This is a genomic window from Mesoflavibacter zeaxanthinifaciens DSM 18436 (assembly GCF_000422365.1).
Lineage (GTDB): Bacteria > Bacteroidota > Bacteroidia > Flavobacteriales > Flavobacteriaceae > Mesoflavibacter > Mesoflavibacter zeaxanthinifaciens.
Genome location: NZ_AULQ01000005.1, coordinates 1 through 57,671, shown reverse-complemented (window position 1 = coordinate 57,671; position 57,671 = coordinate 1). Strand labels below are relative to the sequence as shown.

Annotated in this window: 44 protein-coding genes (1 of these 44 running past the window's edge); 41 read left to right on the top strand and 3 right to left on the bottom strand. The window is 32.7% G+C overall.

Going from position 1 to position 57,671, the window contains the following annotated elements; translation table 11 throughout:
- Positions 1–248, top strand: partial view of a transcription termination factor NusA gene (nusA, locus tag H574_RS0104755; RefSeq protein ID WP_027879464.1) — the final stretch only. Its footprint begins 985 nt before the window's first position; 248 of the gene's 1,233 nt are visible here — the last part of the coding sequence; the start codon falls outside the window, past its left edge; its stop codon occupies positions 246–248.
- A 36-nt stretch (positions 249–284) separates the two neighbouring features.
- On the top strand, positions 285–3,071 hold the full coding sequence (gene infB / locus H574_RS0104750; protein WP_027879463.1) for a translation initiation factor IF-2: 2,787 nt from the start codon (positions 285–287) through the stop codon (positions 3,069–3,071).
- Between the two features lie 75 nt (positions 3,072–3,146).
- On the opposite strand, the gene H574_RS0104745 is transcribed toward infB, so the two are convergent.
- Positions 3,147–3,545, bottom strand: coding sequence for an SPOR domain-containing protein (locus tag H574_RS0104745; protein ID WP_027879462.1), 399 nt, complete (start codon positions 3,543–3,545; stop codon positions 3,147–3,149).
- Between the two features lie 213 nt (positions 3,546–3,758).
- Between H574_RS0104745 and H574_RS0104735 the strand changes: the two genes are divergently transcribed.
- The 11 genes from H574_RS0104735 to queG all read left to right on the top strand — a co-directional run bounded on the left by H574_RS0104735 (position 3,759) and on the right by queG (position 18,804).
- Positions 3,759–5,054: a c-type cytochrome gene (locus H574_RS0104735; protein WP_027879461.1), complete on the top strand. Its 1,296-nt coding sequence runs from the start codon at positions 3,759–3,761 to the stop codon at positions 5,052–5,054.
- Positions 5,055–5,086: 32 nt separating this feature from the next.
- Positions 5,087–8,191 (top strand): TAT-variant-translocated molybdopterin oxidoreductase, encoded by a 3,105-nt coding sequence (locus tag H574_RS0104730; RefSeq protein ID WP_027879460.1) that lies wholly within the window; start codon positions 5,087–5,089, stop codon positions 8,189–8,191.
- Between the two features lie 29 nt (positions 8,192–8,220).
- The gene (gene nrfD / locus H574_RS13960; RefSeq protein ID WP_081653176.1) at positions 8,221–9,972 is read left to right on the top strand and encodes an NrfD/PsrC family molybdoenzyme membrane anchor subunit; all 1,752 of its coding nucleotides are present in this window, start codon (positions 8,221–8,223) and stop codon (positions 9,970–9,972) included.
- A gap of 9 nt (positions 9,973–9,981) precedes the next feature.
- Complete coding sequence (locus H574_RS0104720; RefSeq protein ID WP_027879459.1) at positions 9,982–10,512, top strand: DUF3341 domain-containing protein; 531 nt, start codon at positions 9,982–9,984, stop codon at positions 10,510–10,512.
- A 9-nt stretch (positions 10,513–10,521) separates the two neighbouring features.
- On the top strand, positions 10,522–11,079 hold the full coding sequence (locus H574_RS0104715) for a c-type cytochrome (protein ID WP_027879458.1): 558 nt from the start codon (positions 10,522–10,524) through the stop codon (positions 11,077–11,079).
- 26 nt (positions 11,080–11,105) lie between these two features.
- Positions 11,106–12,506, top strand: coding sequence for a hypothetical protein (locus tag H574_RS0104710; RefSeq protein WP_027879457.1), 1,401 nt, complete (start codon positions 11,106–11,108; stop codon positions 12,504–12,506).
- A gap of 30 nt (positions 12,507–12,536) precedes the next feature.
- On the top strand, positions 12,537–13,610 hold the full coding sequence (locus H574_RS0104705; protein ID WP_027879456.1) for a cytochrome c oxidase subunit II: 1,074 nt from the start codon (positions 12,537–12,539) through the stop codon (positions 13,608–13,610).
- 45 nt (positions 13,611–13,655) lie between these two features.
- The gene (locus tag H574_RS0104700) at positions 13,656–15,446 is read left to right on the top strand and encodes a cytochrome c oxidase subunit I (protein ID WP_027879455.1); all 1,791 of its coding nucleotides are present in this window, start codon (positions 13,656–13,658) and stop codon (positions 15,444–15,446) included.
- A 67-nt stretch (positions 15,447–15,513) separates the two neighbouring features.
- On the top strand, positions 15,514–16,536 hold the full coding sequence (gene ruvB / locus H574_RS0104695; protein WP_027879454.1) for a Holliday junction branch migration DNA helicase RuvB: 1,023 nt from the start codon (positions 15,514–15,516) through the stop codon (positions 16,534–16,536).
- A 16-nt stretch (positions 16,537–16,552) separates the two neighbouring features.
- Positions 16,553–17,881 (top strand): cytochrome P450, encoded by a 1,329-nt coding sequence (locus H574_RS0104690; protein WP_027879453.1) that lies wholly within the window; start codon positions 16,553–16,555, stop codon positions 17,879–17,881.
- Positions 17,882–17,883: 2 nt separating this feature from the next.
- Positions 17,884–18,804, top strand: coding sequence for a tRNA epoxyqueuosine(34) reductase QueG (gene queG / locus H574_RS0104685; protein WP_027879452.1), 921 nt, complete (start codon positions 17,884–17,886; stop codon positions 18,802–18,804).
- Here queG and H574_RS0104680 read toward each other — a convergent pair.
- Positions 18,788–19,819: a LacI family DNA-binding transcriptional regulator gene (locus H574_RS0104680; protein ID WP_027879451.1), complete on the bottom strand. Its 1,032-nt coding sequence runs from the start codon at positions 19,817–19,819 to the stop codon at positions 18,788–18,790. The genes queG and H574_RS0104680 overlap by 17 nt on opposite strands.
- A gap of 155 nt (positions 19,820–19,974) precedes the next feature.
- Between H574_RS0104680 and H574_RS0104675 the strand changes: the two genes are divergently transcribed.
- The 27 genes from H574_RS0104675 (at position 19,975) to tsaB (ending at position 53,411) form a co-directional block, all read left to right on the top strand.
- Positions 19,975–22,590 carry a TonB-dependent receptor gene (locus H574_RS0104675; RefSeq protein WP_051169827.1) on the top strand — a complete coding sequence of 872 codons (2,616 nt, stop codon included), beginning with the start codon at positions 19,975–19,977 and terminating at the stop codon, positions 22,588–22,590.
- Between the two features lie 75 nt (positions 22,591–22,665).
- Positions 22,666–22,920, top strand: coding sequence for a glutaredoxin family protein (locus tag H574_RS13955; protein WP_036227102.1), 255 nt, complete (start codon positions 22,666–22,668; stop codon positions 22,918–22,920).
- A 103-nt stretch (positions 22,921–23,023) separates the two neighbouring features.
- Entirely contained in the window at positions 23,024–24,322 is a 1,299-nt protein-coding gene (locus H574_RS0104665; RefSeq protein ID WP_027879449.1) for an MFS transporter, read from the top strand.
- 3 nt (positions 24,323–24,325) lie between these two features.
- Positions 24,326–25,489: a glycoside hydrolase 100 family protein gene (locus H574_RS0104660; protein WP_027879448.1), complete on the top strand. Its 1,164-nt coding sequence runs from the start codon at positions 24,326–24,328 to the stop codon at positions 25,487–25,489.
- Position 25,490: 1 nt separating this feature from the next.
- Positions 25,491–26,402, top strand: a complete 912-nt coding sequence (locus H574_RS0104655; RefSeq protein WP_027879447.1) for a carbohydrate kinase family protein — start codon at positions 25,491–25,493, stop codon at positions 26,400–26,402.
- Between the two features lie 146 nt (positions 26,403–26,548).
- Positions 26,549–28,846 carry an NADP-dependent malic enzyme gene (locus H574_RS0104650; RefSeq protein ID WP_027879446.1) on the top strand — a complete coding sequence of 766 codons (2,298 nt, stop codon included), beginning with the start codon at positions 26,549–26,551 and terminating at the stop codon, positions 28,844–28,846.
- Positions 28,847–28,897: 51 nt separating this feature from the next.
- Positions 28,898–29,479, top strand: a complete 582-nt coding sequence (gene ruvA / locus H574_RS0104645) for a Holliday junction branch migration protein RuvA (RefSeq protein WP_027879445.1) — start codon at positions 28,898–28,900, stop codon at positions 29,477–29,479.
- A gap of 6 nt (positions 29,480–29,485) precedes the next feature.
- Positions 29,486–36,718: a T9SS outer membrane translocon Sov/SprA gene (gene sov / locus H574_RS0104640; protein WP_027879444.1), complete on the top strand. Its 7,233-nt coding sequence runs from the start codon at positions 29,486–29,488 to the stop codon at positions 36,716–36,718.
- A 62-nt stretch (positions 36,719–36,780) separates the two neighbouring features.
- On the top strand, positions 36,781–37,161 hold the full coding sequence (gene gcvH, locus H574_RS0104635) for a glycine cleavage system protein GcvH (RefSeq protein ID WP_027879443.1): 381 nt from the start codon (positions 36,781–36,783) through the stop codon (positions 37,159–37,161).
- Positions 37,154–37,519: a VanZ family protein gene (locus tag H574_RS0104630; RefSeq protein WP_051169826.1), complete on the top strand. Its 366-nt coding sequence runs from the start codon at positions 37,154–37,156 to the stop codon at positions 37,517–37,519. The genes gcvH and H574_RS0104630 overlap by 8 nt, the downstream gene beginning before the upstream one ends.
- A gap of 57 nt (positions 37,520–37,576) precedes the next feature.
- Entirely contained in the window at positions 37,577–38,299 is a 723-nt protein-coding gene (locus tag H574_RS0104625; protein WP_027879441.1) for an energy transducer TonB, read from the top strand.
- Positions 38,300–38,409: 110 nt separating this feature from the next.
- Positions 38,410–39,222: an energy transducer TonB gene (locus H574_RS0104620; RefSeq protein WP_081653174.1), complete on the top strand. Its 813-nt coding sequence runs from the start codon at positions 38,410–38,412 to the stop codon at positions 39,220–39,222.
- Positions 39,223–39,338: 116 nt separating this feature from the next.
- Complete coding sequence (locus H574_RS0104615; protein WP_027879439.1) at positions 39,339–41,471, top strand: hypothetical protein; 2,133 nt, start codon at positions 39,339–39,341, stop codon at positions 41,469–41,471.
- Between the two features lie 108 nt (positions 41,472–41,579).
- Positions 41,580–42,473 (top strand): heme o synthase, encoded by an 894-nt coding sequence (gene cyoE, locus H574_RS0104610; RefSeq protein ID WP_027879438.1) that lies wholly within the window; start codon positions 41,580–41,582, stop codon positions 42,471–42,473.
- A gap of 3 nt (positions 42,474–42,476) precedes the next feature.
- Positions 42,477–43,061 (top strand): cytochrome c oxidase subunit 3, encoded by a 585-nt coding sequence (locus H574_RS0104605; protein WP_027879437.1) that lies wholly within the window; start codon positions 42,477–42,479, stop codon positions 43,059–43,061.
- A gap of 109 nt (positions 43,062–43,170) precedes the next feature.
- Positions 43,171–44,175: a cytochrome c oxidase subunit 3 gene (locus H574_RS0104600; protein WP_027879436.1), complete on the top strand. Its 1,005-nt coding sequence runs from the start codon at positions 43,171–43,173 to the stop codon at positions 44,173–44,175.
- Between the two features lie 21 nt (positions 44,176–44,196).
- A complete protein-coding gene (locus H574_RS0104595) occupies positions 44,197–44,577 on the top strand; it encodes a cytochrome C oxidase subunit IV family protein (protein WP_027879435.1) in 381 nt (126 codons plus the stop codon).
- Between the two features lie 90 nt (positions 44,578–44,667).
- A complete protein-coding gene (locus H574_RS0104590; protein WP_027879434.1) occupies positions 44,668–45,387 on the top strand; it encodes a hypothetical protein in 720 nt (239 codons plus the stop codon).
- Positions 45,380–46,126, top strand: coding sequence for an SCO family protein (locus tag H574_RS0104585; RefSeq protein ID WP_027879433.1), 747 nt, complete (start codon positions 45,380–45,382; stop codon positions 46,124–46,126). Before H574_RS0104590 ends, H574_RS0104585 begins: the two co-directional genes overlap by 8 nt.
- 49 nt (positions 46,127–46,175) lie before the next feature.
- Complete coding sequence (locus tag H574_RS0104580; protein WP_027879432.1) at positions 46,176–46,721, top strand: DUF420 domain-containing protein; 546 nt, start codon at positions 46,176–46,178, stop codon at positions 46,719–46,721.
- Positions 46,722–46,757: 36 nt separating this feature from the next.
- The gene (locus tag H574_RS0104575) at positions 46,758–46,985 is read left to right on the top strand and encodes a hypothetical protein (RefSeq protein ID WP_027879431.1); all 228 of its coding nucleotides are present in this window, start codon (positions 46,758–46,760) and stop codon (positions 46,983–46,985) included.
- 110 nt (positions 46,986–47,095) lie between these two features.
- Positions 47,096–47,797, top strand: a complete 702-nt coding sequence (locus tag H574_RS0104570; RefSeq protein WP_027879430.1) for an ABC transporter ATP-binding protein — start codon at positions 47,096–47,098, stop codon at positions 47,795–47,797.
- Positions 47,790–49,019: an ABC transporter permease gene (locus H574_RS0104565; RefSeq protein ID WP_027879429.1), complete on the top strand. Its 1,230-nt coding sequence runs from the start codon at positions 47,790–47,792 to the stop codon at positions 49,017–49,019. Before H574_RS0104570 ends, H574_RS0104565 begins: the two co-directional genes overlap by 8 nt.
- A 1-nt stretch (position 49,020) precedes the next feature.
- Positions 49,021–50,262: an ABC transporter permease gene (locus H574_RS0104560; RefSeq protein WP_027879428.1), complete on the top strand. Its 1,242-nt coding sequence runs from the start codon at positions 49,021–49,023 to the stop codon at positions 50,260–50,262.
- 30 nt (positions 50,263–50,292) lie between these two features.
- Positions 50,293–51,414, top strand: a complete 1,122-nt coding sequence (locus H574_RS0104555; protein ID WP_027879427.1) for an efflux RND transporter periplasmic adaptor subunit — start codon at positions 50,293–50,295, stop codon at positions 51,412–51,414.
- A complete protein-coding gene (locus H574_RS0104550) occupies positions 51,398–52,735 on the top strand; it encodes a TolC family protein (protein ID WP_027879426.1) in 1,338 nt (445 codons plus the stop codon). Before H574_RS0104555 ends, H574_RS0104550 begins: the two co-directional genes overlap by 17 nt.
- Positions 52,736–52,739: 4 nt before the next feature.
- Positions 52,740–53,411, top strand: a complete 672-nt coding sequence (gene tsaB, locus H574_RS0104545) for a tRNA (adenosine(37)-N6)-threonylcarbamoyltransferase complex dimerization subunit type 1 TsaB (protein ID WP_027879425.1) — start codon at positions 52,740–52,742, stop codon at positions 53,409–53,411.
- Here tsaB and H574_RS0104540 read toward each other — a convergent pair whose 3' ends face one another.
- Positions 53,412–54,221, bottom strand: a complete 810-nt coding sequence (locus H574_RS0104540; protein ID WP_027879424.1) for a mechanosensitive ion channel family protein — start codon at positions 54,219–54,221, stop codon at positions 53,412–53,414. It abuts the gene before it with no gap.
- A 199-nt stretch (positions 54,222–54,420) separates the two neighbouring features.
- Here H574_RS0104540 and H574_RS14345 point away from each other — a divergent pair.
- A partial coding sequence (locus H574_RS14345) for a choice-of-anchor L domain-containing protein (protein ID WP_162138984.1) occupies positions 54,421–57,671 on the top strand: 3,251 nt, incomplete at its 3' end.

The following is a 57,671-nucleotide window of genomic DNA, read 5'->3' as shown; positions in this document are numbered from 1 at the left end:
GTCTAGCAGGTCAATTAACAGGATATGAAATTGATGTGTTACGTGAAGGTGCAGAAGAAGATGTAGAATTAAGAGAATTCTCGGACGAAATCGAAGAGTGGATCATAGAAGAATTCTCTAAAGTAGGTCTGGATACAGCAAAAAGTGTACTAGAACAAGACGTAGAAGATTTAATAAAAAGAACAGACCTAGAAGAAGAAACAATTTTAGATGTTATCAGAATTCTTAAGGAAGAATTCGAAGATTAACATATATTTGAAAAAAAACAAGGTTAAAGGCAATTTATGGCTGAAACAATTAGATTAAATAAAGTATTACGCGAGCTTAACATCTCTTTAGATCGTGCTGTAGAATTCTTGGATTCTAAAGGTATCGAAATAGAGAAGCGTCCTACTACAAAAATTTCGCAAGACACTTACAATATTCTTTCTGATGAATTTGAGACTGATGCAAATAAAAAAATCAAGTCTCAAAAAGTAAATGAAGAAAAGAATAAAGAAAAAGAAGAACTTAGGCTAAAGCGCGAAAAAGAATTAGAGGCAAAGCAGAAAGCAGAAGAGGCTGAAAAAGCAGCAAAAGCAGCAAAAGAAGAAGCTCTTAAAAAAGAGCAAGAAGTTGTTAAGGCTTCAAAAACACTTTCTGGTCCTAAAACTGTCGGTAAAATCGACTTAGACCAAGGTAAAAAGGCTAAAAAAGAAGAAAAGCCAACCGCAGAAAAAGCTAAAGAAGCGCCTAAGCCAAAAGAAGAAAAAGTCTCAAAAGAAGTTTCTAAAAAGGAAGATGTTGCTGCTCCTAAAATAGAAAAGTCTAAAGTTGAAGCTGAAAATAAACAAGAGCCTAAAAAAGAACAGCCAAAAACTGAAGAGCCAAAAGCTGAAGAAGTAAAATCAGAACCAGCAGAAGAAACCATAAAGACCCAATATAAAAAGCTTTCTGGTCCAAAAATAGCTGGAGATAAAATAGATCTTTCTCAATTTAATAAGCCTAAGAAAAAGAAAGACGATAAAAAATCTAACGATTCTTCAAACAAAAAGAAAAGAAGACGTATTTCTAAACCAGGAGATAACAATAACTCTGGTAATAACAGAAATAATAACAATAATAAAAAAGACAGCAGGTTTAAAGGTAAAAAAGGACGTAAAAGCGCTCCTGTAAAAGAAGAACCAAGCGAAGAAGAAGTACAAAAGCAAATCCGCGAAACCTTAGAAAAACTTCAAGGAAAGTCTAACAAGGGTAAAGGTGCTAAATATAGAAGAGAAAAAAGAGAGCAGCACAGAGAAAAAACCGAAAAAGACTTACAAGCAGAACAAGCAGATAGTAAAATTCTTAAAGTAACAGAGTTTGTTACAGCAAGCGAAGTTGCAACAATGATGGATGTACCTGTAACATCTATTATATCAGCATGTATGTCTCTTGGTATGATGGTAACAATGAATCAGCGTTTAGACGCAGAAACATTAACTATTGTAGCAGAAGAATTTGGTTATGAAGTAGAGTTTGTAACTGCAGATATAGAAGAGTCTATTGAAGAAGTAGAAGATAAACCGGAAGATTTAAAATCTCGTGCACCAATCGTAACTGTTATGGGTCACGTAGATCACGGTAAAACATCTTTATTAGATTATATTCGTAAAGAAAATGTAATAGCAGGAGAATCAGGAGGAATTACTCAGCACATTGGAGCATATAGTGTAGAACTTGAAAACGGACAAAAAATTGCGTTTTTAGATACACCAGGTCACGAAGCCTTTACAGCAATGCGTGCTCGTGGTGCACAAGTTACAGATATTGCAATAATTGTAGCAGCTGCTGATGACGATATTATGCCTCAAACAAAAGAAGCTATTGCTCACGCACAAGCTGCAGGAGTGCCAATTGTTTTCGCAATTAACAAAATAGATAAACCTACAGCTAATCCAGATAAGATTAAAGAAGGTTTAGCAAACATGAACTTACTTGTAGAAGATTGGGGAGGAAAAATTCAGTCTCACGATATCTCTGCAAAAGTAGGAACAGGAGTAAAAGATTTATTAGAAAAAGTATTGCTTGAAGCAGAATTATTAGAGCTTAAAGCAAATCCAAATAAACCTGCAGTTGGTACAATTGTAGAAGCGTTCTTAGATAAAGGACGTGGTTATGTCGCAACCGTTTTAGTACAAGCAGGTACATTAAGAATTGGAGATTACGTATTAGCTGGTAAACATAGTGGTAAGATTAAAGCAATGCATGACGAAAGAGGTCATGATGTAGAAGTTGCTGGGCCATCAACACCAGTATCAATCTTAGGATTAGATGGCGCACCACAAGCAGGTGATAAGTTTAATGTCTTTGAAGACGAACGTGAAGCTAAACAAATTGCAAACAAGCGTATGCAATTACAACGTGAGCAAGATGTAAGAACAACTAAGACATTAACATTAGATGAAATTGGTCGTCGTATTGCCTTAGGAACATTTAAAGAGTTAAATATCATTCTTAAAGGAGATGTGGATGGTTCTGTAGAAGCATTAACAGACTCATTCCAAAAGCTTTCAACTGAAGAAATTCAAGTTAAAATCTTACACAAAGGTGTCGGTGCAATTACAGAAAGTGATGTGTTATTAGCATCAGCTTCAGATGCCATCATTATCGGATTTAATGTTCGTCCAGTTGGTAATGCAAGAACAATTGCAGATCAAGAAGAAGTAGATATCAGAACATACTCTATCATCTATGACGCTATTAACGATCTTAAAGACGCTATGGAAGGTATGTTATCTCCAGAAGTTAAAGAAGAAGTTACAGGTACTGTAGAAATTAGAGAACTGTTTAAAGTGTCTAAAGTTGGTACAATTGCAGGATGTATGGTAACTAATGGTAAAATCTTAAGATCATCTCAGGTTAGAATTATTAGAGATGGAGTTGTGGTTCATACAGGCGAATTAGCTTCTCTAAAACGCTTTAAAGATGATGTTAAAGAAGTGTCTAAAGGATACGATTGTGGACTTCAGATTAAAAACTATAACGACATTCAAATTGGAGATGTTATAGAAGCATTCCATGAAGTAGAAGTAAAAAAGAAGTTAAAGTAATTTTAACTTAAATCATAAAAAAAAGCGATTCTAATATCTTTAGAATCGCTTTTTTATTTTAGATAAAAAACAGCCTTAATCTTTGTCTTTTTTAGGTTTAAAAATGAATGCTGAAGGGAATTTTTTTTGAATCTCAATAAGCGCTCTATCAGCCTCTAATCTGCTTCTAAAACGACCTATCCATACCTTGTAATTTGGCGTTTCATAAACTAACTCACAAGACCATTTTTCATAAGAATTTATGAATTTCGATTTCTCTTTTTCAGCTGCTGCTAATGAGCCTGAGAAAATCTGAATTTTATATTTATTAAAATCTGTATTCTCCTTATTTAGATCTTTTTTAATCTCTATAACTTTAGTCAATTTATCGTCTTCATTAACGGTAATGTTTCCATTTTGAGCAAATATTTCATTACTAAATAGAATAATAGCAGTTGTTAACAATAAGGTTTTTAAGGTATTAATTTTATTCATTTTTATCTTTGTTTAATGCAAATGTAAATTTTATAAACTTATTTATTAGTTAATTTATTATTTAGAATTACTCTAAATTACCAATTAACAGTTCGCTAACATTTCTAAAATCGACTTTAAATATTACTTTTGCATAGCGCATTTTATAACTGTGTTTGTAAAATATAGATGAAAAAATCATACCAAAGTCAAGAAGTAAATTCAATATATAATATGAAACAGGTGATTCACCGTAAGTTAGGCATTAATTCCCTTCGTTTAAGCTTAATTTTTTTACTAACTTTTTCTACCTCGCTTTTCGCTCAAGATGGCGATCCTGTAGCAGGAAAATCATTGTTTAATGCTAATTGTGCGGCTTGTCATAAGCTTGATAAGAAAATGACCGGTCCGGCGCTACGTAATGTAGAGCAGCGTCTTTCTGAAGAAGAAGGCTTAGATAGAGAGTGGTTATACACTTGGATTAAGAATAGTCCATCAATGATTAAGTCTGGAGATGCTTATGCTAATAAAATCTATGAAGAGTATGGTGGTGCAGCAATGACTCCATTTCCTCAATTATCTAATGCAGATATAGATAATATCTTAGCATACACTGCTACAGAAGCAGCTCCGCCACCAGCGCCAACTCCTGGAGCAGAAACAGGAACAGCTCAAGTAGAAGGTGGTATTTCAAACGATATTATTTTAGGTGCTTTAGGTTTGTTGTTTGCTTTATTAGCAATCGCATTATTTTTAGTAAACAAAACATTACGTCGCTTTGCTGAAGCAAAAGGAGTTGAGCTAGAATCTACAAAACGCACACCGATTTGGAAAGCATTTATTCAAAATCAATTTTTAGTATTGGTAAGTGTAATTGTGTTGCTGTTAGCTTCGGCATATTTTGTTTACGGTTACTTTATGCAAGTTGGCGTTAATCAAGGTTACGAGCCAGTACAGCCAATTCACTATTCTCACCGTATTCACGCTGGAGAAAATGGTATAGATTGTAAATATTGTCACTCTTCAGCAAGAGTTAGTAAGCATTCTGGTATTCCTTCGTTAAACGTTTGTATGAATTGTCATAAATCAATATACGAAGTGGCACCAGAGACCCAACAAGAAGGTTTAGCTGAATATGGAGTTGATTACAACGCAGAAATAAAAAAGCTTTATGCTGCTGTGGGTTGGGATGATGCTGAACAAAAATACACTGGCGAAACTTCTCCGGTTAAATGGATAAGAATACACAACTTGCCAGATTTTGCATACTTTAACCACTCGCAACACGTAACTGTTGCAGGTGTAGAGTGTCAAACATGTCATGGTCCTGTTGAAGAAATGGAAATTATGAGTCAGCATGCACCATTAACAATGGGATGGTGTATTAACTGTCATAGAGAGACCAATGTAAAAGTTAAAGACAACGCTTATTACACAAAAATCCACGAGCAATTATCTAAAAAGTATGGTGTAGAAAACCTTACTGCTGCTCAAATGGGTGGATTAGAATGTGGTAAATGTCACTATTAATTATTAATAAGAAATAAATTCAATTATATAATATGTCATCAAACAAGAAATACTGGAAAAGTGTTGAGGAGCTAAATGAGAATAGCTCTATTGTTGAGACGCTAAAACAAAACGAATTTGTTCAAGAAATTCCAACTGACGAGTTTTTAGGAGATAAAGATAAGTTAGAGAGTTCTTCAACAACACGTCGTGATTTCTTAAAGTATGTTGGTTTTAGTACAGCTGCTGCTTCTTTAGCGGCTTGCGAAGGACCAGTTGTAAAATCAATTCCTTACGTAGTTCAGCCAGAAAGAATCGTTCCTGGTGTAGCTAACTATTATGCTACTGTAATTGCAAATGGTTTTGATTATGCTAGTGTTTTAGTAAAAACTCGTGAAGGTCGTCCAATTAAAATTGAAAATAACACTTTAGCACCAACACACGGTAGTGCTAATGCAAGAGTGAATGCTTCAGTTTTAGATTTGTATGATAGCTTAAGACTTCAAGGACCAAAAAAAGGAGGTAATAATATCTCTTGGTCTGATTTTGATGCTGAAACCTCAAAAAAATTAAATGAAATTAAAGCGTCAGGAAAGCAAATTGCTTTGTTGACTCAAACATACTCTAGTCCATCAACCAACAAATTAGTAGCTGAATTTACTGAAGCTTATGGTAATGTAAACCATGTGGTTTATGATGCTGTTTCAGAATCTGCTGCTTTAGATGCTTTCCAAGCTAAATACGGAGAGCGTGGTTTAGCTAATTATGATTTTTCTAAAGCAATGACCATAGTTTCTGTTGGTGCAGATTTCTTAGGAGATTGGCAAGGTGGAGGATTTGATGCAGGTTATGCGCAAGGACGTATACCAAAAGACGGTAAGATGTCTCGTCATATCCAATTTGAATCTAACATGTCTTTGTCTGGTGCAAACGCAGACAAGCGTGTACCTGTTACACCAACTAACCAAAAATTAGTGTTAGCGCAATTACATAGTTTAATTGTAGGTGGATCTGTAAATGCTAATGCACTACCAGCAAATGTAAAAGAAGCTGTTCAAAAAGTAGCTTCAGAATTAAAAAGAGCAGGAAGCAACGGTGTATTAGTTTCAGGTATTCAAGATGTAAACGCTCAAACAGTTGTTTTAGAAATTAACGAAGCTTTAAATAGTAAAGCATTTGATGCTAAAACACCTATAAAAACACGTCAAGGTAATGCAAAAGCTGTTCAAATTTTAATATCAGATATGAAAGCTGGTAAAGTTGGAGCGGTAATTATGAGTGGTGTAAACCCAATGTATACTTTACCTAACGCTAAAGATTTTGCTGAAGCAATTAAGAAAACAGATCTTTCAATTTACTTTACAATGAAAGAAGATGAAACTGCATCTGTTTCAGAATATCTTGCTGCAGCACCACATTACTTAGAATCTTGGGGAGATGTAGAATTTAAAAAAGGACACTATGGTTTAATGCAACCAACAATTCGTCCTTTATTTGATACAAGACAATTTCAAGAAGCATTATTAAAGTGGAACGGTAACGATTCTTCTTTAAATGAATATATCAAAACTACGTGGAATGCAGGTGTACTTAATGGAAGTTCATTCAACAAAGCATTACACGATGGAATATTTGTAGGTTCAATTAACTCAGCTGAAGTTGCAGAAACTGAAGAAGTTGAGCAAGATGAAATACCTGCAAGTAATGCTGCAAGAGCTTTAGCATCTTCAGCTAAATCTAACGGTACTGAATTAGTGCTTTACACTAAAACAGGTATGGGAGATGGACAACAAGCTAATAATCCATGGTTACAAGAGTTTCCAGATCCAATATCTAGAACATCTTGGGATAATTATTTAACAGTATCAAAATCAGATGCTGAAGCTTGGGGATTAGTAAATGAACATGAAGCTACAGGTGCTTTAAATGGTAGTTATGCTACTGTAAAAGCCAATGGTGTAAGTGTTACAGTTCCTGTAATTATTCAACCTGGACAAGCAAAAGGATCTGTTGGTTTATCTTTTGGATACGGTCGTACAGCTGGTTTAAAAGAAGAAATGCAAACAGGTGTAAACGCTTATCCTTTATACAAAGACTTTAACAATGTTCAATCTGTATCAGTAGAAAAAGCTACTGGAATGCATGAGTTTGCTTGCGTACAATTACAAAACACCTTAATGGGTCGTGGTGATATTGTTAGAGAAACAACTTTAGAAATATTTAATACTAAAGATAAACATTATTGGAACCCAATTCCTGAAGTATCATTAAACCATGAAGAAACTCCGGTAACTTCACCAGAAGTAGATTTATGGGATGAATTTGATAGATCAATAGGTCACCACTTTAATTTATCTATAGACTTAAACGCTTGTACAGGATGTGGAGCATGTGTTATTGCATGTCATGCTGAAAACAACGTTCCTGTAGTAGGAAAAGAAGAGATAAGACGTAGTCGTGATATGCATTGGTTACGTATTGATAGATACTATTCTTCTGAAGAAACTTTTGAAGCTGATGATGAAAAGAAAGAAGGTTTCTCTGGACTATTCGGAGATAACGGATCATTAGGTGGGTTTGGAGAATTAGAACATCCAGCGGATAATCCTCAAGTGGCTTTTCAACCAATAATGTGTCAACATTGTAATCATGCACCTTGCGAAACTGTTTGTCCAGTTGCAGCAACAGCTCATGGTAGACAAGGTCAAAACCATATGGCATATAACCGTTGTGTAGGTACAAGATACTGTGCTAACAACTGTCCATATAAAGTACGTCGTTTTAACTGGTTCTTATACAATGGAAACGATGAGTTTGATTATCACATGAATAATGATTTAGGTCGTATGGTTGTTAATCCAGACGTAACAGTACGTTCTCGTGGTGTAATGGAAAAATGTTCTATGTGTATTCAAATGACACAAAAAACCATTCTTGATGCTAAACGTGACGGACGTGAGATTAAAGATGGAGAGTTCCAAACAGCATGTTCTGCAGCTTGTAGTAGTGGAGCAATGATTTTTGGAGATATCAATGATAAAGAAAGTAAAGTTGCAAAACTTACAGAAGATAATAGAATGTATCACTTACTAGAGCATGTAGGTACAAAACCAAATGTGATGTACCATACTAAAGTAAGAAATACTACAGAATCATAAATTAACTAAGAAACACTTATATAAGGATTATGGCGTCTCATTACGAAGCACCTATTAGAAGACCTCTAGTTACCGGCGAGAAATCGTATCACGATGTAACAGTAGATATCGCTGCTCCTGTAGAAGGTAAAGCAAATAAACAATGGTGGATTGTTTTTTCAATTGCTCTTGTTGCTTTTCTTTGGGGAATAGGTTGTATTATTTATACCGTATCAACAGGAATTGGTACTTGGGGATTAAACAGAACAGTAAACTGGGCTTGGGATATTACTAACTTCGTTTGGTGGGTTGGTATTGGTCACGCAGGAACTCTGATTTCAGCAGTACTTTTATTATTCCGTCAAAAATGGAGAATGGCAATTAACCGTTCTGCAGAAGCAATGACAATTTTCTCTGTAGTTCAAGCTGGTTTATTCCCGATTATTCACATGGGTCGTCCATGGTTAGCATATTGGGTATTACCAATTCCAAACCAATTTGGATCGTTATGGGTTAACTTTAACTCGCCATTACTTTGGGATGTATTTGCAATTTCTACGTATTTGTCAGTATCATTAGTATTCTGGTGGACTGGATTACTACCAGACTTTGCAATGTTACGTGATAGAGCAATTAAGCCATTTCAAAAGAAAATATATAGTTTATTAAGTTTTGGTTGGACAGGTCGTGCAAAAGACTGGCAACGTTTTGAAGAAGTATCTTTAGTACTTGCAGGTTTAGCAACACCATTAGTACTTTCGGTACACACAATTGTATCGTTTGACTTTGCAACGTCTGTTATACCAGGATGGCATACAACAATCTTCCCACCATACTTCGTTGCTGGAGCAATTTTTTCTGGTTTCGCAATGGTAAATACACTTCTTATCATTATGAGAAAAGTGTGTAATATGGAAGATTATATTACAGTACAACACATCGAGTTAATGAACATCGTAATCATGATTACTGGTTCTATTGTAGGTGTGGCATATATTACTGAGCTTTTCGTAGCTTGGTACTCTGGAGTAGAATTTGAACAATATGCATTCTTAAACAGGGCAACTGGCCCTTACGCTTGGGCATATTGGATGATGATGTCTTGTAACGTATTCTCTCCACAGTTTATGTGGTTTAAAAAGTTACGTACAAGTATTATGTTCTCATTCTTTATTTCTATTGTTGTAAACATAGGTATGTGGTTTGAGCGTTTTGTAATTATTGTTACATCATTACACCGTGATTACTTACCGTCTTCATGGACAATGTTCTCTCCAACTTTTGTAGATATAGGTATTTTTGTAGGTACAATAGGATTCTTCTTTGTATTATTCTTATTATACTCTCGTACGTTCCCTGTAATAGCACAAGCAGAGGTTAAAACAATCTTGAAATCTTCAGGACAACGCTATAAAAACATAAGAGAAAGAGGTGAGAGTTTAGTAGGAACAGGCGCAGACAAAAGAACTTCTGTTTATAATAAAGTAGAAGCACCTAAAGTAGAGGCAGCTCCAACAACAGAAGCATTACCAAAACCTGAAAACACTGAAAAAGTAAGTAATTTACTTTCAGGAATAGGAACCTTTGACCCAGCAACACAAACTGCTGATGATTTAAAGAAAATCAATGGTATTGGCCCTAAAATGGAAGAAGTACTTAACAGTATAGGTATTTATACTTACCTTCAAGTAAGTAAGATGACAAAGAAAGAATACGACTTGTTAGATGAAATTACAGGTTCTTTCCCAGGAAGAGCAGAACGTGATGATTGGTCAGGACAAGCTAAAAATTTAATAAACTAAAAGTAGCATATGGAAGCTTCAAAAGTAATTCACGCTATTTATAACGACGATGATGTTTTAATGAACGCAGTAAAAAAAGTTAAAGCTGCAAAACATCATATAGAAGAAATTTACACACCTTTTCCAGTACACGGACTAGATAAGGCAATGGGATTAGCACCAACACGTATAGCAATAACAGCTTTTTTATACGGTTGTGTAGGTTTAACAGTTGCAGTTTTAATGATGAATTTTATCATGATTGAAGACTGGCCTCAAGACATTGGAGGTAAGCCAAGTTTTAGCTACTTAGAAAACATGCCAGCATTTGTACCAATTATGTTTGAGCTTACTGTATTTTTTGCAGCTCACTTAATGGTAATTACATTCTATTTAAGAAGTAGAATGTGGCCTTTCAAAAAAGCTGAAAATCCAGATCCTAGAACTACAGATGACCATTTCTTAATGGAAATACCTGTTAGTGGAAACGAAAACGAATTACATAACTTGTTAGTAGAAACTGGTGCAGTAGAAATTAACGTAGTTGATAAAGCTCATTAATTAGATACAATGAAACATTTAATTAAAATAACAATAGTAGCCTTAATTACAGTATCGTTTACGTCTTGTAATAAAAAGACAAGACCTAATTACGAATACATGCCAAACATGTACGAATCTGTTGCTTATGAGGCTTATCAAGAATCTGATGCTTTTGCAAATGGTGTAGAAGCACAATTGCCTGTTGAAGGAACAATCTCAAGAGGATATATGCCTTTTGATTATGCAGGAGACACTGATGGATACAATTTAGCTAAAGCTGAATTAACAAGTCCATTAGATTCTACTCAAGTTGATTTAAATAGAGGTAAAGAACTTTACAATATTTATTGTGGTATTTGTCACGGTAATAAAGGTGCAGGACAAGGACAATTAGTAAAGAGAGAAAAAATACTTGGAGTTCCTAGTTATGCAGATGCAGGTAGAGCGATAAATGAAGGTAGTATTTACCATGTTATCTATTATGGTAAGAATGCAATGGGTAGCTATGCTAATCAACTAAATGAAGAAGAGCGTTGGCAAGTTGTAGCTTATGTATTAAGCTTAAAAGCAAATTTAGAAAAATAAGATTTAGATAAAGTTTATATAAAGATATGTACACGTTTTCAAATAGACTAAAGATTTTTGCTGGTATCTTAATTGTTTTAGGACTTTTAGGGGTAACCTATGGTTTTATGAGTTCTCATAAAACATTAGACCAAGTAAAAGAAATGTTAGCGGCAGAAGCAAGTCATGGAGGTCATGGCGACTCTCATCAAACAGAAGAGCATGTTGTTAAAGGAGGTAATGACCATTCAGACAATGCACATGATACAAACTCGCATGGAGCACTAGAAGATGCTGGACATCACTTAAGTACAGATGCTCATCACGGTGACGAGCATGCAAAACATGTTCAACATCAGATACATAACAGACCATGGTCAGCATTATATGTGGCTGCATTTTTCTTTATGATGATAGCATTAGGTGTATTAGCATTTTATGCAATTCAATTTGCAGCACAAGCAGGTTGGTCTCCTTTATTATTTAGAGTAATGGAAGGTATTACGTATTACCTTTTACCTGGTGCAATAATTGTTCTAGCTATTGCAATGATGGCAGGAGATCATATTTTTGTTTGGATGAATCCAGACATGGTTAATCCAGAAAGCGAACACTTTGACAAATTAGTAGCAGGAAAATCTGGTTGGCTTAATTCTACAGGATTCTTAATTAGAGGTATTATTTTTATAGCAGGTTGGAGTATATACCGATTCTTTGCTCGTAAATTCTCTTTAGCTCAAGATGAAGCAGCAGCTGGAGATAACTCTAATTTCAAAAAATCATTCCGTATTGCAGCTGGATTTTTAGTATTCTTTATTTATACTGAATCTATGATGTCTTGGGACTGGATTATGAGTGTTGATCCTCATTGGTTCTCTACATTATTTGGATGGTATGTATTTGCAAGCATGTTTGTAAGTGGTATTACTGTAATAGCATTAATTACAATTTACTTAAAATCTAAAGGTTTATTACCACAAGTAAATGATAGTCACATTCATGATTTAGCAAAATTCATGTTCGGTATAAGTATTTTCTGGACTTATTTATGGTTCTCTCAATTTATGTTAATCTGGTACTCAAACATTCCAGAAGAGGTAACATACTTTGTAACTAGAATAGAAGATTATAAATTACCATTCTTTGGTATGGTAGCAATGAATTTTATTTTCCCACTATTATTATTAATGAACAGTGATTACAAACGTATTCCTTGGTTTGTAGTAATGGCAGGAGTAGTAATATTAGCAGGTCACTATCTTGATATATTTAATATGATTATGCCTGCAACAGTAGGAGATAGATGGTTTATTGGTGTACCAGAAATAGGTTCAATATTATTATTTGCTGGATTATTCTTATTGTTAGTATTCTATGCAATATCAAAAGCACCTTTAACAGCAAAAGGAAATCCTTTTGTAAAAGAAAGTGAACATTTCCATTATTAATAAAAAAACAAATAAAGAAGAACGACAACAATGACGGCTTTAATATCAATTTTAGTTTTAATATTTATTTTCGTTGCCATTTGGCAAATGGTTAAAATCTTTGATTTGACTCAAACGGGTAAATCTACAGAGAACAACCAAATTGCTAATGATAATGACAACAAAGTAAACGGTTACTTAATGATAGGTTTTTTAATCTTCATTTATGCAATAACTATTGTTTGCATCGCAAAATATGGTGATTTACCGTTACTTTCTAATTCTGCATCAGAGCATGGACCAAGTGTTGATAGATTAATGATAATCTCTTTACTTGTTATCTTCTTTGTTCAAACAGTTACACAATTCTTACTACACTACTTTGCTTTTAAATACAGAGGTCAAAAAGGAAGAAAAGCTTTATTCTTTGCAGATAACAACAAATTAGAAGCTATATGGACAATCATTCCGGTTATAGTTTTAGCAGGTTTAATCATTCAAGGTTTATTTACTTGGACTAGCATCATGAATGTTGATGAAGAAGCAGATCCTATGGTTGTAGAGCTTTATGCACAACAATTTAACTGGAAAGCAAGATATGCTGGAGCAGATAACGCATTAGGTAAAGCTAACGTAAGATTGATTGATTTAGATAAAGCTAATATCTTAGGTGTTGATGAATCTGATCCTAATGCCCAAGATGATGTTATTGTAACAGAATTACACTTACCTGTAGGTAAACCAGTATTATTTAAAATGCGCTCTCAAGACGTACTTCACTCAGCTTATATGCCTCACTTTAGAGCACAAATGAACTGTGTTCCTGGTATGATTACTCAGTTTAGTTTTACTCCAACAAAAACTACTGCTGAAATGAGAGAAGTACCTGAAATTAAAGATAAAGTTGCAAACATTAATAAGATAAGAACTGAAAATAGTAAAGAACTTATTGCTAATGGTGAAGAAGCTTTAGAACCTTACGAGTTTGATTACTTACTTTTATGTAACAAAATTTGTGGTACATCTCACTACAACATGCAAATGAAAATTATTGTAGAAACTCAAGAAGAGTTCGATGCTTGGATGAAAGAACAAAAGCAGTTCAAAAATTCATTAAATTTGTAATTCTAGAAAAAGAAAAATTTTAATTAAAGAAAAGATTATTAGATTATGTCAGCACACGTAGAAGCACATGCACATGACGATCATGGTCATCACCATAAAGAAACATTTATAACTAAATATATATTTAGTCAAGACCATAAAATGATTGCCAAGCAGTATTTAATTACTGGGCTTATAATGGGAATTATTGGAGTTGTAATGTCTTTAATGATGCGTATGCAAATAGCATGGCCTGGAGAACCAAACGCTTTCCTTCAAACCTTTTTAGGTAAATGGGCTCCAGACGGTGTAATGAGCGCAGATATTTACTTAGCTTTAGTAACAATTCATGGTACCATCATGGTATTTTTTGTATTAACTGCAGGTTTAAGTGGTACTTTTAGTAACTTATTAATACCATTACAAATTGGAGCAAGAGATATGGCTTCAGGTTTCTTAAACATGGTATCTTATTGGTTATTCTTTGTGTCTTGTGTAATAATGGTTGCTTCATTTTTTGTTGAAGCTGGACCAGCAGCAGCAGGTTGGACTATTTATCCTCCATTAAGTGCTTTACCTATGGCTCAAGGTGGATCTGGTCTTGGTATGACATTATGGTTAACCTCTATGGCTATTTTTATTGCTTCTTCTGCTTTAGGATCATTAAACTACGTTGTTACAGTATTAAACCTTAGAACAAAAGGTATGTCTATGACTAGATTACCTTTAACAATTTGGACATTCTTCGTAACTGCAATTATTGGTATTGTTTCTTTCCCTGTATTATTATCTGCAGCTTTATTATTAATAATGGATAGAAGTTTTGGAACATCATTCTTCTTATCAGATATATTTATTCAAGGTGAAGTTTTACATTACCAAGGAGGATCTCCTGTATTATTTGAACATTTATTTTGGTTCTTAGGTCACCCAGAAGTTTATATCGTATTATTACCAGCATTAGGTATTACCTCAGAAATTATTGCAACCAACTCACGTAAACCTATATTTGGATATCGTGCTATGATTGCTTCAGTTTTAGCAATTGCATTTTTATCAACAATTGTATGGGGTCACCATATGTTTGTATCAGGTATGAATCCATTCTTAGGTTCAGTATTTACTTTTACAACATTATTAATTGCAATTCCTTCTGCTGTAAAAGCATTTAACTATATTACCACATTGTGGAAAGGTAACTTACAGCTTAATCCAGCAATGTTATTCTCTATAGGTTTAGTTTCTACCTTTATTACAGGTGGTTTAACAGGAATTATTTTAGGAGATAGCGCATTAGATATTAACGTCCACGATACATATTTTGTAGTAGCTCACTTCCACTTAGTAATGGGTATTTCTGCACTTTATGGTTTCTTTGCAGGTGTTTATCACTGGTTCCCTAAAATGTTTGGTAGAATGATGAACAAAAACTTAGGTTACGTTCACTTCTGGATCACTGCAGTTTGTGCTTATGGTGTATTCTTCCCAATGCACTTTATTGGTATGGCAGGATTACCAAGACGTTATTATACAAACAGTGCATTCCCATTATTTGATGATTTATCAAATGTGAACGTTGTTATTACTGTATTTGCTTTAGTAGGTGGAGCTTTCCAAATCGTATTTTTCTATAACTTCTTCTCTAGTATTTTCTACGGAAAGAAAGCAGAACAAAACCCATGGAAGTCTAACACTTTAGAATGGACTACTCCAGTAGAGCATATACACGGTAACTGGCCAGGAGCAATCCCAACTGTACACAGATGGGCTTACGATTATAGTAAACCAGGACATGATGACGACTTTGTTCCTCAAGATGTACCTTTAAAAGAAGGAGAAGAAGAGTTACAACACTAATCATCACTCTAAAATATTTAAAAAGCCTTTCTAAACAGAAAGGCTTTTTCTTTATATTTGCTTTTGTATGAATGAAAACCTAGATCCAACAAACGATAATTTTTCTCCTGAAGAATTTGATATCGAAAAAACTTTAAGACCTCTAAATTTTAGCGATTTTACAGGTCAAGATCAGGTATTAGAAAACCTCCAAATATTTGTACAAGCAGCCAATAAAAGGTCAGAAGCATTAGACCATACGCTTTTTCATGGTCCACCAGGTTTAGGTAAAACGACATTAGCCAATATCTTAGCTAATGAGCTTAATGTTGGTATTAAAGTGACTTCTGGACCAGTTTTAGATAAACCAGGTGATCTTGCAGGACTTCTTACTAACTTAGATGAAAGAGACGTTCTTTTTATAGATGAAATTCATCGTTTAAGTCCAATCGTAGAAGAGTATTTATATTCTGCTATGGAAGACTATAAAATTGATATTATGATTGAGTCTGGACCAAATGCAAGAACCGTTCAAATCAATCTAAATCCGTTTACTTTAGTTGGCGCTACAACGCGTTCAGGATTGCTTACAGCACCTATGCGCGCTCGTTTTGGTATTCAAAGTAGATTACAATATTATAGCACCGAATTATTAACAACAATCATACAACGTAGTGCAGACATTTTAAATGTACCAATTTCTATGGAAGCTGCAATAGAAGTTGCAGGTCGTAGTCGTGGTACACCAAGAATTGCTAATGCATTATTGCGTCGTGTTAGAGACTTTGCTCAAATAAAAGGTAATGGATCTATAGATATCAAAATAGCTAAATATGCTTTAGAAGCACTAAATGTAGATGCTTATGGTTTAGATGAAATGGATAACCGAATCCTTTCTACTATCATCGATAAGTTTAAAGGTGGACCAGTCGGTATAACAACCATTGCTACTGCAGTTAGTGAAAGTTCAGAAACTATTGAAGAAGTTTATGAGCCATTCTTAATTCAGCAAGGTTTTATCATTCGTACGCCACGAGGAAGAGAAGTAACCGAACTAGCCTACAAGCATCTTGGAAAAATAAAAGGACCAACACAAGGTGGTTTGTTTTAAGAAAAGAATAAAATTTATGGAGCAACAAACACATATTCCTGAGGTTTCATTGCTTCAGTTTATAAAACATTCTTTCAAAATTCTTAAAAACCCGTTACCATTTCATCATAGAAATTTTAATAAATATGGTGATGTTTTTAGGCTTAATATTGGCGCAAAAAATCATATTTTCTTTTCCCGTGATGCGCAATTAGCTATTCACGTACTTCAGAAAAATCAAAAAAATTATACAAAGTCAAAAATTCAAACTAAAGATTTAGCAAAATATGTTGGTAAAGGACTATTAACTGCAGAAGGAGATCATTGGAAAACGCAGAGAAAACTTATTCAACCTGCATTTCATAAAAAAAATCTTCAACAGTTATTAGATACGATTCAGTCTGCAATTAATACTGAGTATGATAAAATCGAAACCAACAAACCTATAGATGTCTTTCCTATTTTTAATGATTTAGCGTTTCAAACTGTAGTTAAATCTTTATTTAGTAGTGCCGCAAATGAAGACGAGATAAATAGACTACAACACATTACTGAAGAAGTTCAGAAAATGTTGGTCAAAGAGCTTAGACAACCGTACTTAGGTTGGTGGTTTAAAATAAGTGGTACATTACAAAATCACTTAGATTTAGGGCAAGAGTCTAAAGATATTTTAAAACGAATTGTAAACCAACGCCAACAATCTAATATCAAGTACAACGATTTATTAGATATGTTGTTGTCTGCAAGATACGATGATGGTTCTTCAATGGAAGAGAAGCAGCTGTTAGACGAAATTTTAATACTATTTGTTGCAGGTCATGAAACCACATCAAATGCACTAACATTTACTCTGCAACTATTAGCATTACATCCTGAATGGCAAGACAAGATTTATGTTGAAATAAAAGCGAATGAAGATGAGCAAGACTTGATGAATCTTGTCATGAAATCAAAAATTTGTCAGCAAGTTATAGAAGAATCTATGCGTTTGTATCCGCCAGTTTATTTTATAGATCGCGTAAATATTGAGGATGATAATTTTAAGGATTATCATTTTAAAGCTAATTCAAATTTATTGTTTTCGGTTTTCGAAATTCATCGTCATCCAAAACTTTGGGATCAACCAAATAAGTTTTTACCAGAACGATTTGAAGATGGTGGTAGGCAATTTTCTTCACAATATTTTCCTTTTGGAGCTGGACCAAGAAAATGTATTGGTAATAATTTTGCAATGTTTGAAATGATTATAGCAATAAACGAAATTATAAAACGCTACAAAATCAAACCAGAATTTAAATCTATAGATATTTTGCCTCTTATTACTTTAAAACCAAAAAATGCTATCTTAACATTTGAAGCTAGATAATATTGAATACTAAAACTAAATACACGCAATTAATTAAAACCGAAGCAAAACGTCTCGGTTTTTTGTCGTGCGGAATTAGTAAAGCTCAATTTTTAGATGAAGAAGCGCCACGTTTAGAAAAATGGTTAAATAAGAATATGCATGGTCAAATGTCGTATATGCAAAATCATTTTGATAAGCGTTTAGATCCAACAAAATTAGTAGAAGATTCTAAAAGCGTCATTTCGTTATTACTTAATTATTATCCAGAACAAACGCAAACAGAAGACAGTTATAAACTATCAAAATACGCTTACGGTACAGATTATCATTTTGTAATAAAAGATAAATTAAAGCAACTTCTAGCATTTGTAAATGAAGAAATAGGAGAAGTCTATGGTCGTGCTTTTGTAGATTCTGCACCAGTTTTAGATAAAGCTTGGGCAGCAAAAAGCGGATTAGGTTGGATAGGTAAACATAGTAACCTATTAAGCCAAAAAACGGGCAGCTTTTATTTTATTGCAGAATTAATTATAGATTTAGAGTTAGATTACGATAACCCAACAACTGACCATTGTGGGACATGTACAGCTTGTATAGACGCGTGCCCAACACAAGCAATTGTAGAACCTTATGTGGTAGACGGAAGTAAATGCATTAGCTATTTTACTATCGAGTTAAAAGACGAATTACCGTCTAATATGAAAGACAAATTTGACGATTGGATGTTTGGATGTGATGTGTGTCAAGATGTTTGTCCATGGAATAGGTTTAGTAAACCTCATAATGAACCATTATTTAATCCGCATCCAGAATTGTTATCAATGACTAAAAATGATTGGCAAGATATTACTAAAGATGTCTTTAATAAACTATTTAAAAAATCAGCGGTAAAACGTACAAAATTTTCTGGTTTACAAAGAAATATTAACTTTTTAAAATAGGTTTAGTAGAGTTTCTAACTATTAAATCTGTATCTAGTACAACCTTTTTATATCTAAATTCCTCATTTTTCTTTTTAGCTTTAATTTCTTTATATAAAACTTTAAAAGCTTCTTTGCCCATTTTAAATCCTGGTTGATTTATGGTTGTTAGAGAAGGAGATACAACTGTAGACATAAACCAATTACTAAATCCAACTATAGAAATATCTTCAGGAACTTTTATATTCATTTCATTAAAAGCAGTAATTGCTCCGATAGCAACTAAATCTGTATTTACAAAAATACCATCAACATTTTTATGTTCTTCAACTAATTTTTTTGCATAATATTTCCCTTCTTCAAAACTAACATCATTTAAAACATAAACTAGTTTAGAATCGTAAGGTATGTTAAAATCTTCTAGTGCTTTTTTGTATCCTAAAAATCTATCAATTGAGTTTTGAGGTAGCAATGGACCTCTAAAATGGGCAATTTTTTTACAACCAATTTCAATTAAATACTTTGTAGCTTCATAAGCAGCTTTTCTATCATCAATAATTACCTTCGAGCAGTCAATAATTTTTGCAATTTTATCAAACATAACTAAAGGTGTATCATTATCTATAACCTCTTTAAAATGATCAAATTTAGAAGTGCCATTTGCTATAGAAACTAAAATTCCATCCACTCTTTTGTTTTGTAATAGCTCTAGTTGTTTCTTCTCTAACTCATAAGACTCATTAGACTGTAAGATTATAACTAAATACCCTTTTTTTTCTGCCTGAGCAATAATACCCTTAATAACACTAGAGAAAAAATGATGTACAATTTCAGGAACTATTAACCCAATAGTTTTAGACTCTTTAGTTCTTAAATTTACTGCAAAAGAGTTTGGTTTATAATTCATCTCTTTAGCAGTTTTAAGAATAAGCTTTTTGGTTTCAGGATTTACATCAGCGTAATCTTTTAAAGCTTTAGATACAGTAGATACAGAAACATTAATTTTTTCTGCAATTTCCTTTAAAGTAGTTGGCATTTTATATGTTTTTGTAAAAGTAACTAAAATTTACGAAAACGTTTTTGTTATTTTCGAAAACGTTTTCGTTTAGAAATTTATATTTTTATTAAGATCTAGTTATAAATTTGACAACAAACAACTAATAATTTTGAATATTTAAAACTCATTGCATGATGAACACGATTAAAACAAAATGCTTTTTAGCAGTTTCTTTTTTCTTTTCATTATCGTTTGTATTGGCTCAATCAACGATAAAAGGAAAAGTTAAAGACCTTAGCGGTACACCAATACCAGGTGTTAATGTAATTTTAGATGGAACAACCAAAGGATCTCAAACAGATTTTGAAGGTAATTACACGATTTCTAACGTAGAAAATGGTACTTACATTGTAAAGGCGTCATATTTAGGGTATGCATCCCAATCTAAAAATGTTTCAGTTAATAATGCAGATGTAACATTAAATTTTGATTTAGAAGAAGATACAGAATCTTTAGATGAAATTATTATAACAGGTGTTACTAATCCTAGATCAAAAATTGAATCTAGTGTATCTGTAACAAGTATGAAGCCTAAGGTTATTGCTCAGTCAGCGCCTCGTACAACTGCAGAAATTTTTAGAACGATACCAGGTATTAGATCTGAATCTTCTGGAGGAGAAGGTAACTCCAATATTGCTGTTCGTGGTGTACCAATTTCTTCAGGTGGATCAAAATATGTCCAACTACAAGAAGATGGATTACCAGTGTTGTTATTTGGTGATATTTCTTTTGGAACCGCAGATATTTTTACAAGATTTGATTCTAATGTAGCGCGTATAGAAGCAATAAGAGGTGGATCTGCATCTACATTAACATCAAATGGACCAGGTGGAATTATAAACATCATTAGTAAAACCGGAAAAACAGAAGGTGGTAACTTAGCAACAACAGTTGGGTTAGATTATAATTCTTTTAGAGCAGATTTTGATTATGGTACTAAAGTAGGAGAAGACTTATACTTGCATACAGGTGGTTTTTATCGTGTAGGAGAAGGTGTGAGAGAGACAGGTTTTACGGCTAATAATGGAGGACAATTAAAATTAAGTTTAACAAAAGAATTTGAAAAAGGTCAAATTAGAGTTTATGCTAAATATTTAAATGATAAAGCTGCAGCTTACTTACCAATGCCAATGAAGGTAACAGGAACAAATAGTAATCCAGATTGGAGTAATGCACCTAATTTTGATGCAACAACAGGATCTTTACACTCGTCAAATTTATTACAAACAGTAGGTTTAGGTGCAGATGGACAGTTAAGAAGAGGAGATGTAAGAGACGGTATGCATCCTAAATCTACATCTGTAGGTATGGAAGCAAAATTTGATATAGGTGAAGGTTGGAAAATTAAAAACAACGCAAGATTTTCTGCAAATAGCGGAAGCTTTGTGTCTCCATTTCCAGCAGAAGTTGCTTCAGCATCTTCAATAGCAGATAGTTTTGGAGCAGGATCAACATTACAATTTGTAGATGGAACAGCAGTCCCTACAAACAGTTTAGTAGCTAGAATACATATGTTTGATGTAGAGTTAAACAACTTTAACAACTTTATGAATGATTTTAAACTTCAAAAATCTTTTGAAGGTGTAGATTTAACTGTTGGTTACTTTAAATCTTTACAAAATGTGTCAATGTCTTGGTTATGGAATTCTTACTTACAAGAAGTTAATGATGATAACGCAAGATTAATAAATGCATTTGACGCATCAAATAATCCATTAAGCGAAAACGGATTGTATGCTTACGGAGTTCCGTTTTGGGGTAACTGTTGTACAAGAAACTACGATACACAATATAATGTTTCTGCACCATATGCTAACGTAACAGTAGAAGCTACAGATCAATTAACTTTTGATGCAAGTGCAAGGTATGATAAAGGTAGAGTAGATGGTTCTTTTGCAGGCGCAGTAACAACTCAATTTGATGTTAATAATGATGGAGTTATTTCTGTACCAGAACAAAGCGTAGCTGCAATAGATAATGCTAATGTAACACCAGTAGATTATGATTACGATTATTTTTCATACTCAATAGGAGCAAACTTCAAGATTAAAGAAAACCAAGCAGTTTTTGCAAGATATAGTAAAGGTGCTTCAGCAAAAGCAGATAGAATTTTATTTTCTGGATTAAACTATACAGACGGAGATAGAATAAACGCTTTAGACTTTATTAGACAAGCAGAATTAGGTTTTAAACAAGGATTTAAAAACGGAGCTTTGTATGCAACTTTCTTTATGGCTAATACAGCCGAGGAAGGCGGTTTTGAGGCCTCTACAAATAGTATCATAGAAAATGATTATAAATCTAAGGGATTAGAAGTGGAAGGTTTTTACAACTTTAATAACTTTAACTTACGCGGTGCTGTAACTTACACAGATGCAGAAGTAGACTCTGGTGCTAACGAGGGTAACACACCAAGAAGACAACCAGATTTTATTTATAACATAATGCCATCTTATAACTTTGGTCAAACAAAACAAAACTCTATAGGATTAAGCTTTACTGGTCAAACAGAAGCTTATGCACAGGATAATAACGAGTTAGTAATGCCAGGATTTGTTATAGTAAGTGGTTTTGCTAACGTTAAGATTACAGATTCACTTTTTGCTAACATTTCTGCTAACAATATTTTTGATAGTATTGGTGTAACAGAGGTAGAAGAAGGAAGCATTGTAGAAAATCAAGACAACTATGTTAGAGCTAGACCTTTACCAGGAAGATCTATGACACTTGGTTTACAATATAAATTTTAAAATTTATTTGATTTGATTGATGAAAATAGGTTGGTATTTAAAAAAAGTATCAGCCTATTTTAAATAAAGCTTACTGTGAAAACAATAATTCTAAATACTTTTTTTTCATTAATATTTCTTTTCAATACAAGTGTAATTGAAGATCAAAACCAATTTGAAAATAATAATATTCAAGATGTAATAATAGTTTATGGAAGTGATACTTGCCATTACTGTTTGGATACAAAAACATTTTTAAATAAAAACAATATTAAGTATACGTACTATGATATTGATAAAAATGAAAAAGCATTAAATGAAATGCTTAATAAACTAAGAGCAAAAAAATAAGTGTTTCAGATTTAAAGATACCGGTAATAGATAAAAACGGAAACATCTTTACAAATAACATTAAGTTTGAAGATTTTTTAAATAAGATAAAAGAATAAACGTAATGCTAAAAAAACCAAAATTAAGTTTCTGGCAAATACTAAATATGAATGTTGGGTTTTTCGGAATCCAATACAGTTTTGGTTTACAACAAAGCGCAGTTACACCTATTTACGATTTTCTAGGAGCAAGTCCTGATCAAATCCCAATACTACATTTAGCAGGACCGGTTACAGGTTTAATTGTACAACCATTAGTTGGTGCTTTAAGTGACAAGACTTGGCATCCTAAGTTAGGTAGACGTAAGCCTTTCTTTTTAATAGGAGCAATATTATGTAGTATAGCTTTGTTAGCTTTTCCGTTTAGTAGTTCATTATGGATGGCTGCTGGTTTGTTATGGATTTTAGACGCAGGTAACAATACTGCTATGGAGCCCTACCGTGCTTTGATTGCAGATAAATTAAGCGAAGAGCAACAACCACTTGGTTTTCAAATGCAAAGCTTTTTTACAGGATTTGGACAGACATTAGCTAATTTATCTTTATTTATTTTTCCTTTAATTATAGTTGGTACCACAGGTTCATTACCTTCATGGGTATATGCATCTTTCTTTTTAGGATCTATATGTTCTATCGGATCTATTTTGTGGAGTATGAGTAAGACTAAAGAAGATCCACCAACAAAAGAAGAATTAGAGTTAATAAGAAGCAATGATAAAGGAATTTTTCATCCGTTATTAGAGATAATAGAAGCTATCAAAGATATGCCAAAAGTAATGTGGCAATTAGCTTTAGTATATCTATTTCAGTGGTATGCATTATTTTGTTATTGGCAAAATTCTTCAAAAAGTGTAGCGCTTTCTGTGTGGAATGCTACACCAAGTTCTAATCCAGATGCATATGCAGAAGCAGTTGGTTGGACAGGATTAATTAACGGTTGGTATAATATTATCACATTTTTAGTTGCTTTTGGTTTAGTATATCTAACAAAAAAAATAAAACCAAAACATGTACATGCTATCTGTTTACTTGTAGCAGCAGTTGGTTTTTTTGCATTTCCAATTATAGAGAATAAAAATTTATTGTTTGTGGCAATAACAGGATTTGGTATTGGCTGGGCAAGTATGATGGGTATTCCTTATTTAATTGTTGTATCGGACATACCAAAAGAAAGATACGGAGTTTATATGGGAATTATCAATATGATGATAGTTATACCAATGATTATTCAAACATTGTCGTTTGGATACATACTTAAACACTTTTTAGGTAATGATCCAAGAAACGCAATAACTTTTGCAGCAGTACTATTGGTTATCAGTGCTGCGCTAACATTAATTATTAAAACAAAAAATAAAGCTTAATATATGCACTACGAAAAGTCCATAGAGTTACTTTTAAAATGCAGTACAGAAAAAGGATTTGTTGCAAGCGCTCAAGATATTTCAAATTATAAACGTGTTTGGGCTAGAGATGGAGTAATATGTGGTTTATCTGCTTTAGCTTCTGGACATAGAGAGTTAATAAAAACATTTAAAAACACATTACTTACACTAGCAAAGCATCAACACGAAGTAGGTACAATACCATCTAATGTAGGTGTTTCAGAAAAAGATGAATCTGTAAGTTATGGTGGATTAGCAGGTCGTGTAGATGCTGCTACTTGGTTTGTAATTGGTGTTTGCCAATACGCTAACTATACTAATGATTTTGCTTTTTTTAATGATTTAAAACCAAAAATATACAAAGTATTACAGCTTTTAAATGCTTGGGAATTTAATAATAAACACCTAATGTATATTCCGTTATCGGGTAATTGGGCTGACGAATATATTACCGACGGATATGTCTTATACGACCAACTATTAAGGTATTGGGCAATACAATCTTTTAATTATTTAGAAAACGATCAAAGCTTAAGTAATAAGCTTATTCAAATAAAAAATCAAATTAAAGCAAACTTTTTTCCTAATTCTAATAAAGAAAAATTTCATGATCGTGCCTATAATGCAATAAAGATAGATTCATTTTTACCGTGCTCATTCTCACCATCAGGATATAAAACTAACTACGACGCGTTTGCAAATGCATTGCTGTTAATTTTAGATTTTGGAGATAAAAAATTTAAAAACAAACTAATAGATTACAGTTTAGAATTAGCAGAATCTACAAAATTAGGTTTGCTACCTGCTTTTTGGCCAGTTATAAAACCAAACGATCAACATTGGGATTTACTTAAAGATAACTGTAAATATGAATTTAGAAATTACCCATACGAGTTTCATAACGGTGGTAGTTGGGCAATGGTTAATGGTTTTTTTGGATTAGGACTACTTAAACAAGGAAAAACAGAACAAGCAAAAAAAATACTTAAAAATATAGATAAAGTTAATCAAGTTGAAGATTATAAGTTTTACGAAAACTTTAATACTAAAACAACAGAACCTAACGGAGTGCCTTATTGCGCATGGAGCGCAGCAGCATCTGTGCTACTTACTCAGTCTATAAAACAACAAATAAAATTTATTTAAATTGAAAACTATAGATATTTTATGCGTTGGTGAAGTATTGTTAGATTTTATTGGAGAAGAAGCTAATAAAACAGTACAAACAACAAGCGCATATAAAAGATACTTAGGAGGATCTCCTACAAATGTTGCAGTAAATGCAGTAAAGCTAGGCTTAAAATCTGCATTAGTTGCTACTTGTGGTAATGATGGATTAGGACGTTTTGTAGAAGATAAATTAACCAAAAGCAATGTAGATGTAAGTGCACTAAATAAAACTGAAGAGTATCCAACATCTATCATTTTAGTGTCTAAATCTACAGAAACTCCAGATTTTTTACCATTTAGACAAGCAGATTTTCATATAAATGAAAGTCAAATTTCAGAACAATTAATAGAGTCGTCAAAAATTTACCATACAACTTGTTTTGCGTTAAGTAAAAATCCGGCAAGAACAACAATTCTAAATAAAGCAAAAAAAGCAAAAGAAAAAGGATTGTCACTTAGTATAGATATAAATTATTCTGAAAAAATTTGGCCAAACACAGAAGAGGCAATTTCTGTAATTAAAGAATATTTAAAATTAGATCCTTTAGTAAAATTAAGTTTAGATGATTGTAAGCGATTATTTAAAGAAGATAAAAAAGACCAATTTATTTTTGATTATTTTCATTCTTTAGGTGCATCAGTAGTATGTTTAACAAAAGGAAGTGAAGGAGTTGTGGTATCTGATAAGTCTGGAGAGTTAGTAGAAAAAGCAAGCTTAAAAATAGAAAATATTAAAGACGCAACAGGTGCTGGTGATGCTTTTTGGACAGGTTTTTTATATAGTCAACTAAATAATAAAAATTTAGAGGATAGTGTTGATTTTGCTCAAAAAATAGCAAAACAAAAACTTCAACACGTTGGAGGTTTACCTAATCATGTTAAGTTTTAAAATAATTATTCATAATTTTATGAAAAGCTACCTATTAAAGGTGGCTTTTTTTATACACTAATTTTAAGCAAACAATTATATAGCTTACATTTGTAATTCAATTTAAACTTAAAAAAATTCCGCGTAAGCAGAAACATTATATCCTTATGAGTAAACAAAGTAGACGTCGCGAAGCTTTAGTATATCATGCAAAGCCAACTCCAGGAAAAATAAAAGTAGTACCAACAAAAAAATATGCAACACAAAGAGATTTGTCTCTTGCATATTCACCAGGTGTTGCAGAGCCTTGTTTAGAAATAGAAAAAGATAAAAATAATGCCTATAAATATACTTCTAAAGGAAATTTAGTAGCAGTAATATCTAACGGGACAGCAGTTTTAGGATTAGGAGATATTGGTCCAGAAGCTTCAAAACCAGTAATGGAAGGTAAAGGTTTATTATTTAAAATCTTTGCAGATATTGACGTATTTGATATAGAAGTTGACACAAAAAATGTAGAAGAATTTATCCAAACCGTAAAAAATATAGCTCCAACCTTTGGAGGAATTAATTTAGAAGATATTAAAGCGCCAGAAGCTTTTGAAATAGAGCGTAGATTAAAAGAAGAACTGGATATTCCAGTAATGCATGATGACCAACATGGTACTGCTATTATATCTGCAGCAGCATTATTAAATGCTTTAGAATTAGCAGAAAAAAAGATAGATGAAATAAAAATTGTAGTAAGTGGTGCAGGTGCAGCTGCTATCTCATGTACAAGACTATATCAAGCTTTTGGAGCAAAACGCGAAAACATTGTCATGTTAGACAGTAAAGGTGTAATTAGAAGCGATAGGGATAACTTAACAGCTCAAAAAGCAGAGTTTGCAACCGATAGAAAAATAAATACATTAGAAGAAGCAATGCAAGATGCAGATGTCTTTATTGGCTTATCAACGTCAGATATTGTAAATCAAGATATGTTACGTTCAATGTCTGTAAACCCTATTGTATTTGCTATGGCAAATCCAGATCCAGAAATAGCTTATGATTTAGCAATAGCAACTAGAGAAGATATTATAATGGCTACAGGACGTAGTGATCATCCTAACCAAGTAAATAACGTATTAGGTTTCCCATTTATTTTTAGAGGTGCTTTAGATGTTCGAGCAACAAAAATTAACGAAGCTATGAAAATGGCAGCAGTTAAAGCTTTAGCAGATTTAGCTAAAGAGCCAGTGCCAGAACAAGTAAATATAGCTTATGGCGAAACGCGTTTAGCATTTGGTAAAGATTATATTATACCAAAACCATTTGACCCAAGATTAATTTCTGAAGTACCACCAGCAGTAGCAAAAGCAGCTATGGAAAGTGGCGTAGCAAAAGAACCAATTGAAGATTGGGAAAAATATAAAGACGAATTAATGCAACGTCTTGGATCTGATAACAAATTAATGCGATTATTATTTAATCGTGCTAAGATGAATCCAAAGCGTGTTGTATTTGCAGAAGCAGATCAGTTAGACGTACTAAAAGCAGCTCAAGTTGTATATGAAGAAGGTATTGCACATCCAATTTTGTTAGGTCGTCAAGAAGAAATAGAGCGTCTTAAAGAAGAAATAGAGTTTGATGCAGAAGTGCCTATTATAGACCCAAAATCAGATGAGCAGTTAGAACAAAAAAATAAATATGCTCAAGTCTATTGGGAACAACGTCAAAGACGTGGCGTAACTCTTTTTAATGCACAAAAGATTATGCGAGAGCGTAATTATTTTGCAGCTATGATGGTTAACGAAGGAGATGCAGATGCTGTAATTACAGGATATTCTCGTAGTTACCCTTCTGTTGTAAAACCAATGTTAGAACTATTTGGTTTAGCACCTGGTTCTTCAAGAATAGCGACAACAAACTTAATGATGACACAGCGTGGACCATTATTTTTAAGTGATACGGCTATAAATGTAGATCCTTCTGCTAAAGATTTAGCTAGAATAGCTCAGATGACAGCAAAAACCATGAAAATGTTTGGTTTAGAGCCTGTAATGGCAATGACCTCATATTCTAATTTTGGTTCATCAACAAATCCAAGAGCATCAAAGGTAAGAGAAGCTGTAAGTTACCTACATAGAGCCTATCCAGATTTAGTAGTAGACGGAGAGTTGCAAACAGATTTTGCTCTTAATAGTAAAATGCTTCAAGACATTTTTCCTTTTTCAAAATTAGCAGGACGTAAAGTAAATGCATTAATATTTCCTAATCTAGATGCAGCTAATATTACTTACAAGCTTTTAAAAGAATTGAATAAAGCAGATTCTATAGGACCAATTATGATGGGTATGAAAAAACCTGCTCATATACTACAATTAGATGCAAGTGTAGACGAAATTGTAAGTATGGCAGCTATAGCTGTAATAGATGCTCAGCAAAAGCAAAAACTAGAAGAAAGTCTAAGGAATAAGAAGTAATTTTGAGTAAGAATAATTTTATTACATTTGAGGGTTTAATAGGGCTATTTTATGATTACTCATATACAAGGTAAATTAGTAGAAAAAAATCCTACAGATGTTGTAATAGATTGCAACGGTGTAGGATATTTGTTAAATATATCACTTCATACTTATTCTCAAATACCAGACCAAGAAGCATTAAAACTGTATACACATCTTCAAGTTAGAGAAGATGCACATACACTTTTTGGATTTGCGTCATTGGCAGAAAGAGAAGTATTCAGGTTATTAATATCTGTAAGTGGTATTGGTGCAAATACAGCAAGAACGATGTTGTCTTCATTAACTCCAAAGCAAATTAGAGAAGGTATTGCAACAGAAGATGTAGCTTTAATTCAATCTATAAAAGGAATTGGAGCAAAAACAGCACAAAGAGTAATCATAGATCTAAAAGATAAGATTCTTAAAATCTATGATATAGACGAAGTTTCTGTTAAAGAAAGCAATACAAATAAAGAAGAAGCGTTATCTGCATTAGAAGTTTTAGGTTTTGCTAAAAAGCAAGCCGAAAAAGTTATAGATAAAATAGTGGCTCAACAACCAGATGCCAACGTAGAAACTATAATAAAACTAGCACTAAAAAATTTATAATTTATTTTGAATACAGCTCAACATAGTTTTTATAAATCCACACTAACTAACCTATTTACCACTTTTTTATTATTATTTAGTGTTGTTATTGTAGCTCAAGAAACTCCAGAAACAGAAACCGATAGTACCAAAACAGGCTTTAATTTAGGACAAATACAAATGCCTAATCCAAGCAGTATTGTTTCAAAATACACTTATGATGCTTTAACAGATAGATATATCTATACAGAGTCTGTAGGAGAGTTTAATATCAATTACCCAATAATTTTAACACCACAAGAGTATCAATCTTTAGTAGATAAAGAAAACATGCAATCTTATTATAAAGAAAAGATTGATGCTTACGATGGAAAGAAAGAAAATTCAGAAGAAGCTCAGAAAAATCTATTGCCAGAGTTTTATGTAAATTCAGGTTTTTTTGAAAGCATTTTTGGAGGAAATACTATTGAGTTTATCCCTCAAGGATCTGTAGAAATGGATTTAGGTATCCTTTTTACAAAGCAAGATAACCCTTCATTTTCACCAAGAAACAGACGTAACTTTACTTTTGACTTTGATCAACGTATTAGCTTAAGTATGTTGGGTAAAGTAGGAACACGTTTACAAGTAAATGCAAATTACGATACACAGTCTACGTTTGATTTTCAAAACGTAATAAAATTAGAATATACACCAACAGAAGACGATATCATTCAAAAAATTGAAGTTGGTAACGTTAATATGCCTCTAAACAACTCATTAATTTCAGGAGCTCAAAGTTTATTTGGTGTTAAAACGCAACTTAAATTTGGTAAGACAACAATTACAGGTGTGTTTTCAGATCAAAGATCAGACACAAGATCTGTAGTTGCTCAAGGTGGCGGAACTTTAGATGAATTTGACTTTTTTATTAGAGATTATGATGAAAACCGTCACTTCTTCTTAGCACAATATTTCCGTAACAACTATGATAAAGCATTAGAAAATTACCCGTTTATAAATAACAATATTCAGATTACAAGAATTGAAGTATGGGTAACAAACAGAAGTAATCAAACGCAAAATGTACGTAACGTTGTAGCGTTTCAAGATTTAGGAGAAACAGGTGTTATAGGTAATGCTGGTGTAAATGTTTATCAAGGTCCAAACGCATTTCCGGATAACGGAAACAATGGTTTAGATCCAACAATTATTGGGCAGCCAATGTCTCAATTAACAGATGCAGTAAGAGATATTGCTACCGTACAAAATGGAATTTTAATACCTGGTTTTAACGAAGGTTTCGACTTTGCAAAACAAGAAAATACCAGAAAGTTAATAGAAGGACAAGAATATAAAGTAAATACACAATTAGGATATATTTCTTTAAATCAAAGACTTAATAACGATGAAGTTTTAGCAGTAGCTTATCAATATACTGTTGGAGGGCAAGTATTTCAAGTAGGAGAATTTGCTAACGATGGTCTTGATGCAACAGATGTTAATACCAACTCTCAAGGTCAAGTAACTAATGTAACTAACAACGCATTAGTTTTAAAACTTTTAAAAAGTAGTATTACTAGTGTACAGCAGCCAATTTGGGATCTAATGATGAAAAACATTTACGATACCGGAGCATATCAATTAAGTCAAGAAGATTTTAAGCTTAATATTTTTTATAACGAAGCTGCACCACTTAACTATATCACACCAGTAGAAGGAACATCTTTTCCTACAGTAGATTTAGATAATAATCCAACAACAGATGATGAGGTTATACAAGAAACTACGCTGCTAAGATTATTCAATTTTGATAAACTAAACTTTAATAATGATCCTCAAATAGGAGGAGACGGATTTTTTGATTTTGTATCAGGAATAACTGTAATACCAGAAAACGGTAAAATAGTTTTTACTAAAGTAGAACCGTTTGGACGTTATTTATTCGACTTATTAGATGATGATGGTAACCCAGGTGATAATGCTGCAGATTATGAAGCAGATACTTACACTAACCCAAACCAAGAAAAATACGTTTATGACTTGTTATATAAAGCAACAAAAACAGCTGCATTAGACGAGTCCGAAAAAAATAAATTCCAAATAAAAGGACGTTACAAATCGTCTGGTGGTGATGGTATCCCGATTGGTGGGTTTAATGTGCCAAGAGGATCAGTACGTGTACAAGCAGGAGGAAGAGTGTTAGTAGAAGGTGTAGATTATACAGTAAATTATCAGTTAGGTAGAGTATACATTATTGATGATGCTTTAAAAGCCTCTAATACTCCTATTCAAGTTTCCACAGAAAATAACTCAATCTTTGGGCAACAAACTAAACGTTTTACAGGAATAAATGTAGAACATCGTTTTAACGAAAACTTTGTGGTTGGCGCTACGTATTTAAACCTTAACGAAAGACCTATTACGCAAAAAGCAAACTATGCTACAGAGCCTATAAACAATACAATTTTAGGGTTTAATGGTAATTATTCTACAGAAGTTCCATTCTTTACAAGACTTGTTAATAAGTTACCAAATATAGATACAGATGCACCATCAAATTTTTCTGTTCGTGGTGACTTTGCATACTTACTACCAGGAGCACCAAAAGGAACTAATTTTAATGGAGAAGCTACTGCATATATAGATGATTTTGAAGGGACTCAAAACGGAATTGATCTAAAATCACCGCAAGCTTGGACACTATCTTCTAGACCTTTAAATTTAAATAACACGACAGCTTTTGATGCTGTAGGTATAGAAAATGGTTACGGTAGAGCAATGTTAAATTGGTACTCTATAGATCCTATTTTCTACGGAAGTCAAAGACCATCAGGTATCTCAGATGATGATATGTCAAGCCTTTATACAAGCCGAGTATTTGTAAACGAACTTTTTCCGCAGCAAGATATCGCTCAAGGACAAACTACGGTTATTAATACTTTAGACTTAGTCTATTATCCAGATGAACGTGGTCCCTACAATTTTCAACCAGGTTCTGAGAATGGAAATACAGTAAACCCTGAAGAGAGTTGGGCAGGTATAACTAGACAAATAACATCTACAGATTTTGAGCAATCTAATGTTGAGTATATCGAGTTTTGGCTTCAAGATCCATTCCAAGAAAATCCATCTAATCCAGGAGGTAAATTATTTATAAATCTGGGAAGTATTTCAGAAGATATCTTAAAAGATGGTCGTAAACAATATGAAAATGGTTTGCCACAAGACGGTAATATTAGTTTGTTGCCTCAAACAGCTTATCAGTCTGTAGTGCCACAAAACCAAGCGTTAATTTATGCATTTGATACGACAGGAGAAGAAAGAACTAATCAAGACGTTGGATTTGATGGTTATAATGACGCAGAAGAAGCAGCTAATTTTCCAGCAGCATTTTCAGGAATAGCAGATCCAGCAAAAGATAACTACAACTATTATTTAAATGCTGAAGGCGATTTATTTGAGCGTTACAAACAATATAATGGCGTAGAAGGTAACTCTCCAGATTTCTTTAGTGATACTAACAGAGGATCAACAACACAACCAGATGTAGAAGATGTTAACCGTGATAATACTATGAATACTATTGATAGCTATTATCAATATGAAATAGAAATAACGCCAGCTACATTGAACTTAGATAACGAGTTTATTGTTGATACTAAAAATGTTAACGGAAACAGTAATCCAAGAGTTTTACCAAACGGAGATACCGCTTATCCAAAATGGTATCAATTTAGAATACCAGTAAGTTCTGGTGAAGCTGTAAATGGTATTACAGACTTAAGATCTATAAGGTTTACAAGACTATTCTTAAATGGCTTTGAGCAACCTACAGTATTTAGATTTGGTACATTAGATCTAGTAAGAAGTGATTGGAGAAGATTTAGATTAGCATTAGATGGCGGTCCAACAGATCCAACATTTGAAGATACAGATTTTAGCGTAGGTGCAGTAAGCACACAAGAAAACGAAGGTAGCTATGTGTCGCCACCAAGCGTAGTGCCAGAACAATTAAATAATAACAATACCATTGTTAGGCAAAATGAGCAGTCTTTAGTCGTTAAAGTATGTGATTTAAAAGCTAAAGATGCTAGAGCTGTATTTAAGAATATTGCAATAGATATGCGTCAATATAAAAAGTTGCGTATGTTTATGCATGCACGTCAAGGCGAAACACCTGGTTTAGGTGATAATGAAATGGTAGGCTTTATAAGAATGGGTAATGATTTAACCCAAAACTATTATCAAATTGAAATTCCTTTACAAGTTTATAACGGTGGTGGTGGAGCACAAGATTTTTGGCCAGAAGTAAATGAAATAAACTTAAAACTTGAAGTTTTACAACGCTTAAAAGCTTTAGCAGTTAGTAACCAAACATTAACAAGTGGTCAGGCTAATTTTTATGATGTTGTAGGAGATGATTTAATAGAGGTTCCTTTTTCTGAACAATTTGAAGGTTATGTATCTGGTCAACATCGTGTGGCAATAAAAGGTAATCCTAATTTTGGAGATATTAGAACCTTAATGGTTGGTGTAAAAAACGCAACTAATAGTAATTTATGTGGAGATGTTTGGTTTAATGAGCTAAGACTTTCAGACATGAATAACGAAGGTGGTTGGGCTGCAGTAATGAGTGTAGATACTAATTTAGCAGACTTTGCAACAGTAAGTGCTACAGGTAGAATGAGCACTTCTGGTTTTGGAGACATCAACCAAGGACCTAGCGAGCGTAGCTTAGAAGATGTAAAACAATATGATGTTGTAACTAATGTTAATATTGGTCAATTATTACCAGAAAAATGGGGATTACAAATACCATTTAATTATGGTCAAGGAGTAGAAGTGGTAACACCAAAGTTTGATCAACAATACGAAGATTTAGAGCTTCAAACACGAATGGACGAAGCTGCAGACGATGCAGAACGTGATCAAATTTTAGAACAATCCGAAGAGTATACTAAAAGAAAAAGTATCAACTTTATTGGAGTTAAAAAAAATAGAACAGGAGAAGCAAAACCTCGTTTTTACGATGTAGAAAATTTAACACTTAACTACTCTTACAACAAAACAGAACATAGAGATTTTGAAATTAAAAACTCTGTAGACAAACAAGTAAGAGCAGGCATTAATTATGCTTATAATTTTGAACCAAAAGTAATTGAGCCATTTAAGAAAAATGATTCTTTATTTACAGGAGAATATTGGAAGCTATTAAAAGATTTAAACTTTAATGTGTTACCTGCTAGTTTTACTGTAAACACAGATTTAAACCGTCAGTATAATAGACAAAAGTTTAGAGACATAGATTTAGGAGGTAATAATATTGGATTAGAAGAACTATATAGAAGAAACTATACTTTCGACTATCAATACAATATCAACTGGAATCTTACAAAATCACTTCAACTTAACTTATCTGCTTCAAATAACAATATTGTTCGTAATTATTTTAAAGACAATATTATTAACGGAGAACCAGATCCTATGCTAGATGTTTGGGACGGTTTCTTTGATTTTGGAGATCCAAACCGTCAACAACAACAAGTTGGTATTAATTATGAAATTCCTTTTGCTAAAATCCCAACCTTAAACTTTATAAAAGCAACTTATAGTTACTCTGGGTTATACCAGTGGCAAAAAGGATCTGATTTATTTGGTAATCTAACAGCAGATGATGGTAATACCTACGATTTAGGTAACTCAATTTCTAATGGTAATTCACACAATATTAATTCAACTTTAGACATGAATAAGTTGTATAAATATTTGGGTATAGCAAAAAAGAGAAGTTCAAGACGTAGTAATAGGATTAGTAGGGCACGTGGTGCTCAACCACCAGCTGTTGTCAATAAAGATGAAAAAGCAAAGCAAAAGAAAAGCGGAGATGGTTTTGGAGCCAAACTAGGCAATTTTGGTATAGAAATATTAACATCGATAAAACGTATACAAGCTGTTTATAGCGAAACTAATGGGACATATTTACCAGGATACTTACAAACTCCAGGTTTTTTAGGTACATCTAAACCAACACTAGGTTATACTTTAGGTAGTCAAAGAGATGTGCGTGATCTTGCAGCAAGAAATGGATGGTTAACCATCTTCCCAGATTTTAACCAACAGTATACGACTAACCAAACTAAACAGTTAGATTTATCTGCAAACTTAGAGCCGGTTAAAGATTTAAAAATTGATTTAATTGGATTTAGAACTTATGCTGAAAATTATACAGAAAACTACCGTATAGAAAATGACGAGTATGTGTCCTTAACACCAAATACGTACGGTAATTTTAGTATATCTGCATTTACATTACCAACAGCATTTAGTAAAAGTGATGAGAACGGATCTCAAGCATTTGATGATTTTAGAGCAAATAGAATTGAAGTTGCAAAACGTTTAGCCACACAAAGAGGAATTGATGTGACAGATCCTGCAAATTTAGATGCAGAAGGCTATCCAAAAGGGTTTGGTAAAACAAGTCAGCAAGTATTATTGCCATCATTTGTAAGTGCATACACAGGAAGAGGAGCTAACAAAACACCATTAGATGCATTAAGAGATATACCAATTCCTAACTGGGATTTAAAGTATACAGGTTTTATGAAGTTTAATTGGTTTAAAAAACGATTTAAACGTTTCTCTTTAACACATGGTTATCGTTCAACATATACCATTCAACAGTTTAGAACAAACTTAGATTATACACCAATAGATTTTACAGTAGATTACGATTCTCAACCAAACGAAGCTTTAGATCAAGCAGGAAACTATAAAGCAAAAAGTTTATTAAGCGGTGTAACTTTAACAGAAATGTTTAGCCCATTATTCCGTTTTGACATGGAGATGAAAAACTCGGTAAGAGTCCTTTTAGAAATGAAAAAAGACCGTATGCTATCATTAAGTTTTGATAATAATCTAATGACCGAAATTGCAGGAAACGAGTATACGGTAGGATTAGGCTACCGCCTTAAAGACGTACGCATAAAATCAAAATTAGCAGGACCAAGACGATCAATAGTATCAGATTTAATTATGTCTGCAGATTTATCTGTAAGAGATAACAAAACAATAATTAGATACTTAGATGTAGATAATAACCAAATAACAAACGGTCAAACCATTTGGGGATTAAAATACAATGCAGAGTATGCATTTAGTAGAAACTTAACAGGTATTTTCTACTTCGATTATACCTTCTCAGAATATGCAATTTCAACAGCATTTCCTCAAACAACAATTAGGTCAGGTTTAACACTTAGATATAATTTCGGAAATTAATAATTCTTTATTTGAAATTATTACTCATTTAAATACATTTGTAGCAACTTAAAAAATAAAAGATGAATATTCCAGCAGATTTAAAATATACTAAAGACCACGAATGGGTTAAAATTGAAGGCGACCAAATTACAGTAGGTATTACAGATTTTGCTCAAAGTGAGTTAGGAGATATAGTTTACGTTGAGGTTGAAACTTTAGACGAAACTTTAGATGCAGAAGAAGTTTTTGGAACAGTAGAAGCAGTAAAAACAGTATCAGACTTATTCTTACCTGTAGCAGGAGAGATTGTTGCTTTTAATGATTCTTTAGAAGACGAACCAGAAAAAGTAAACACAGATCCTTACGGAGAAGGTTGGATGATTAAAGTAAAGGTATCTGATGTAGCATCATTAGACAGCTTACTTTCTGCAGAAGATTATAAAGCCATAATTGGTGCATAAATTATTACCTTTACTTAGCATAGGTTACTCTGTAGTGCTTACAATATTAAGTTTAATGCCACAAGTAGGACCAAGTAATATGCCAAGTAATAGTGATAAAGTATTTCATGCAATTGCATATATGTTTTTTACCATGATTTGGTATCTTACATTAAAAATAAGTTTTTTTTCTAAAAAAGCTTTACGTATTGCAATTGTTTTAGCTATAGTGTTTGGCATAATTATTGAAATATTACAACATACACTAACACAGCATAGAGAAGCAGATATTAAAGATGTAATAGCCAATATAATAGGCACATTTCTATCAGTATTGATTATTAAATTAGCGTTAAAAATGAAAGTTAAAAACAACTAATGCCTTGTTTTTTTAGTAAATAAATAGTTATTTTAGCATTCAGTAAAAATCACAAACATGGAACCAAAGAAAAATCCAGAAGCAAATGTAGGTCGTAACAGTAGTCTATATCTAGCAGTAGGTTTAGCACTTATGATGTTTATATCATATACAGCGATTAATCATAAAACATATGACAAAGAAGCAATTGACATTGGTCAATTAGATCTTGGTGAAGAAATAGAAGAAGAAATTCCAATTACTGAAATACAAAATACACCACCGCCACCGCCACCGCCACCAGCAGCTCCAGAAGTTATCGAGGTTGTGGAAGATGAAGAAGAAGTGGAAGAAACAGTAATCGAGTCTACAGAAACAACTCAAGAAGAAGTAATCGTAGAGGTAGAAGAAGTAGAGGTAGAAGAGGTAGAAGAAGTTATTGAAGACGTACCATTCTCAATTATCGAAAATGTGCCAATCTTTCCTGGATGCGAAAGTGGGAACAACGATGCTAAGAAAAAATGTATGTCTGATAAAATCAATAAATTTGTACAACGTAACTTTAATACAGATTTAGCTCAAGATTTAGGTTTAGATTCAGGTATTAAAAGAATATTTGTATCATTTAAAGTTGATACACAAGGTAACATTGTAGGAATTAGATCAAGAGCGCCTCACCCAAGATTAGAACAAGAGGCTGCAAGAGTAATTCAAAAATTACCTAAAATGAAGCCAGGTAAGCAAAGAGGTAAGCCAGTAAACGTACCTTACTCTTTACCAATTACATTTAGAGTAGAATAGTTAAATAACTATCATATATTAAAAATCCCGTTACAATTGTAACGGGATTTTTGTTTTTGGTATGTTTATTGTGACATTTTCATAATATTAACATTTAAACTTTATTAATTATGAAAAATCTTAACAAAGAGCACAATCTCACTCGCCAAAATGAGAATAAAGTGCAGCATTCACAAAAACATGATGCAAATTTACAAAAAAACTCCACGTTGTATTTTCAGGTAGGATTAATACTGTGCTTATTGGCTGTTTATGGCGCTTTAGAGATGCGTTTTGAATCTACTAACTTAGCTGTAATCGAAGAATCAGTAGAGCCTGTATTTGAAGAGTATACTTTAGATCAAAAACAGTACAAAATTATAAAAGATGCTGTTAAGGTTGAAGATCCTGTAAAAAGACAACCTAAACATGTTTTAGAACCTGAAATTATTGAAAATGACGAACCTGATGCAGAAGAAACTACAGATTTAATAACCGAAATGACTAAACCTAAAACAGAAATTGATGTTACTAAAGTTGATCTTAAAGACATTACGGTTGAAGTACCAGAAGATCCTATAGAAGATGTCCCTTTTGTAAGGATAGAACAAGTCCCTGTATATCCAGGATGCGAAGGAGAAATTACTAACAATGGTCGTAAAAAATGCTTTTCAGAAAAGCTATCAGAATTAGTAAGAAAAAAATTTGACACAGATTTAGGAAATCAACTAGGTTTAAAGGAAGGTATTCAAAAAATCTATGTTAATTTTAGAATAACTAAAACAGGTAACGTAGAAGTGTTAAGGACAAGAGCGCCTCATCAAGTATTAGAAAAAGAAGCTAATAGAGTAGTAAATACAATTCCTAAGGTACAACCAGGAAAACAAGGTGGGCAAGAAGTTTCGGTGTTATACACATTACCAATCATGTTTCAGGTAAGGTAATAAAAAAAATACTATCACTTTTTTAAAGTCGTTATTGTAATATATAGCGACTTTTTTTTGTTCAAAGCTGTTATAAAAAAAGCATTATCTTTCAGCAAAATTTAAACCCAAAATAAATGAAGTCATTCATTTTAACCCTATTTACTCTATTAACGTGTCTATCCTACGGACAAAATAATACTTTTAGAAGTAAACCACCGGTTTTCGAAAATTGTAAAAACCAAGAAGATAGTACTCAACTTAATTGCTTTAATCAAGAGGTTTTTAATTTTATATTTAAAAATTTTCAAACACCAAAAGAAATTGATTCTAACTATAAAGGCGAAATAGTTGTGGTTTTTGAAGTAACAGAAAAAGGAGTGTTTAAAACCATTTTTATTGAAGCAAAGCACAAATCGTTAAAGGAAGAAACACAACGTATATTTGATCTATTTCCTCAAATAGAACCAGCAACTTATAACGGTAATCCTACGTTTAGACAATATTCTATGTCTATTTATTTACCATTGAATGAAGCTAATAAATCTTCAGAAGTTGAAGCTTTTGTTCTTGATCATAATAATCAATCTAAAATCAATCAGGTTGTACAGTTAACAGATTTAGAAAAGAAGGCTAAAGCCGAATTTGATAGTGTACAAAAAGCAGTAACAAAATATCAAAATAAAGAATATAAGAGTCAAATAAATATCCCATTTAGTCATGAAAACTATTTTCGTTTTGACCGTTCGATGAATTTAGTAGGGACGAATAGTCACACAGCATCAAAGCCATTTATGTATGAAGATGTTGAAAATTATTACGATTTTGAAGCAGAAAATGAAGCTTTAAAACAAGATAGACAGACTTGGGCAGGACAAAAATTATGGAATGAGCATTTAGTGCAATTACAAGGAAAAGATTATTGGTTTACTGTAGATCCTGTTTTTGATTTACAATTAGGTAAAGATACTGATGCAGATTTTGATTACACGTATAACAATACTCGTGGTGTTTATATACAAGGTGGATTAGGTAATAAATTTAGCTTTTCTGCAACAGTTTACGAAAATCAAGGTCGGTTTGCAGAATATGTTAATCAATATGCAGAAAGTTTAAAGGCGTTTGGTCCTGATCCTGCCATAATACCTGGTCGTGGTATTGCAAAACGATTTAAAGATGATGCTTATGATTATCCTGTAGCAGAAGGATATTTGTCATATTCACCTGCAAAATTTATTAATGTTCAGTTTGGACATGGCAAACAATTTATTGGCGACGGTTACCGTAGTTTACTACAAAGTGACGTAGCAAGTCCTTATCCTTTTTTAAAGTTGAATACTAAATTTTGGAAAATTAAGTACACCAACACTTGGACCTGGTTAAAAGATGTAAGACCAGAAGCGGTAGTAGATGATGCATTTAGAACAAAATATATAGCAAATCATTACTTAAGCTGGAATGTCTCAAAAAAATTAAACATAGGATTATTTGAATCTGTTATTTGGGAAAATACTAACGATAGAGGCTTTGATGTTAACTATTTAAACCCAGTAATTTTCTTTAGAGCAATAGAGTTTGAAACTGGTCAAGGTGCTGGTAATGCTATTTTAGGAGCTTCAGGAAAATATAAATTTAATGACAATGTAAATATTTATGGACAATTTATTTTAGACGAATTTTCTTTAAATGATGTGAAAGCAGGAGAAAAAAGCTGGAAAAATAAGTTTGGGTTTCAATTAGGCGCTAAATATTATAACGCTTTTAAAGTAAAAAACTTAATGCTTCAAGCAGAATATAACCAAGTAAGACCGTATACATATTCTCATAATACAATTGTGCTAAATTACGCACATAACAATCAACCTATGGCTCATCTTTGGGGCGCAAATTTTAGAGAGTTAGTTTTAATTGGACGTTATCAAAAACAACGTTGGTTTGGAGAAGTTAAGGTTATAACTGGTGTTAGAGGTTTTGATTACAATAACGAAACAGATAACTTTAGCTATGGTGGCGATATTTATAGAGATTATAATGACAGACCATTTGATACAGGTGTAGAAATAGGTCAAGGTATAAAAACGACATCAATAAATGCAAGTGCTCAATTAGGATACTTAGTTAATCCAGCTTCTAATTTAAAAGCATTTGTTAATGTAAACTACAGAAATTTTAATCCAGAAGCAGAAACATTAAATGTTTTTAATAACAGTACTGTTTGGTTTAACTTTGGTTTAAGAACAGACTTATTTAATTGGTATTTTGATTACTAAAAACAATTAAAACTATCATATTAAAGCCTCAAGTTAAAAACCTTGAGGTTTTTTTATGCTAAATAATCAATTAGCAGTATCTTTGCGCAAGCAAAAAAGTAAGCTAAAATTTTGAGTACAACAACTACGGTCGTAAAACATACAGCGATTTCAGATTTTAAAGAAATTACAAAAATGCGTTTGTCTCTAAGCGTAGTATTTTCATCTATTGCAGGTTATTTGCTTGGTGCAGATACAATAAGTGTAAAAGTCTTAATTTTATTAGCTCTTGGCGGTTATTTTATGGTTGGAGCAAGTAATGCTTTTAATCAAATTATAGAAAAAGATTTAGATGCTTTAATGCATCGCACAAAAAATAGACCAGTTGCTTCAGGAAGAATGACTGTAAACACAGCATTTATAATTGCTTGCGTTTTTACTATTTTAGGTATAGTTATTCTTTATACTATTAATCAGCAAACAGCAATGTTTGGTGCTATTTCAATATTTCTTTACACTAGTGTTTACACGCCTTTAAAAACAAAAACACCTTTGTCGGTATTTGTAGGAGCTATTCCAGGAGCTATTCCATTTATGTTAGGTTGGGTAGCAGCAACAGATCATTTTGGTATAGAACCAGGAACTTTGTTTGCACTTCAATTTTTTTGGCAATTCCCTCATTTTTGGGCAATAGGCTGGTTTTTATTTGAAGACTATAAACGTGGTGGGTTTTTTATGTTACCTACAGGAAAACAAGATAAAGGAACAGCAATTCAAGTCATATTATACACTATTTGGACTATTTTAGTTTCAATAATTCCAGTTTTTGGTTTTACAGGAAAATTAGAATTATCGATAGTAGCAGCAATTATCGTTTTTGCATTAGGTTTAGTAATGTTATACTACGCTATACTTCTTTATAAGAAAATGACCGAAAAAGCGGCAAAACAATTAATGTTATCTAGTGTACTTTATATAACAATTATTCAAGTTATTTACGTCGTAGACAAATTTTTAAGATAAACAATGGATTTAACCGAAGGAACAATTCAAGAAAAACACAGAAGATCAAGAAAAATGATGCTATACTTTGGTATAGGAGCATTAATTATGTCTTTTGCAGGTTGGACTAGTGCATTTATAGTAAGTAGTTCTAGGCCAGATTGGTTGTCAGATTTTGTAATGCCTCAGCCTTTTTGGACTAGCATTATAATTATGATAATTAGTAGTGTAACTTTTATAATAGCTAGAAAAGCTTTAGAAAAAAATAATAAATCATTAACAACTGTAATGCTAGTAGTTACATTTGTTTTAGGGCTATTATTTGTTTTAAATCAAATTAAAGGATTTAATCAAATTATAGACATGGGATATAATTTTACAGGACCAACAAGTAATGTAACGGTAAGCTATATCTATCTTATAGCAGTGGTACATATTATTCATGTTCTTGCAGGATTAATACCAATTTTAGTAGTAATAGTAAATCATTTAAGAGGAAAATATACCTCAGAAAATTATACAGGTTTTGAATTAGCCGAAATATTTTGGCATTTTGTAGACCTATTATGGCTTTATTTATTCTTCTTCTTATATTTTTTCTTAAGCTAAAAATTGGCGTAAAACCTTATTTAGACGCGTTAAAATTTAGCGGAAGCAATTTTTTTAAGTCAATAAATTGATTATTTTTGTCACACTTTTTAACAACTAATTTAACACTATGAGCACGACAGTTGCAACTACCAATACAGAAGGTAAAACTTGGAGTGGTGGAAATGAGCCACTTAAAGCAAGTTATGGTAAAATGATGATGTGGTTTTTTATCGTAACAGATGCCCTTACTTTTTCTGCGTTTCTAGCAGCTTACGGATTTTCAAGATTCAAATTTATAGACTCTTGGCCAATAGCAGATGAGGTTTTTACTCACGTACCTTTCTTACACGGTCAAGAATTACCTATGATTTATGTGGCGTTTATGACGTTTATATTAATCATGTCTTCTGTAACAATGGTATTAGCGGTAGATGCTGGTCACCATATGAAAAAGAATAAAGTAACTTGGTATCTTTTCTTAACAATTATTGGTGGTATTATCTTCGTTGGTTCTCAAGCTTGGGAATGGGCAACATTTATAAAAGGAGATTATGGTGCTGTTCAAACAAAAGGAGGAAACATTTTACAGTTTGGAGAATATAAAACAAACGAAAACGGAGAACAAGAATTTAAAAGAGTAGCAGTTAAAGATTTTGTTATAGTATCTCCTACAGAAAGAACTAATCACGAGCGTAAAAACGGACTTTGGTTTGTAGATGAAGGTACATTACCTCCTTATCAAATCAAAGATGTTGTTGCTGGTTTAGAAGCTAATCCAAATATTTTAGTAAGAACTCAAATTTTAAATGAAGAAAGAGAAAAAACTATACTTTCTCGTGAAGAGTCATTAGCAGCTATCAAAAATAACGGTAAGCGCGTTGTAGAAGGTGCAAACTTAGAAGTTAATGAATATGGATCGCCATTATTCGCAGATTTCTTCTTCTTTATTACAGGTTTTCACGGTTTTCACGTACTATCAGGAGTAGTAATTAATATTATCATTTGGTTTAATGTTATTTTAGGAACTTACGAAAGACGTAAAAGCTACGAAATGGTAGAAAAAGTTGGTCTTTACTGGCACTTTGTAGATTTAGTTTGGGTATTCGTATTTACATTCTTCTACTTAGTATAATTTAATAGAAAAAGATTTATCATGGCAGATACACATAAATTAGAAATATTTAGAGGACTTATCAAGTTTAAGTCTAACACTCAAAAAATTTGGGGCGTATTAATCTTACTATCTATTGTTACAGCTGTAGAAGTTGTTTTAGGTATTTACAAACCAGAAGCCTTAGAGTCTCATATATTAGGGATGAAAGGTTTAAACTGGATCTTTATCATACTAACAATAGTAAAAGCATATTACATTACTTGGGACTTTATGCACATGCGTGACGAAACACCAGGGTTAAGACGTGCAGTTGTTTGGACAGGTGTATTCTTAATCTGCTACCTAGTATTTATTTTATTACAAGAAGGTGGATACGTTTACGATGTTTATGATAATGGTTTTATTAAAAGAGATTTCTAAGATAGAAACTTAACATAAATTATAGTAAAAAAGGTGGCTTTATAAAGCCACCTTTTTTTATTTTTGCATAACTAAATACATTTCATAAAAATGACGAAGAAAAATATAAAAAAAGGAGCTATACTAAGCATTCTATTCTTTCTACCAGTTATTTTTCTTTTGTTTCTGTATCCATCTACAAATAATTATAATCCATTAGATGTAGTGCATGAAGATGTTTTGGATTTTTCTAATCTTTCTTCAGCAAAAACAGACATAAATCTTAAAGATCACATAACAGTTTTAGGTTTTTTAGGAGAAGATCCAGAATCAAAAATTGTAGAAACTTCAAATTTAAAAGAGCTTATTTATGATAAGTTTCAAGGGTTTAAAAAGTTTCAAATTGTGATGATTGTAGCAGAAGGTACAGAAGATAAAACAGAACGATTATCTAAAGAGCTATCTAGATTTGAACCTTTAGAATACTGGCATTTTGTTTCATTAAACAATTCTGATATAAAAAAACTGTTTAATAGTTTAAGATCAAGTCAAGTTTTAGACTATAATCAGGCTATTAGTAATGTTTTTATAATAGATAAAGATCTTAACCAAAGAGGACGATTTGATGATAGGTCAAAACGTGAAATTAAAAGAGAAGAGAAGCCATATATTTTAACCTCATACAATGCAACAATGGTTTCTGAGTTAAAAAATAAATTAGCAGCAGAAGATTTGCGAGTACTTTTTACAGAGTACAGACAAAAACGTAAAGGCGAATTTAACTCAACAGTTAGAAGAGCAGAAGATTTAAAAGGAGAGCAAAATGAGTAAAAAAGCAAACTATTCATACGTAGGAATATCGTTTATTATTTTACTGTTTGGAATTATTTTTATTCCAAAAATTGTAGACAGAATAACTAACAAAGATGTAAATCGTACCTATGAAAGTAGATCAGGAAGTATATTAAAAAATCCTTCAGAAGTAGATAAAAAAGATCAAGCTTTAGAGTATTTGGTTATTAATGGTAAACGTAAAAAGGTGCCAGAATTTAGCTTTACTGATCAAAACGGAAACACGATTACTAACAAAGATTACTTAGGTAAAGTTTATGTGGTAGAGTTTTTCTTTACAACATGCCCAACTATTTGCCCAAGAATGAATAGAAATTTAGTAGAGATTCAAAATACATTTAAAAATGAAACCGATTTTGGTGTCGCTTCATTTAGTATTATGCCAGATACAGATACACCAGAAAAGCTAAAAGAATATGCCGAAAACTACGGAATAACAAATCCTAATTGGCATTTAATGACAGGAGATAAACAAGATATTTATAACTTGTCAAATATTGGATTTAATATCTTTGTAGATGTAGAGAATTTTGAACATTCAGGAGATTTTGCTTTAGTAGATAAAAACGGATTTTTACGATCTAGAAAAGATGACTTTGGTAACCCAAAAATCTTTTACAAAGGTGTAATTAGCGAGCAAGAAAAAGTAGACGAAGATGGCAATCCGCAAGAAATTTCAATGCTAAAAGAAGATATAGCCAAATTATTAAAAGAATAACTAAAGTTGTCTCCTCTAGCGCAGTCGAGAGGTTGATTTTATTAAAAACATGAGCACAGAAAACCTACAAGAAGAAAAAAAGTACAACAAATGGATTGTTGCACTTTCGGTAATTATCCCATTAGCTGTAGCAGCATTATTTGGTATAAAACTTAAAGATTTTGGTATAGATGTAGAACCATTAACCTTTTTGCCTCCAATTTATGCAGCTATTAATGCAGTAACAGCAATAGTATTAGTATATGCTGTAATTTCTATTAAAAAAGGACAACGCAAACAGCACGAAAATTTAATGAAGTTTGCAATTACACTTTCTGTATTGTTTTTAGTCATGTACGTAGCTTACCATATGACTAGCGACTCGGCCGAATTTGGAGGAGAAGGTGCTATAAAATACATCTATTTCTTCATTTTAATTACTCATATTGTATTGTCTGTTGCAGTAATACCATTTGTGTTAATTACATATGTTAGAGCCATTACAAACAATTTTGAAAGACATAAAAAAATAGCAAAAATTACTTTTCCGTTGTGGCTGTATGTAGCAATTACAGGAGTTATAGTTTATATAATGATTTCACCCTATTATGTTTAATTTGTCTGTTCGAGCGCAGTCGAGAACTAATTAATAATGAAAACAAAATTTCTTTTTATAATTATATCATGCTTTTTCTTTCTAAAAAGCAATGCGCAATGCGCAATGTGTCGTGCTGTTTTAGAAAACGAAGAAGGGCAATCTGCAGCAAAAGGAATTAACGACGGTATTATTTATTTAATGTCTATACCTTATATCTTAGTATTTGGTTTAGGCTTTTTTGTGTATTGGAAATATTTTAGGAAGAAAAAAGTAGAGGCTTAAAATCTCTAAATTAACTTTTAACAAAATATTTTAAAAAAAATTGTAACAAATCTTGTCCTTTGTAGTCTAATTGATAATGAGTAACTTAAATCAATCAAAAACCATCAATTATGCTCACCATAAAAAAACTACACAAGTCTTACCCAATTGGGGATTCTAGTCTACATGTTTTAAAAGGAATTGATTTACAAGTCGAAGAAGGCGAAATGGTAGCCATTATGGGTTCTTCTGGTTCAGGAAAATCAACACTACTTAATATTATAGGTATGTTAGACGAAGCTGATGAAGGAGAATATATTTTAGATGGTGTGCCAATTAAAAATCTTACAGAGAAAAAAGCAGCCATTTATCGTAATAAATTTTTAGGATTTATATTTCAGTCTTTTAACCTAATTAGTTACAAAAACGCTTTAGAAAATGTGGCGCTACCGCTATACTATCAAGGTCAAAAAAGAAAAGACCGTTTAGAAAAAGCGTTATTTCACCTTGAAAAAGTTGGATTAAAAGAATGGGCACATCACTTACCTAACGAGCTGTCTGGAGGGCAAAAACAACGTGTAGCAATTGCGCGTGCTTTAGCAGCTAACCCAAAACTATTATTAGCAGATGAGCCAACAGGAGCTTTAGACACCAAAACATCTCATGAGATAATGGATTTTATTCAGTCTTTAAACGATGAAGGAAAGACTATTCTTATGGTAACACACGAAGAAGATATTGCTAGTATGTGTAAGCGTATTGTACGTCTTAAAGATGGTGTGATTATGGAAGATACATTTGTAGAACAAGTAAGAGCTTCTCAATATGTTTGATATAGATCTTTGGCGCGAGATATTTCAAAGTATCAACAAAAACCGAACTAGAAGTTTGTTGTCTGGTTTTACGGTAGCGTTTGCTATTTTATTATTTGTTATACTTTTTGGGATTGCTAACGGACTTAAAAATACGTTTGCAGAAGCATTTGTAGATGATGCAGCCAATTCTATTTTTATCAATGCAGGTATGACTACTAAAGCCTATAAAGGATTGCAGTCAGGTAGACGTATTCAACTAAAAAATGAAGATCAAAACTTTATTGAAGACGAGTATGGTAATAAAGTTCAATACATCACTTCTAGAATTTATAAAAATGTCAACGCCTCTTTTCGTAACGAAAAAAACAGTTACAATTTAAGAGCAGTAAATCCTGATCATCAGTTTTTAGAAAAAACAATGATAAGAGATGGACGCTACATAAACCAATTAGATATAGATAATAAATCTAAAGTTGTTGTTATTGGTCGTTTGGTAGAAGAAGATTTATTTTTAAAAACAACTGCTTTAGGTAAATATATAAACCTAAGTGGTATACCTTATAAAGTTGTAGGGATTTTTACAGACGATGGTGGCGATAATGAAGAACGAATGATATATATGCCTGTATCTACCGCTCAACAAATTTATGGTAATAACGATTATATAGATCAGATTAACCTAGGCTACAATCCAGAATTAGATTACGATCAAGCTATAAACTTTGGAAGACAATTAGAAAACAAATTAAAAGAACGTTTTACAGTGTCTCCAAAAGATCAGCGTGCCATTAGAGTACGTAATATGGCAGAAGGGACAAAGCAAGTTGGTATGATGACTTTTGGACTAACTGTTATAATTATAGTTATTGGTTTTGGTACACTAATAGCAGGTGTTGTTGGTATTAGTAATATCATGATATTTATAGTTAAAGAACGTACTAAAGAAATAGGTATACGTAAAGCACTTGGGGCATCACCACGATCAATAGTTTCAATAATTTTAATAGAATCTATCCTAATTACAGCAATTGCTGGTTATGTAGGATTGTTAATTGGTGTTGGTGTTTTAGAATTTGTTGGACCAATTTTAGAACCTTACTTTATTAAAGATCCAGGTGTAAGTACCAGTTTGGTTGTAAGTGCAACCATTACGTTAATTATTGCAGGATCTATAGCAGGATATTTACCAGCAAAAAAGGCATCAAAAATAAAACCAATAGTAGCACTTAGAAACGATTAATATGAAGTTTTTATTCGAAAGAGATACTTGGCAAGAAGTGTACGAAAGTTTAAGCAAAAATAAACTTCGTACCATATTAACCATGGTTGGTGTTTGGTGGGGAATTTTACTCCTTATCGGGTTACTTGGTGCTGCACGCGGATTAGAAAATTCGTTTAACAGATTATTTGGTGACTTTGCTACAAACAGTGTATTTGTTTGGGGACAAAGTACAAGCAAACCATTTAAAGGTTTTCAAGAAGGAAGACAAGTACAATTACAATTATCTGACGCTAAAAAAGTAGAAGAAAATGTAGAAGGTATTGAGTTTGTTGTACCTCGTAATCAAAATCAAGCTCAAGTTGTTAGAAATTTTTTATCAGGAACATTTAGTTTAAATGGAGATTATCCTTTATTAGATAAAGTACAGAAGAAAAAACTAATTCATGGTAGATTTATAAATCAAAATGACATTGACAACAACAGAAAAGTTGTTGTGATTTCAGAAGAAGTCTACAAACAATTATTTGAAAAAGATGCTGAAATGATTGGCGAGTACGTTCAAATAAACGACATGAATTTTAAAGTGATTGGTATGTTCCAAAACGGAAATGTAAATATGGGACCAACCAGTGATATGCACATACCATTTACAACATTTCAGCAAATCTATAATTTAGGAGATAGAATTGGTTGGATGATGATTACTGGTAAACCAGAATATGATATCGCTCAAATAGAACAAGACGCAAAATTATTACTGCGTAACCTTAATAGAATTCACCCAGAAGATAATCGTGCTTTTGGTAGTTTTAACTTAGGTAAAGAGTTTAAAAAAGTAACAGGCTTTTTAGTTGGTATGCAGTTTTTAACTTGGTTTGTAGGTATAGCAACATTAATTGCAGGTGTTTTTGCAATTGGAAATATTTTACTAATTACGGTTAAAGAACGTACCAAAGAAATTGGTGTAAGACGTGCTTTAGGGGCAACACCTTTTGAGATAAAACGACAAATTTTAGTAGAAGCCGTTTTCTTAACCATATTTGCAGGAATTTTAGGGATTATTTCTGGAGGTTGGATATTAATTGCATTAGATGCAGCTTTTGGGCAAGGTGATGAAGCTGTTATTGTAAATGCTTCGGTCTCTATAGCAGTCGTATTTATAGCATTAATTATACTTGTTGTTTTAGGAACATTAATAGGACTAATACCAGCATTTAAAGCCACAAGTATAAAACCAATAGAAGCATTAAGAGAAGAATAAACTAAACAATCAAAATAAATAATCAATACAATGAGTAAAACAGCAAAAATCCTAATTAGCGTCATAGTAATAGTATTACTGCTAGCTGTAGTTTTAAAGTATTTTAATAACGCTAATTCTAAAGCTATTGAAGAGTTTAAAGTGGAAGAGCCATTTTATACCTCAATTAACACTAAAGTTGTCGCAACTGGAAAATTAAATCCAGAGGAAGAAATTGAGTTAAAACCTCAAATTTCAGGAATTGTAGATAAAGTTTTAGTAGAAGAAGGAGATATCGTAGAAAAAGGAGATTTAATTGCAAAAATTAGAGTCGTTCCTAACGAGCAAAATTTGGCAAGTGCAAGTAGTCGTATTGCATCAGCTAAATTATCTATGAATAATGCCGAAACACTGTACAACAGAAACAAAACTCTTTTTGAAAAAGGAGTAGTTTCTAAACAAGATTTTGAAAATAGCGAGCTGTCTTACAACCAAGCTAAAGAAACTTATAACCAAGCTTTAAACGATTATCAAATCATAAAACGCGGATCGTTATCTGGCGGAAGTAGTGCAAATACAAACATTACTGCACAAATTGCAGGAACAATTTTAGAAATCCCGATTCGTGAAGGAGACCAAGTCATTCAAAGTAACAACTTTAATGCAGGTACAACTATTGCTACTATTGCAGATATGAGTAAAATGATTTTTGAAGGAAAAGTAGACGAAGCTGAAGTTGGTAAAATAGAAGAAGGCAAAAAGATAAAAGTAGTTTTAGGAGCTTTAAACGAAAAAGACTTCCCTGCAACTTTAACATTTGTAGCACCTAAAGGAATTGAAGAAAATGGTGCAGTTCAATTTACTATTAAAGCAGATGTAGATGTAGAACAATCTACAAGAATTAGAGCAGGTTATAGTGCTAATGCAGAAATAGAAATGGAAAGCAAAGACAGTATTCTTTCAATTAAAGAATCATTACTTCAGTTTGATAGAATAACAGAAAAACCTTTTGTTGAAAAACAAAAAGAAGACGGCACTTTTGAAAAAGTAGATGTAGAAACTGGTATATCAGACGGTATCAATATCGAAATTACAGAAGGTGTAAGCGAAGGAGATAAAATAAAAGTGTGGAATAAAGCATCAAAAGATAATAATGATGGAGGTAACAACTAAGATAAAACAACTAACCTTAGCAGGATTGCTGTTAGTAGGATTATCTGCTTCAGCACAACAAAAAAAATGGAGTTTACAAGAGTGTGTAGATTACGCGCTTGAAAATAACATAACCATTTTACAAGGAGAAAATTCAATATTAAATAACGAGCAAAATATAGATGCTGCAAAAGGACAGTTTTTACCAAGCGTAAGTGGTTTTGTTGGGCATACATTGTCATTAGGTAACAGAGAGTTGTTTCCTGGTCAATTTGTAGACCGTACAGATAACTCAACTAACGCATCGATTAGTTTAAATCAAACTGTTTTTAATGGATTTAGATTAACAAATCTTTACAAACAATCTCAATTAAATTTAGAAACATCAAAGTTAGAACTTAACAGAATTAAAGATGATATTTCTTTAAATGTGGTTAATGCTTATCTTAATGTATTATTTAATATAGAAAATCTAGAAATAGCTAAAGCGCAATACAGTTTTAGTAAAAAACAATTAGATCAAGTAAGAGATTTAGTAGATGCAGGTGTGCAACCACAAGCCAATGTTTATGATGCAGAAGCAACATTAAGTAGCGACTTACAAAGTGTTACAGTTGCAGAAAATAATTACGAGCTAGCATTACTTTCTTTATCTCAATTATTACAATTACCTTATGAAGGTTTTGAAGTAGAAGTTATAGAGTTAGATAATCCTTCATCAGAGTTAATGTATAATAACGCTAGTCCTATTGTTTCTTATGCTCTTGATAATAGATACGAAATTAAAGTAGCTCAAAAAAACATTGAAAACTCTGCTTTAAATACAGAAATATCTAAGAGTGGATATTTACCAACAGTTTCATTTAACTATGCATTTGGATCTAATGTCTTTTTTACAAATCTTATAGACACAGAAGATTCATTTTTCAATCAGTTAAATAACCAAAAAGGACATAGATTCTCACTAAATGTAAGTGTTCCAATATTTTCTCAGTTTCAAAATAAAACCAATGTTGCTAAAGCAAAAATTCAAGAAGAAAATGCTCAGCTTAATCTTAAACAAGCTAAGTTAGATGTAGAAGCAAATGTACAACGCGCTTTTACAGACGCTAAAGCTGCTTTAAGAGCTTATGAAGCTGCAAAGTCTAGTTTGCAATCTCAACAAATTGCTTTCCAAAACTCACAAGAAAGATATGATATTGGAGCAATGAATGCTTTTGATCTAGAGCAATCAAGATTAAGATTGGTCAATGCAGAATCATCTTTAATTAATGCTAAATACGATTTTATTTTTAAAACAAAAGTGTTAGATTTCTACCTTGGTAAACCAATAACTCAGTAATACTTTGGCATACATTTTAAATATAGAAACTGCAACAACAAACTGTTCTGTTTCTGTTGCAAAAGACGGTAAAACTATAGCTTTAAAAGAAGACTATGACAACGGTTATAGTCATGCAGAAAAGCTTCATGTTTATATAAATGAAGTTTTAAAAGAAGCACAAATCGAAAAGCAACAATTAGATGCAGTTGCGGTTAGTAAAGGACCAGGTTCTTATACAGGTTTGCGTATTGGTGTATCAGCAGCAAAAGGATTATGTTTTGCTTTAGATGTACCTTTAATTGCAGTATCTACTTTAGAGGCTTTAGCACATCAAGTTGAAGCTGAAAGCGGCTTAATTGTACCAATGTTAGATGCAAGACGCTTAGAAGTATATTCAGCAATTTTCAATTCAGATTATCAAGAAGTAAGAGCTATTGAAGCTCAAGTTTTAGATGAAAATTCTTTTTCAGAATATTTAAAAGCGAATAAAGTTTACTTTATAGGAAACGGTGTAAAAAAGACAATGGATTTAATTAAAAGTGAAAAGGCAGTTTTTATAGAAGAAAAACTACCTTCTGCAAATGAAATGAGTGCATTGTCTTTTGAAGCCTATAAAAAAAGCAACATACAAGATGTTGCTTATTTTGAGCCTTTTTATTTAAAAGATTTTATTGCTTTAAAATCAAAAAAGTAATTAATTTTCTTTGTGTATTTCTACTTGATGTGGATATGGTATTTCTATACCAGCAGCATCTAGTGCTTCTTTAGTGTTTTCCATAGTTTCAAAATATACATCCCAGTAATGTTCAGTCTTACACCAAGGTCTTACAGCAAAATTTACAGAGCTATCTGCTAATTCTAAAACATTAACTGTAGGAGCTGGTTCTTGTAAAACCTTCGGGTTATCAGTAATAACTTTCATTAAAACCTCTTTAGTTTTTTTAATGTCAGAATCATAACCAACTCCAAAAACTAAATCTACACGTCTTGTTCCTTCTGTAGTGTAATTAACAATGTTTCCATTAGATAATGCACCGTTTGGGATGATAATTTCTTTGTTAGATAATCCAGTAAGTTTAGTTGTAAATATTTCGATTTCTTTTACAACACCTATTTCACCTTGTGCTTCAATTAAATCACCAATTTTAATTGGTTTAAAAATCATTAATAAAACACCTCCAGCAAAGTTGCCTAAAGATCCTTGTAAAGCCATACCTACAGCTAAACCAGCAGCTGCTAAAATTGCAGCAAAAGAAGTAGTTTCTACACCTAATTTAGATAGAATAGCTAGGATTAACAAGATTTTTAAAACCCAACCTAAAAAATTTACAAGAAACTTTTTTAAGCTTTCGTCATACTCTCTTTTTTCCATAAATTTTTTAGTAGAGCTTAGAAGTTTTTTAATAATCCATGACCCTACAACCCAGATAATAATTGCTGCGATTATTCTTAATCCATAATCAGTAGCGTACTTAATACCTGTATCAATCCATTCTTCTTTCATAAATAAAATTTTAATTGTTTAACTTTAAATTCAAAGTTAGGAATTTATTGCTCTAACTTGTTTTATATTTGATAAAACTATTCAAATAGTTAAAAAGCGATTTTTATCGATGAAATAGTTAAATTATCAGATTTATTAGGCAAAATTTATGCGATGTCGTAAATTCAAGCACATTTTTAACAAATTCTTTACAGTAAGCATGAAGAAATTTTTACTATCGTTATTCTCTTTTTTCTTGGTAATCTTAGGATGGGCACAAGACATTAATATGCAAAACGGAACATTTAACCAATGTTCGGGTGTTTTTTATGATTCTGGAGGACCTTCATCTAACTATGCAGATGATGAGGATTTTGTTATAACTATATGTCCAGATGGACCAGAACAATTTATTCAATTAGACTTTACTTTATTTAGTACTCAGGTTAGTTTAGACGTCATGACTATTTATGATGGAGACGATATTACAGCGCCAGTAATAGGTAGTTATTCTGGTGGAGGAGCTGCAAATAACCCAGGTACTATTTCTGCCTCTCCAACTAGTACTACAGGTTGTATTACTATTCAGTTTACTTCAGATAGTGGAGCTAACACTTTAGGATGGGCAGCAAATATTTCATGCTTACAATCTTGTCAAACTATAACGCCTAGTATAGATTCAACAGATCCTGTTGCAGATGGAACTGGTGTTATTCAAATACCATTAGGAGGTACAGTGTTGTTTGATGGAAGTGCAACGTTTGAAGATGATGGTACTGGTGCTACTTATAACTGGAATTTTGGAGATGCAGGTGTAGCTTCAGGACAATCAGTTAGTCATACATATAATAACCTTGGGACTTTTACAGCTACGCTTACAGTAACAGATACAAATCCAACAGGATGTTCTGCTTCAACATCCGTTACAGTAGAAGTACTTAGTCCATATATAGATGTAGATCAAACAACTTATACCGTAGACCAATTAGTTACAGATGTGTTAATAGATAGTCCTTGTGCTGCAGTATCAAACATTAACTGGAGTACAGGATCAAATTATGGTCAAGAAAACGGAATAGGTTATTTTTCTGCTATACCTGGTGCGTTTCCATTTGAGTCTGGTATTGTTTTAAATTCAGGAGATGCAATGGAAGCAGAAGGACCAGAAACCGGTACGCAAAGTAGTGGTGGATGGCCAGGAGATGCCGATTTGGAAAATGCAATTCCTGCTTTAAATGCGAATGATTCAAATGATGCTAGTTTTATCCAATTTGATTTCGTACCTATTGCTAATTCAATAAGCTTTGACTTTTTATTTGCGTCAGAAGAATATGGTGGTTTCCAATGTAGTTTTACTGATGCATTCGCTTTCTTACTAACAGATTTGACTACTGGAGTAACTACTAATCTTGCATTAGTACCAGGTACAACAGATGTTGTATCTGTATTTACAGTTCGTGATAATACTTATAATGGTGGATGCCCATCTGTAAACCCAGGATATTTTGATTCTTATTATGGCCCAGGTGGAGAACCTCTAAATAATGACCCTATTGACTTTAGAGGCTACACTAGATCAATGACGGCTTTTTCAAACGTAACACCTAACAATAATTATCGTATTAAATTAGTTATTGCAGACGCGTTTGATAGTGCATATAATGCTGCTGTATTTTTAGGAGCAGGTTCTTTTGACCTAGGAGGAGATTTAGGTGATGATGTAACAATTGATGCAGGTACTGCAATTTGTGATGGAAATCCTATAACATTGGATACAGGACTAACGACAGCTACGCATACTTGGTATTTTGAAGGAAATCCTATAGCAGGAGAAACAGGACCAAGTATAGATGTTTATCAAGAAGGAAATTATAGTGTAGATATTGTGTATTCAGCTTCTTGTCAAACTTCAGATTCTATTTATATTGAATTTTTACCTAGCCCTACTGTTGAAAATACAATAGACTTAATACAATGTGATGTGTTTTCTTCAGATGAAACATTTGATTTAACGGTTAATGATGCTGAAGCTATTGGTACTCAAGATGCTTCTTTGGTTAATGTTAGTTATCATAATTCTTTAACAGATGCTCAAAATGATACTAATCCAATTACGACGCCCGATAATTATATAACTTCAGGTCCTTACCCAGAAACTATATTTGTAAGAATAGAAGATAGTGCTTCTGAAAGTTGTGTAGGTACTGATAGTTTTACTTTAGATATTTATTCCTTATCAATCAATCCAGCGACAGATATGGTAGTTTGTGATGATCCGAGTAATGATGGTGTAGAGCCATTTGATTTAGAGAGTCAGACGCTATTAATATTAGGGACACAGCCAGCGTCAGATTATGTAGTGACGTATCATAATAGTTTTGCAGAAGCAGATTCAGACACAAACGCATTAACGAGTCCTTATGTAGGCGGACCAAACGAGCCAATCTATGTAAGAATAGAGGCAGCGGGAGATGCGACGTGTTATAGTGCAACAGCGATGCCATTATTTAATTTAATAGTAAATGCCAATGACGATTCAAGTTTTACAGCGACACCAACGTGTGATGGCGCAGTAATGAGTAATGTCGTAACACCAGGCGGAACCTTTGCATTAACCACAACGGGAGCAACGATAGATTCAGCAACAGGCACAGTAACAGGCGCTTCATCCGGATCCACACATACCGTAACTTATACAACAACAGGTACATGTCCAACGACAACTACAGTAAACTTTACAGTATTAACAACAGATGATCCAACTTTCACGATGCAACCAACGTGTGATGGAGCTGTAGTAGATAGTTCAGTATCATCAGGCGGAACCTATGCTTTTAATCCATTACCAGGCGACGGAGCGCTAATAGATTCAGGCACAGGAACGATTACAAACGGTACATCAGGCGCAACCTATACAGTAGAACATACTACAAACGGTACTTGTCCAGCATCGACAACAGTAGATGTAACAGTATATCCATTAGAAGACCCAAGTTTTACGGCAACAGCGACTTGTGATGGCGCAACAGTAGCAATAACAGGAGATGTAGGCGGAACGTTTGTGTTAAATCCAGATCCAGGCGCTGGGGTGGTAATAGATGCATCAACAGGAGAAGTAACAGGTGGCGATTACGGTACAACATATACGATAGAATATACCACCGCAGGACCATGTCCAGAAGTAAGCACGCAAACTGTTACAACGTTAACAGAAGATGATCCAAGCTTTACAATGATACCGAATTGTGATGGAGGAACTGTAGATACAGTAGCGATGCCAGGCGGGACGTATACGTTTAACCCAGCAGCACCAGCAGGCGATACTGTACAAATCAATCCATCAACAGGAGAAGTAACGATGGCAACTCCAGGAACAAGTTATACGGTAGAGTACACTACAGCAACCCAATGTCCAGCAACAAGCACATTTGTATTAAATGTATTACCAGCAGACGATTCAAGCTTTACGTT

Excerpts from the sequence above, each read along its gene's own strand:
- infB (WP_027879463.1), top strand. The coding sequence starts at position 285 with ATGGCTGAAACAATTAGATTAAATAAAGTATTACGCGAGCTTAACATC.
- H574_RS0104745 (WP_027879462.1), bottom strand. The coding sequence starts at position 3,545 with ATGAATAAAATTAATACCTTAAAAACCTTATTGTTAACAACTGCTATT.
- H574_RS0104735 (WP_027879461.1), top strand. The coding sequence starts at position 3,759 with ATGAAACAGGTGATTCACCGTAAGTTAGGCATTAATTCCCTTCGTTTA.
- H574_RS0104730 (WP_027879460.1), top strand. The coding sequence starts at position 5,087 with ATGTCATCAAACAAGAAATACTGGAAAAGTGTTGAGGAGCTAAATGAG.
- nrfD (WP_081653176.1), top strand. The coding sequence starts at position 8,221 with ATGGCGTCTCATTACGAAGCACCTATTAGAAGACCTCTAGTTACCGGC.
- H574_RS0104720 (WP_027879459.1), top strand. The coding sequence starts at position 9,982 with ATGGAAGCTTCAAAAGTAATTCACGCTATTTATAACGACGATGATGTT.
- H574_RS0104715 (WP_027879458.1), top strand. The coding sequence starts at position 10,522 with ATGAAACATTTAATTAAAATAACAATAGTAGCCTTAATTACAGTATCG.
- H574_RS0104710 (WP_027879457.1), top strand. The coding sequence starts at position 11,106 with ATGTACACGTTTTCAAATAGACTAAAGATTTTTGCTGGTATCTTAATT.
- H574_RS0104705 (WP_027879456.1), top strand. The coding sequence starts at position 12,537 with ATGACGGCTTTAATATCAATTTTAGTTTTAATATTTATTTTCGTTGCC.
- H574_RS0104700 (WP_027879455.1), top strand. The coding sequence starts at position 13,656 with ATGTCAGCACACGTAGAAGCACATGCACATGACGATCATGGTCATCAC.
- ruvB (WP_027879454.1), top strand. The coding sequence starts at position 15,514 with ATGAATGAAAACCTAGATCCAACAAACGATAATTTTTCTCCTGAAGAA.
- H574_RS0104690 (WP_027879453.1), top strand. The coding sequence starts at position 16,553 with ATGGAGCAACAAACACATATTCCTGAGGTTTCATTGCTTCAGTTTATA.
- H574_RS0104680 (WP_027879451.1), bottom strand. The coding sequence starts at position 19,819 with ATGCCAACTACTTTAAAGGAAATTGCAGAAAAAATTAATGTTTCTGTA.
- H574_RS0104675 (WP_051169827.1), top strand. The coding sequence starts at position 19,975 with ATGAACACGATTAAAACAAAATGCTTTTTAGCAGTTTCTTTTTTCTTT.
- H574_RS0104665 (WP_027879449.1), top strand. The coding sequence starts at position 23,024 with ATGCTAAAAAAACCAAAATTAAGTTTCTGGCAAATACTAAATATGAAT.
- H574_RS0104660 (WP_027879448.1), top strand. The coding sequence starts at position 24,326 with ATGCACTACGAAAAGTCCATAGAGTTACTTTTAAAATGCAGTACAGAA.
- H574_RS0104650 (WP_027879446.1), top strand. The coding sequence starts at position 26,549 with ATGAGTAAACAAAGTAGACGTCGCGAAGCTTTAGTATATCATGCAAAG.
- ruvA (WP_027879445.1), top strand. The coding sequence starts at position 28,898 with ATGATTACTCATATACAAGGTAAATTAGTAGAAAAAAATCCTACAGAT.
- gcvH (WP_027879443.1), top strand. The coding sequence starts at position 36,781 with ATGAATATTCCAGCAGATTTAAAATATACTAAAGACCACGAATGGGTT.
- H574_RS0104625 (WP_027879441.1), top strand. The coding sequence starts at position 37,577 with ATGGAACCAAAGAAAAATCCAGAAGCAAATGTAGGTCGTAACAGTAGT.
- H574_RS0104620 (WP_081653174.1), top strand. The coding sequence starts at position 38,410 with ATGAAAAATCTTAACAAAGAGCACAATCTCACTCGCCAAAATGAGAAT.
- H574_RS0104615 (WP_027879439.1), top strand. The coding sequence starts at position 39,339 with ATGAAGTCATTCATTTTAACCCTATTTACTCTATTAACGTGTCTATCC.
- H574_RS0104605 (WP_027879437.1), top strand. The coding sequence starts at position 42,477 with ATGGATTTAACCGAAGGAACAATTCAAGAAAAACACAGAAGATCAAGA.
- H574_RS0104600 (WP_027879436.1), top strand. The coding sequence starts at position 43,171 with ATGAGCACGACAGTTGCAACTACCAATACAGAAGGTAAAACTTGGAGT.
- H574_RS0104595 (WP_027879435.1), top strand. The coding sequence starts at position 44,197 with ATGGCAGATACACATAAATTAGAAATATTTAGAGGACTTATCAAGTTT.
- H574_RS0104590 (WP_027879434.1), top strand. The coding sequence starts at position 44,668 with ATGACGAAGAAAAATATAAAAAAAGGAGCTATACTAAGCATTCTATTC.
- H574_RS0104585 (WP_027879433.1), top strand. The coding sequence starts at position 45,380 with ATGAGTAAAAAAGCAAACTATTCATACGTAGGAATATCGTTTATTATT.
- H574_RS0104580 (WP_027879432.1), top strand. The coding sequence starts at position 46,176 with ATGAGCACAGAAAACCTACAAGAAGAAAAAAAGTACAACAAATGGATT.
- H574_RS0104575 (WP_027879431.1), top strand. The coding sequence starts at position 46,758 with ATGAAAACAAAATTTCTTTTTATAATTATATCATGCTTTTTCTTTCTA.
- H574_RS0104570 (WP_027879430.1), top strand. The coding sequence starts at position 47,096 with ATGCTCACCATAAAAAAACTACACAAGTCTTACCCAATTGGGGATTCT.
- H574_RS0104565 (WP_027879429.1), top strand. The coding sequence starts at position 47,790 with ATGTTTGATATAGATCTTTGGCGCGAGATATTTCAAAGTATCAACAAA.
- H574_RS0104560 (WP_027879428.1), top strand. The coding sequence starts at position 49,021 with ATGAAGTTTTTATTCGAAAGAGATACTTGGCAAGAAGTGTACGAAAGT.
- H574_RS0104555 (WP_027879427.1), top strand. The coding sequence starts at position 50,293 with ATGAGTAAAACAGCAAAAATCCTAATTAGCGTCATAGTAATAGTATTA.
- H574_RS0104550 (WP_027879426.1), top strand. The coding sequence starts at position 51,398 with ATGGAGGTAACAACTAAGATAAAACAACTAACCTTAGCAGGATTGCTG.
- H574_RS0104540 (WP_027879424.1), bottom strand. The coding sequence starts at position 54,221 with ATGAAAGAAGAATGGATTGATACAGGTATTAAGTACGCTACTGATTAT.